Source organism: Solibacillus sp. FSL R7-0668, from assembly GCF_038006205.1.
GTDB lineage: Bacteria > Bacillota > Bacilli > Bacillales_A > Planococcaceae > Solibacillus.
Map to the genome: position 1 here is coordinate 2,725,797 of NZ_JBBOUU010000001.1, position 57,671 is coordinate 2,783,467.

Annotated in this window: 55 protein-coding genes, 1 tRNA gene and 1 riboswitch (2 of these 57 cut by a window edge); of the genes, 13 read left to right on the plus strand and 43 right to left on the minus strand. The window is 39.2% G+C overall.

Features of this window, described 5'->3' with window-relative positions; genetic code table 11:
• Together MKX47_RS13625 and MKX47_RS13630 are read right to left on the minus strand one after the other, a co-directional pair.
• Positions 1-845, minus strand: the 5' portion of a protein-coding gene (locus tag MKX47_RS13625; protein ID WP_340775129.1) for a ribonuclease J. It extends 820 nt beyond the left edge of the window; 845 of the gene's 1,665 nt are visible here — the first part of the coding sequence; the start codon lies at positions 843-845; its stop codon lies off the left edge, out of view.
• A 121-nt stretch (positions 846-966) separates the two neighbouring features.
• Entirely contained in the window at positions 967-2,256 is a 1,290-nt protein-coding gene (locus MKX47_RS13630; RefSeq protein ID WP_340777834.1) for a glycoside hydrolase family 18 protein, read from the minus strand.
• A gap of 176 nt (positions 2,257-2,432) precedes the next feature.
• Between MKX47_RS13630 and MKX47_RS13635 the strand changes: the two genes are divergently transcribed.
• On the plus strand, positions 2,433-2,873 hold the full coding sequence (locus MKX47_RS13635; RefSeq protein WP_340775131.1) for a cell wall hydrolase: 441 nt from the start codon (positions 2,433-2,435) through the stop codon (positions 2,871-2,873).
• A 144-nt stretch (positions 2,874-3,017) separates the two neighbouring features.
• A complete protein-coding gene (locus MKX47_RS13640; RefSeq protein ID WP_340775133.1) occupies positions 3,018-3,707 on the plus strand; it encodes a hypothetical protein in 690 nt (229 codons plus the stop codon).
• Positions 3,708-3,763: 56 nt separating this feature from the next.
• Here MKX47_RS13640 and MKX47_RS13645 read toward each other — a convergent pair whose 3' ends face one another.
• The 13 genes from MKX47_RS13645 to MKX47_RS13705 all read right to left on the minus strand — a co-directional run bounded on the left by MKX47_RS13645 (position 3,764) and on the right by MKX47_RS13705 (position 18,577).
• Positions 3,764-3,910 (minus strand): DUF2639 domain-containing protein, encoded by a 147-nt coding sequence (locus MKX47_RS13645; protein ID WP_340775135.1) that lies wholly within the window; start codon positions 3,908-3,910, stop codon positions 3,764-3,766.
• Between the two features lie 208 nt (positions 3,911-4,118).
• On the minus strand, positions 4,119-4,637 hold the full coding sequence (gene speG / locus MKX47_RS13650; RefSeq protein WP_340775137.1) for a spermidine N1-acetyltransferase: 519 nt from the start codon (positions 4,635-4,637) through the stop codon (positions 4,119-4,121).
• Positions 4,638-4,752: 115 nt separating this feature from the next.
• Positions 4,753-5,814 (minus strand): YkvI family membrane protein, encoded by a 1,062-nt coding sequence (locus tag MKX47_RS13655; RefSeq protein ID WP_340775139.1) that lies wholly within the window; start codon positions 5,812-5,814, stop codon positions 4,753-4,755.
• Positions 5,815-5,998: 184 nt separating this feature from the next.
• Positions 5,999-7,318: an aldehyde dehydrogenase family protein gene (locus tag MKX47_RS13660; protein WP_340775140.1), complete on the minus strand. Its 1,320-nt coding sequence runs from the start codon at positions 7,316-7,318 to the stop codon at positions 5,999-6,001.
• A 35-nt stretch (positions 7,319-7,353) separates the two neighbouring features.
• Complete coding sequence (locus MKX47_RS13665) at positions 7,354-8,796, minus strand: MFS transporter (RefSeq protein WP_340775143.1); 1,443 nt, start codon at positions 8,794-8,796, stop codon at positions 7,354-7,356.
• A gap of 221 nt (positions 8,797-9,017) precedes the next feature.
• Complete coding sequence (locus tag MKX47_RS13670; RefSeq protein WP_340775146.1) at positions 9,018-10,187, minus strand: acyl-CoA dehydrogenase family protein; 1,170 nt, start codon at positions 10,185-10,187, stop codon at positions 9,018-9,020.
• Between the two features lie 22 nt (positions 10,188-10,209).
• On the minus strand, positions 10,210-11,406 hold the full coding sequence (locus MKX47_RS13675; protein WP_340775149.1) for an acyl-CoA dehydrogenase family protein: 1,197 nt from the start codon (positions 11,404-11,406) through the stop codon (positions 10,210-10,212).
• A gap of 27 nt (positions 11,407-11,433) precedes the next feature.
• Entirely contained in the window at positions 11,434-11,868 is a 435-nt protein-coding gene (locus MKX47_RS13680; RefSeq protein ID WP_340775153.1) for a Zn-ribbon domain-containing OB-fold protein, read from the minus strand.
• Between the two features lie 11 nt (positions 11,869-11,879).
• Positions 11,880-13,043: a thiolase C-terminal domain-containing protein gene (locus MKX47_RS13685; protein WP_340775155.1), complete on the minus strand. Its 1,164-nt coding sequence runs from the start codon at positions 13,041-13,043 to the stop codon at positions 11,880-11,882.
• Between the two features lie 19 nt (positions 13,044-13,062).
• Positions 13,063-13,476 (minus strand): MaoC/PaaZ C-terminal domain-containing protein, encoded by a 414-nt coding sequence (locus MKX47_RS13690; protein WP_340775157.1) that lies wholly within the window; start codon positions 13,474-13,476, stop codon positions 13,063-13,065.
• 54 nt (positions 13,477-13,530) lie between these two features.
• Positions 13,531-13,977, minus strand: a complete 447-nt coding sequence (locus tag MKX47_RS13695; RefSeq protein WP_340775159.1) for a MaoC family dehydratase N-terminal domain-containing protein — start codon at positions 13,975-13,977, stop codon at positions 13,531-13,533.
• A 5-nt stretch (positions 13,978-13,982) separates the two neighbouring features.
• A complete protein-coding gene (locus MKX47_RS13700) occupies positions 13,983-16,151 on the minus strand; it encodes an acetate--CoA ligase family protein (RefSeq protein ID WP_340775161.1) in 2,169 nt (722 codons plus the stop codon).
• Between the two features lie 401 nt (positions 16,152-16,552).
• Positions 16,553-18,577: a helix-turn-helix domain-containing protein gene (locus tag MKX47_RS13705; RefSeq protein WP_340775163.1), complete on the minus strand. Its 2,025-nt coding sequence runs from the start codon at positions 18,575-18,577 to the stop codon at positions 16,553-16,555.
• 246 nt (positions 18,578-18,823) lie between these two features.
• On the opposite strand from MKX47_RS13705, the gene MKX47_RS13710 reads away from it, so the two are divergent.
• The 3 genes from MKX47_RS13710 (at position 18,824) to MKX47_RS13720 (ending at position 19,859) form a co-directional block, all read left to right on the plus strand.
• A complete protein-coding gene (locus tag MKX47_RS13710) occupies positions 18,824-18,991 on the plus strand; it encodes a hypothetical protein (protein WP_340775165.1) in 168 nt (55 codons plus the stop codon).
• Positions 18,992-19,248: 257 nt separating this feature from the next.
• Entirely contained in the window at positions 19,249-19,371 is a 123-nt protein-coding gene (locus tag MKX47_RS13715; protein ID WP_340775168.1) for a hypothetical protein, read from the plus strand.
• Between the two features lie 179 nt (positions 19,372-19,550).
• A complete protein-coding gene (locus MKX47_RS13720; RefSeq protein ID WP_340775171.1) occupies positions 19,551-19,859 on the plus strand; it encodes a copper amine oxidase N-terminal domain-containing protein in 309 nt (102 codons plus the stop codon).
• 298 nt (positions 19,860-20,157) lie between these two features.
• Here the strand turns inward: MKX47_RS13720 and MKX47_RS13725 are convergent.
• The 11 genes from MKX47_RS13725 to MKX47_RS13775 form a co-directional block, all read right to left on the minus strand.
• Positions 20,158-20,231: transfer RNA gene (locus tag MKX47_RS13725), tRNA-Arg, on the minus strand.
• 180 nt (positions 20,232-20,411) lie between these two features.
• Complete coding sequence (locus MKX47_RS13730; protein ID WP_340775174.1) at positions 20,412-20,912, minus strand: metallophosphoesterase; 501 nt, start codon at positions 20,910-20,912, stop codon at positions 20,412-20,414.
• Positions 20,913-20,985: 73 nt separating this feature from the next.
• Positions 20,986-21,579: an XTP/dITP diphosphatase gene (locus tag MKX47_RS13735; RefSeq protein ID WP_340775177.1), complete on the minus strand. Its 594-nt coding sequence runs from the start codon at positions 21,577-21,579 to the stop codon at positions 20,986-20,988.
• Positions 21,579-22,331, minus strand: a complete 753-nt coding sequence (rph, locus tag MKX47_RS13740; RefSeq protein ID WP_340775180.1) for a ribonuclease PH — start codon at positions 22,329-22,331, stop codon at positions 21,579-21,581. Before rph ends, MKX47_RS13735 begins: the two co-directional genes overlap by 1 nt.
• A gap of 124 nt (positions 22,332-22,455) precedes the next feature.
• Positions 22,456-23,256 carry a glutamate racemase gene (racE, locus tag MKX47_RS13745; RefSeq protein ID WP_340775181.1) on the minus strand — a complete coding sequence of 267 codons (801 nt, stop codon included), beginning with the start codon at positions 23,254-23,256 and terminating at the stop codon, positions 22,456-22,458.
• Between the two features lie 16 nt (positions 23,257-23,272).
• A complete protein-coding gene (locus MKX47_RS13750; RefSeq protein WP_340775183.1) occupies positions 23,273-23,716 on the minus strand; it encodes a MarR family winged helix-turn-helix transcriptional regulator in 444 nt (147 codons plus the stop codon).
• A 72-nt stretch (positions 23,717-23,788) separates the two neighbouring features.
• Entirely contained in the window at positions 23,789-24,010 is a 222-nt protein-coding gene (locus MKX47_RS13755; protein ID WP_340775185.1) for a helix-turn-helix domain-containing protein, read from the minus strand.
• Positions 24,011-24,080: 70 nt separating this feature from the next.
• A complete protein-coding gene (locus MKX47_RS13760) occupies positions 24,081-24,524 on the minus strand; it encodes an acyl-CoA thioesterase (protein ID WP_340775186.1) in 444 nt (147 codons plus the stop codon).
• Between the two features lie 202 nt (positions 24,525-24,726).
• A complete protein-coding gene (sdhB, locus tag MKX47_RS13765) occupies positions 24,727-25,503 on the minus strand; it encodes a succinate dehydrogenase iron-sulfur subunit (RefSeq protein WP_340775188.1) in 777 nt (258 codons plus the stop codon).
• A gap of 17 nt (positions 25,504-25,520) precedes the next feature.
• Positions 25,521-27,266, minus strand: coding sequence for a succinate dehydrogenase flavoprotein subunit (gene sdhA, locus MKX47_RS13770; RefSeq protein ID WP_340775190.1), 1,746 nt, complete (start codon positions 27,264-27,266; stop codon positions 25,521-25,523).
• Positions 27,267-27,363: 97 nt separating this feature from the next.
• On the minus strand, positions 27,364-27,978 hold the full coding sequence (locus MKX47_RS13775; RefSeq protein ID WP_340775193.1) for a succinate dehydrogenase cytochrome b558 subunit: 615 nt from the start codon (positions 27,976-27,978) through the stop codon (positions 27,364-27,366).
• Between the two features lie 272 nt (positions 27,979-28,250).
• Here MKX47_RS13775 and MKX47_RS13780 point away from each other — a divergent pair, with 272 nt between their 5' ends.
• A complete protein-coding gene (locus tag MKX47_RS13780) occupies positions 28,251-28,667 on the plus strand; it encodes a YslB family protein (RefSeq protein WP_340775196.1) in 417 nt (138 codons plus the stop codon).
• A 51-nt stretch (positions 28,668-28,718) separates the two neighbouring features.
• Here the strand turns inward: MKX47_RS13780 and MKX47_RS13785 are convergent, their stop codons facing one another.
• The 3 genes from MKX47_RS13785 to trxA all read right to left on the minus strand — a co-directional run bounded on the left by MKX47_RS13785 (position 28,719) and on the right by trxA (position 32,468).
• Positions 28,719-29,951, minus strand: coding sequence for an aspartate kinase (locus MKX47_RS13785; protein WP_340775198.1), 1,233 nt, complete (start codon positions 29,949-29,951; stop codon positions 28,719-28,721).
• 100 nt (positions 29,952-30,051) lie between these two features.
• A riboswitch (Lysine riboswitch) is annotated at positions 30,052-30,230 on the minus strand.
• A 32-nt stretch (positions 30,231-30,262) separates the two neighbouring features.
• Positions 30,263-32,053, minus strand: a complete 1,791-nt coding sequence (uvrC, locus tag MKX47_RS13790) for an excinuclease ABC subunit UvrC (protein ID WP_340775200.1) — start codon at positions 32,051-32,053, stop codon at positions 30,263-30,265.
• A gap of 100 nt (positions 32,054-32,153) precedes the next feature.
• The gene (gene trxA, locus MKX47_RS13795) at positions 32,154-32,468 is read right to left on the minus strand and encodes a thioredoxin (RefSeq protein ID WP_340775202.1); all 315 of its coding nucleotides are present in this window, start codon (positions 32,466-32,468) and stop codon (positions 32,154-32,156) included.
• A gap of 219 nt (positions 32,469-32,687) precedes the next feature.
• Between trxA and MKX47_RS13800 the strand changes: the two genes are divergently transcribed.
• Positions 32,688-33,731, plus strand: a complete 1,044-nt coding sequence (locus MKX47_RS13800) for a M42 family metallopeptidase (RefSeq protein ID WP_445683615.1) — start codon at positions 32,688-32,690, stop codon at positions 33,729-33,731.
• Between the two features lie 57 nt (positions 33,732-33,788).
• Here MKX47_RS13800 and MKX47_RS13805 read toward each other — a convergent pair whose 3' ends face one another.
• From MKX47_RS13805 to MKX47_RS13825, 5 genes are all read right to left on the minus strand, one after another.
• Positions 33,789-34,766 (minus strand): electron transfer flavoprotein subunit alpha/FixB family protein, encoded by a 978-nt coding sequence (locus MKX47_RS13805; RefSeq protein ID WP_340775206.1) that lies wholly within the window; start codon positions 34,764-34,766, stop codon positions 33,789-33,791.
• 88 nt (positions 34,767-34,854) lie between these two features.
• Positions 34,855-35,628 carry an electron transfer flavoprotein subunit beta/FixA family protein gene (locus MKX47_RS13810; protein WP_340775208.1) on the minus strand — a complete coding sequence of 258 codons (774 nt, stop codon included), beginning with the start codon at positions 35,626-35,628 and terminating at the stop codon, positions 34,855-34,857.
• A gap of 46 nt (positions 35,629-35,674) precedes the next feature.
• Entirely contained in the window at positions 35,675-36,448 is a 774-nt protein-coding gene (locus tag MKX47_RS13815) for an enoyl-CoA hydratase (protein ID WP_340775209.1), read from the minus strand.
• 16 nt (positions 36,449-36,464) lie between these two features.
• Entirely contained in the window at positions 36,465-37,046 is a 582-nt protein-coding gene (locus MKX47_RS13820; protein WP_340775211.1) for a TetR/AcrR family transcriptional regulator, read from the minus strand.
• A gap of 98 nt (positions 37,047-37,144) precedes the next feature.
• Positions 37,145-38,836: a long-chain-fatty-acid--CoA ligase gene (locus MKX47_RS13825; protein WP_340775213.1), complete on the minus strand. Its 1,692-nt coding sequence runs from the start codon at positions 38,834-38,836 to the stop codon at positions 37,145-37,147.
• A 759-nt stretch (positions 38,837-39,595) separates the two neighbouring features.
• On the opposite strand from MKX47_RS13825, the gene MKX47_RS13830 reads away from it, so the two are divergent.
• Both MKX47_RS13830 and MKX47_RS13835 read left to right on the plus strand, forming a co-directional pair.
• Positions 39,596-40,885 (plus strand): methyltransferase domain-containing protein, encoded by a 1,290-nt coding sequence (locus MKX47_RS13830; RefSeq protein ID WP_340775216.1) that lies wholly within the window; start codon positions 39,596-39,598, stop codon positions 40,883-40,885.
• Complete coding sequence (locus MKX47_RS13835; protein WP_340775218.1) at positions 40,875-43,454, plus strand: AAA family ATPase; 2,580 nt, start codon at positions 40,875-40,877, stop codon at positions 43,452-43,454. The genes MKX47_RS13830 and MKX47_RS13835 overlap by 11 nt, the downstream gene beginning before the upstream one ends.
• 207 nt (positions 43,455-43,661) lie before the next feature.
• Here the strand turns inward: MKX47_RS13835 and MKX47_RS13840 are convergent, their stop codons facing one another.
• The 5 genes from MKX47_RS13840 to zapA all read right to left on the minus strand — a co-directional run bounded on the left by MKX47_RS13840 (position 43,662) and on the right by zapA (position 49,135).
• Positions 43,662-44,075, minus strand: coding sequence for a DUF350 domain-containing protein (locus tag MKX47_RS13840; protein ID WP_340775219.1), 414 nt, complete (start codon positions 44,073-44,075; stop codon positions 43,662-43,664).
• A 70-nt stretch (positions 44,076-44,145) separates the two neighbouring features.
• The gene (locus tag MKX47_RS13845) at positions 44,146-46,509 is read right to left on the minus strand and encodes an endonuclease MutS2 (protein WP_340775221.1); all 2,364 of its coding nucleotides are present in this window, start codon (positions 46,507-46,509) and stop codon (positions 44,146-44,148) included.
• Between the two features lie 21 nt (positions 46,510-46,530).
• Positions 46,531-48,240 (minus strand): DNA polymerase/3'-5' exonuclease PolX, encoded by a 1,710-nt coding sequence (polX, locus tag MKX47_RS13850; protein ID WP_340775225.1) that lies wholly within the window; start codon positions 48,238-48,240, stop codon positions 46,531-46,533.
• 89 nt (positions 48,241-48,329) lie between these two features.
• Positions 48,330-48,869 (minus strand): CvpA family protein, encoded by a 540-nt coding sequence (locus tag MKX47_RS13855; protein WP_340775228.1) that lies wholly within the window; start codon positions 48,867-48,869, stop codon positions 48,330-48,332.
• A gap of 5 nt (positions 48,870-48,874) precedes the next feature.
• Positions 48,875-49,135, minus strand: a complete 261-nt coding sequence (zapA, locus tag MKX47_RS13860; protein ID WP_340775230.1) for a cell division protein ZapA — start codon at positions 49,133-49,135, stop codon at positions 48,875-48,877.
• Between the two features lie 249 nt (positions 49,136-49,384).
• Here zapA and rnhC point away from each other — a divergent pair, with 249 nt between their 5' ends.
• Positions 49,385-50,320 carry a ribonuclease HIII gene (rnhC, locus tag MKX47_RS13865; RefSeq protein ID WP_340775231.1) on the plus strand — a complete coding sequence of 312 codons (936 nt, stop codon included), beginning with the start codon at positions 49,385-49,387 and terminating at the stop codon, positions 50,318-50,320.
• A 33-nt stretch (positions 50,321-50,353) separates the two neighbouring features.
• Here rnhC and MKX47_RS13870 read toward each other — a convergent pair whose 3' ends face one another.
• Positions 50,354-50,725 carry a VOC family protein gene (locus MKX47_RS13870; RefSeq protein ID WP_340775232.1) on the minus strand — a complete coding sequence of 124 codons (372 nt, stop codon included), beginning with the start codon at positions 50,723-50,725 and terminating at the stop codon, positions 50,354-50,356.
• Positions 50,726-50,820: 95 nt separating this feature from the next.
• Positions 50,821-52,347: an MDR family MFS transporter gene (locus MKX47_RS13875; RefSeq protein ID WP_340775235.1), complete on the minus strand. Its 1,527-nt coding sequence runs from the start codon at positions 52,345-52,347 to the stop codon at positions 50,821-50,823.
• A gap of 167 nt (positions 52,348-52,514) precedes the next feature.
• Between MKX47_RS13875 and MKX47_RS13880 the strand changes: the two genes are divergently transcribed.
• Positions 52,515-53,423 (plus strand): TetR/AcrR family transcriptional regulator, encoded by a 909-nt coding sequence (locus MKX47_RS13880; RefSeq protein WP_340775238.1) that lies wholly within the window; start codon positions 52,515-52,517, stop codon positions 53,421-53,423.
• 85 nt (positions 53,424-53,508) lie between these two features.
• On the opposite strand, the gene MKX47_RS13885 is transcribed toward MKX47_RS13880, so the two are convergent.
• Both MKX47_RS13885 and MKX47_RS13890 read right to left on the minus strand, forming a co-directional pair.
• Positions 53,509-54,948, minus strand: a complete 1,440-nt coding sequence (locus tag MKX47_RS13885; protein WP_340775240.1) for a DEAD/DEAH box helicase — start codon at positions 54,946-54,948, stop codon at positions 53,509-53,511.
• A gap of 19 nt (positions 54,949-54,967) precedes the next feature.
• The gene (locus tag MKX47_RS13890; RefSeq protein WP_340775243.1) at positions 54,968-55,861 is read right to left on the minus strand and encodes a LysR family transcriptional regulator; all 894 of its coding nucleotides are present in this window, start codon (positions 55,859-55,861) and stop codon (positions 54,968-54,970) included.
• A 124-nt stretch (positions 55,862-55,985) separates the two neighbouring features.
• On the opposite strand from MKX47_RS13890, the gene MKX47_RS13895 reads away from it, so the two are divergent.
• On the plus strand, positions 55,986-57,176 hold the full coding sequence (locus MKX47_RS13895; protein WP_340775247.1) for a coenzyme F420-0:L-glutamate ligase: 1,191 nt from the start codon (positions 55,986-55,988) through the stop codon (positions 57,174-57,176).
• A gap of 137 nt (positions 57,177-57,313) precedes the next feature.
• Positions 57,314-57,671 carry the 5' portion of a collagen-like protein gene (locus tag MKX47_RS13900; protein WP_340775249.1) on the plus strand. Its footprint extends 50 nt past the window's final position, so the window shows 358 of its 408 coding nt (coding positions 1-358); the start codon lies at positions 57,314-57,316; its stop codon lies off the right edge, out of view.

Below are 57,671 nucleotides of genomic sequence, written 5' to 3' on the forward strand. Positions count from 1 at the left end.
ATCTCTATTAACATCCAGCTTGGTATTTTTAAATAGCCTAACTTTATAGCAACCGATGTAACACTTTTCATACTGCGCCCAAGAAATAAGAGCTTGCGATTTGTTAGACGAGCGGCCTCAATAATTTGCTGGATGCGATTTACATTCGAAGCAAACGTAGAAATAAAAATCTTTCCTGTCGCCTGCAAAAATTGTTGCGATAATTGATTGGCCACTAATTTTTCAGACGGTGTATGACCAGGCCGTTCTGCATTCGTACTTTCTGAAATCAATGCTAATACACCGTCTTGGCCAATCGCTGCCATTTTATGAATATCCGAGGATTGGTCATTCACAGGGGTTAAATCAAATTTAAAATCCCCCGTATGCACCACTTTACCCTCAGGTGTGTGGAACACGAGCCCTAAACAGTCCGGAATACTATGGCTCGTTTTGAAAAAAGTAACGGCCATTTTATCAAATTCCAACCGGGCGTCTGCTGTAACTTCGGTTAATTGAGCCTCACGTAACAGCTTGTGTTCTTTTAATTTTAATTCAATCAAACCCAATGTAAATCGCGATGCAAAAATAGGGATATTATATTTCTTCAATAAATAGGGAATCCCACCAATATGGTCTTCATGCCCATGTGTCACGATACAAGCTTTAATTTTACCACGATTTTCTTCAATATACGTAAATTCAGGAATGATCGCATCAATCCCTAACAAACTTTTATCTGCAAATTTCACCCCGCAATCAACGAGAATAATTTCATCTACATATTGAATTACATACATATTTTTTCCGATTTCATTAATGCCCCCTAAGGCAAAAATGGAAAGTGTCGATTGTGCACTTGTCAAACAATTCCCTCCCGATGAAAAGTTGGTCTAACCACTTCAATTGCTTTCTAGTATTGCTTATAAAAGTAGGTTATATACCGGAAAAATTCATCAGGAAACAACCTTATTAAATGCATTTAATTTATTTTTTTACTACATCAAAATTGGCGCCAATTAACTGCCAGTTTTGAGGGAAAGGAAGACCGAGCTTCCAATAGCCGACACCGCGTAAATTTAAGCGTTTCACTAAATTAAATTTTGCCTGAATGGAGCGAGCATCTTCAAACCAAACGATATGTGAACGCCCCTCATCATCGTAATAGTTAAAGTAAGGCGCTTGTGCTGTATAGTCATATTGAATCGCTGCGTTATAGCGCTTTGCTAATTCAATCGCTCGCTGTGGGCTTAACGCTTCCGCATATGGTCCCCCTTGTACGAAAGGAAGTGTCCAGTCATAGCCATATAGATTTTGACCAAGAATAATCTTATTTGCAGGCATTACCGATAAGGCATACTGCACGACCTTTTCTACTTCTGGCAAGGGGGAAACAGCCATTGGTGGTCCGGCTGAATACCCCCATTCATACGTCATTAACATAACAAAATCGACTATTTTACCTTGTGCCTCATAATCATGTGCGGCAACCCATTCACCAGTCTGCTCGCTATTCGTTTTCGGAGCAAGTGCAGTTGATACCGTATAGCCCTGTGCATGCATTCGTTTTACAGCATTACGCAAAAAATTATTGTAGGCCTCTTTTTGATTAGCTGGAACTCGCTCAAAATCAAAATGAATATCCGATACATTTCCAATGCGCTTTGCTTCCTCAATAATATTGTCAAAAAGCACATCCTGTACCGCTTCACTTTGAAAAATGTCGCGGGCAAGGTCACTACTAAACTGATAATTTTCCAAATTGGAGATCACCATCGCAATCGCGGCATTGTTTTCCTCTGCTACTGTCGGTAATGGCTGATTTGGCGGTACCTTCAACGAACCATCGCGCCTCGCTTCATAACTAAACAGCGCTAAATACGTTAAATACGGGCTTGTGGCACGTGCTTCATTTACTAATGCTTGACTTACCTCATCGCCCCTCGGCTCAATATACGCCAAGATTTCTGCCTTCGTTTTTGGCATTGGCGGAATAAATAAATGCGTTCCGATCATGAGCGGTGCATTTGGATTAATGCCATTCATTTGCGCAAGTGTTAAATAATTGATGCCAAAACGCTGTCCAATTGACCATAAACTATCCCCAGCCTGTACGACATAAAACTGTCCCCAAATCGGTATAACCAATGCTTGCCCGACAACTAATCGGTCTGGTTCTGGTATTTGATTAGCCGTCACAATACTTTGTACAGTCGTTCCATATGCCCGCGCAATTCCCCACAGTGTTTCCCCTGGCTGTACGACATGTATATGAATTGTCGTTCCTCCTCTTATTTCGATTTTATAATTTATGAATGGAAGCGTGCGAACATGTATTTCGACATAAAGAAAGATGTGAAGCGAGGGTATTATTCAAACATTTCTATTCAACTTCGGCATAGGAAATGACATCAATTTTGACTTTTTTCATATGATATTAATGAGGTGAATAAATGCCAAGAATCAAATATCGTGAAGCTGATGTGGATTTAATGGCTCGGATGATGCGAGCTGAGGCAGAAGGTGAAGGAAAACAGGGAATGCTTTATGTTGGTAACGTTATCGTCAATCGTGCCGTTTCGGATTGTTTAGATTTTCGTGATGTTCGAACGATTGAGGATGTTATTTTTCAAATACAGGGCAATAACTATGCCTTTGAAGCTGTACAAAAAGGCAATATGTTTTATCAACGTGCCCGCGATACCGAACGAAGATTAGCGCGTCAAACCCTAGATTACTGGCGCCAACATCCCGCGAAATTTGCCCTATGGTACTTCAATCCATCTGGTGATTGTCCACCAACTTGGTACAATCAGCCATTTACTGGGCAGTTTAAGCAACACTGTTTTTATGAACCGATTGCAGGAACTTGCGATAGTGTTTATATGAATTGACGGTATTAGCGAAATATGGGGTGATAGAGGGACGGCTTAATTATTAGGCGTTCCTTTTTTACGCACAAATCTTGAACGTTTTGAATAGTCTAGGGGATAACCTATCTTTTGGATTCGTATATTTACATTAAGGAGCGAACGATCATGTATTTATTTGAAAACCATAGTTCCCCCGTATCATTACGCTCAATCTATCAAGGTACCCTTTATAATTATACTGCGCCGATTCGCCATTTTTTAAGTGAACCGCCATCTTGGAATGATTATCGCTGCATTAGTAAAAAAGAAGCGGATTTTATGGCAATGAATCGCTTATTATGGATGGAGCATGTCAATTGGACAAGAATGACGATTATTAGTATTGTTTTCGGACTACCTGACTTACCCTTTGTACAAGAGCGGCTTTTACGCAATGCAACCGATTTAGGCAATTGTTTGCGTCCTTTTTACGGAGATCAAATTGCGAATCGCTATGCAGATTTAATAAAAGAGCATTTAACAATTGCCGCTGAGCTTGTGACAGCAGCCTCTAAAGGGGATGCGGTTACGGCAAAATTAAAAGAAGAGGAATGGTATCGAAACGCAGATGATATTGTTGCTTTTTTAACAAGTATTAATCCCTTTTTACACAAAAAACCCTTACAGCAAATGTTTTATGAGCATTTGAGACTTACAAAGGAAGAAGCGGTTACGATGATACAGGGAAATTATAAAGAGGATGTCGCTGTGTTTGATCAAATTGAAGCAGAGGCATTAGCGATGTCTGAAATGATTGCTTCAGCCATCGTTTGTCAATTTTGGGGCTTCTTTTCGCCCTATAACACATATTCGTAAATAAACAGGTTAGCAAGCACAACAAATGGTGTACTGCTAACCTGTTTGTGATGGTACTACCCTTCTTTTAATACAAGTTGATGATACAATCTACGCAGCTCAGATGCTTTGAAAAGCCCTAAATGCGTTCTCAGCTGCGGGTGTAGCTTTACACCATTCTTACGCAACTCCTTCACATACCAGCCCTTCGAATACGTATACATGCTTTAATCCCCTTTTTTCCTAGTACTAAACAAAAATCATTCTACCGTACCCATCATATGTAGGAAAATGAATTCAATTACTGAGAAATGGACAATTTTATGTAGGTTGCTTATAAGCTCGTAACACGTATTCTAAATATCCCTTTATATTAACTAAAAAAGCTGCTATCCCTCCTAGATAGAGACAGCAGCTTAAACAAAGCAGGCACTATTGATTTGCCTTAAAGAAATCACGTTGGAACATGCACATGCGGATGGCATCATGGTATTGCCCATTAATGAAAAATTCCTCTTTTAAATCCCCTTCAAATTTAAAGCCGATTTTTTCATAAATATGAATGGCTTTTTCATTTACAATGTCAACGACTAAATATACTTTGTGTAAATTTAAGATTTGGAATGCATATTTAACAGCTAAATAAGTGGCGATGCTGGCATAGCCATTTCCTTGCGATTTCGGGTCAACAATAATTTGAAATTCCGCATTGCGGTGTATTAAATCAATTTCGACTAATTCTACTAACCCAACAATTTGATCAGCGTCCATCAAAATAAAGCGGCGCTCGCTTTGATTATGAATATGTTTTTCAAATAAATCTTGCAACTCCGCAAAGGATTCATATGGCTCTTCAAACCAATAAGACATGATTTTGTTATCATTATTCAGCTGATGTACATATTGTAGGTCTTCTCGTTCTAATGCGCGTAATTTGATATTTGGATTCATTATTAATGCTCCTCTATTTATATAGATGTTAACTATATCGTCCAATTAAATGAATTATTGATTCATCCTTTTCAATTTAAACCAATCTACAGTTTTGACAAGGGATCTGTCAATATTATTGCCGCATTAAGCCTTTTTTAAAATAACGCAACCCCGATAATAAAATAGCGATAACCAACACAATCCCTAAATAGCCCATCATTGCATACATCTTAGCGATTAACGTGGTAAAACCAACAAGACTAATAGAAAACGCGACAAGACAGAGTAACATGACGGCAACTTTAAAAGATAAAGTATCTGGCTTCGTGAATCGCACTGCAAGAATATATAATGTTCCAACAGCTGTACTATACACCATCCCAAGTAAGAGAATAGACATTATGATGCCTACTAGTGGATGAATTTGCTGTGCTAGTTGAAGCGTTGGCATGTCTGCACCTGCCACAACATCCATTTTTGCAAAAAGAGCCGCGTTAATGAGGAAGATTAACAACCCTAGTAGGATACCGCCTAATGTACCACCATTTCTGGCAATCTTTCTATTCTTAGTGGTACCCCCCATTACAATAAGCATCGCCGCCCCAGCTGCAATATTATATGAGACATACAATATCGCACCCGGCAACCAATGAGATACGGCAGATGGCTGATTTTTCGCCATCGCATTTAACTCCCTCACCGAATCGTCCATAGTAAATAAAGAGTAAATTAAAAGAATAAAAATAATTCCCATTAAATAAGGCATTAACGCCGCAATCATTTTAATAATATTTTCCGCATTCAGTAAGAGCGTAAATAGGACAGCTAATGTCATGAGCATACTCCCAACAGATGGGGTGATACTGTATATTTGATTAAATGTGGAGCCCGCACCTGCTAACATCACAATGCCAATTCCGAATAAAACAAATGAGATTAACAGATCAAGGACTGGTCCGAAAAAACGGCCCCCAATATAGTGGATTCCTTCCTTATGAGAAGTCGTTTGCAAATCAGAGCCTATTTGAGCAAGGGTCATGCCTAAAATGGCGAAAAGGAATGTCGCGACGATGCAGCCAAATATGCTCATCACGCCAAAGCTTGTAAAATACTGTAGAATTTCCTGTCCTGAAGCAAAGCCTGCTCCTACTACTAAACTGACAAATGCACCTGCAATTTGGATACTCTTTTTCAATACGCACCTTCTTTAGCTTACATACTTATACCATTCCTACATTATGTAATGAACCATGAGCTCATGAATTCAAATGACGTAGATAAGCATACTCAAAAAAAAGATGACCCCTATCCATCTAGGAATCATCTCTTATTTACATGAATTCTCTATATTTAATACAAGCCTGCCGTTTGCGTACCGACTAATTCACTTTATAAATTGCTCGGTTATGCGAAAACATTTTAAAGCCGTGGATGCCATGGAAGCTACCAATTCCAGAATGATTCACACCGCCAAACGGTAATGGTAAGTGCGTATTATGCATGAAAATCCCGTTAATTGTCACACCACCAGAGGATGTCGATGCTAAAATTTGTTGTTGGAAATTTTCATTATCGCTAAACATGTATAATGCAAGTGGCTTTGGATTCGCTTGAATATACTGCAAAACCTCCTCTACATCCGTATAGGTGCGCACAAAGGTTAAAGGACCAAAAATTTCTTCCTCTGCAATCAGCATCCCTGCTGTCACACCACCAAGTAAAGTAGGCTCAATTAATCGTTTATCATCATCAAATGCACCGCCACTTAAAATAACGGCCCCTTTTGCAAGCGCATCCTCGAACAAATTTTTAATCCGCTTATAATGTTGTTCATTGACGATTTGCGTGCGCTCTACTGAACGAATTTTGCCATCATCATATAGCATCCCAACTGTCATTTGACGGTAAAGCTCTGCAAAAGCAGTGATATCCTCCTTATGCACAAAAATATAATCAGGCGAAATGCAAAATTGTCCGCCCATTAAAACTTTCCCAAACACTAAATTTTGCGCTGCCTTTACTAAATCATAGCCTTTATCAATAATAGCTGGTGATTTCCCACCTAATTCAAGTGTCACTGCGGCTAAGTGGTTGGCTGCTTCACGCATGACAATTTTTCCAACCCGTGGACTTCCTGTAAAGAAGAAGTGATCAAATGGTAGCTTTAATAGCTGTTCAGATACATCCGCCTCTCCCTGAACAAGCGCTACCTCCTGCTCATCAAACACCGCTTCAATCACTTCTAGTAAAACCTTATTATAGTTTGGATTCAATTCACTTGGCTTGAGTACGACACAGTTCCCAGCAGCAAGTGCCTCTGCTAGGGGATGAATGGTTACAGACATCGGTGAGTTCCAAGTCCCAAAAATACAAACACGACCACGCGCTTCATATAAAACATAGGCTTCACCATCTTGTGGGTTTTCAACCAGCTCAGGCTGCATCCATTTGGCTACGTTTTCTATTGCATAATCAATTGCCTGAATAACCGAATAAATTTGGTTTTGCGCCGTGGAAGCTGGCGTAACAAAATCAAGACTGGCTGCTTCCACAAAGCAATCCATCCGACTTAAAATCGCTTCTTTTAAGTCCATTAACTTTTGTGCACGCTGTTCGGCTGTCGTTTTGCGCGCCTCCCATTGATACATCGTTTGCTTATCAAAGATTTCCTGTAACTTCTTTTCTAATACCTGTACCATATCATCTACTCCTTCAAGTAATTCATATTTCTGATTCACACAAGTTCTTCATTTAAGTTCTGTTGTTTTACTAATTCTGTTTCTGATTCAGCGCGTAAATTACGACGCTGTAGTACAACGATAAATACAACCAATGCAAATAAAACGACGCCTAAACACGTGAATAATAAATAGCTGAATCCTAAACTTAAATTTGCATTTCGTAAAAATAACCCTAAAAGGGATGTAGCTAATAATGAACCAATGGCTACAAATAATTGGACTACCCCCATAGCAATACTAATATCCTTATTCGGCAAGTTCATTTGAATGCCTGTATGGAAAATCGAAATTAAAACACCACTTGACGTCCCCCAAACTAAACAAATAATTGTAATTGCTAATGCTGAAATGGACGTCGTAAAGAATGTTAATACAAATATTGTGCCGCCAAAAATCACCATTGCCCCAATTGCCACTAGGCGGAAGTCCTTTAATTTCGCTACAATAAAGCCACTTATTGCTGCAAAAATAAATGATGTCACACCACGATACGTCATAAATAACCCTGTTTCAGTCGGTGTAAAGCCATAAATATTTTGTAAGAACATCGGTAAGAAATAAATTAGCCCTGTTGCAGCAAACATCACAGCTAATACCGAAAATAAGCAAATGATAAATACACGATACTTAAATAAGTGCAAGGGCATAATTGGATCCGCACTTTTCTTTTGACTAGTAATGAATAATGTTACTGCCGCTACTAAAGCAAGCACTAGTATAAACATTGTTAGTGACATCCAAGGTACTCGCGTGCCACCGACTGTTGTAATCGCTACAAAAATTAAAATTGCGGTACTTAAAATAGTAATTCCTTTATAATCTAAACTTGCATTTCTAGCCTTTGGAATTTCAGGCATATACTTGATGACGAAGAATAATCCAAGTAATCCAACTGGCGCAATTGAGTAAAATACCCAATGCCATGACATATATTGGACGAAAATACCACCAACAGTAGGCGCTACGATCGCCGTTAATGCATTTAACGCACCATAAAACCCTAAAAATTTCGCGCGATTTTCAATATCAAAAATATCACTAATGACGATTAAACCAACGACTGCAGTTGCTGCGCCCCCTAAGCCTTGAACACCACGGAAAATCATTAAGTGATAGATATTTGAAACAAGTAACGGTGTCAGCAATTCCGAAACTAAAATGATTAAAATCCCAATAATTAAAAGTCGACGTCGTCCATACATATCACTCAACTTCCCTACAACGGGCGTGACAATTGCTGAAGCCGCTAAGTTAACCGTAAAGACGAGCGAATAAAATTCAATACCGCCAATATCTTCAATAATTTTTGGCAGTGCAACAGAAAACTCGGAAGAAACCATAAGTCCTAATTCGATACATAAGAAAATACCAATCATTAATAATACCTTTTGTTTGTACGATAAAGATTCAACTGTTCTAGAAGTTTTAAAAATCAATCAGATCACCCTCTAAATTAGATTTTGTCTTTACTAAAAATGCAAACAAGTACAAAAAAAAAGATTTCTCATGTAAGAAACACAATACGTATTTTACAAATGAGAAATCTCCCTCAAACTTAGTAACAACCAAATTTACTCTATTTATTTATTTATTTATTTATTTATTTATTTATTTATTTATTTATTTATTAATGACGGCTCTTATAAAGCTAAACTTATTAATTAGTGCTTAAGATTGTTTCTTTTTCCTGTGCTGTTTCTGTTTGTTCCCAGTTTAATGCAGTAATGGCTTGCTCGTAGTATTGCTCCATATTACCTAAATAATTTTCATAAAAACGAGCACGCTTTACGAATAAATGACAATCAATCTCCTCCGTAAAGCCAATTCCGCCATGAATTTGGATATTGTGGGCGGATGTACGGATGAAGGCTTGTATAGCAAAAATACGAGCACTGCAAATGGCTTCAATTCGATCTTCTGAACTAGTTTCAAGCGCCCAGTTCGCATAATAGGAAAGAGAGCGAGCTGTTTCTAAATCGAGCTTCATATCCACCAAACGATGCTTAATCGCTTGGAATCGTCCAATCGGGTTGCCAAATTGTTCACGAATCGTTGCGTATTCACTTGCCATTTCCACAATATGTTCCAGTGCTCCTACTGCAACAGAAGATAGGGCCGCATTGTAAGACAATAAACCTTCCTGGATAATCGACCAGCCTTCACCAATCGCCCCGATACGTTGATTCATCGGTACTTCCACATTTTCAAAGGTTACTTCTGTTAGCTTACGTGTCTCATCAAAGCCTTTTTGCTCACGTAACGTAATGCCCGAAGATTTTTTATCCATAATAACTAGCGTAATTTCATCATCAATTAGCACAGGTACGATGAAATATTCAGCAAGCTCGACATCTGGCACTTGTGTCTTCACACCATTGATGACCAAGACATCTCCATTCAAACGAGCGCTCATTTGAATACCTTGTTGCTTGTAGCTCCGACCTGGCTCTAGCCATGCAATCGTAAAGCTAGCCTCACCATTTGCAACTTGCGGTAAATAGGTTGCCTTTTGCTCGTCTGTACCGAATTGTTCGATGATTGGTACGGCAAATGCACTTGTTTCTAAATACAGACCTGGAACAATGGCACGACCCATTTCCTCCATAATCGGCACTAAATCAAGTTTTCCTAGCCCCATACCACCGTATTTCTCAGGAATATTTAGCTGTGTACAACCTAACTCGTGTAACTCTGATAGTACCGCTTTTACATGTTCGATTTTATTTTCAGTATAATCGCGTGCGACTTTCGTTTGCTCCATATCCGTTAAGTATTTTCTAACGTATTCACGAAACATTTCCTGTTCTTGGTTTAATGAAAAATCCATGCTGATTCACCCTCCCTCTAGATTAGCGTCCTACATCTTTTGGTAAGCCTAATATCCGTTCTGCAATGGTATTCTTTTGAATTTCACTCGTACCGCCGCCAATCGTTTGGCCGAATGAATATAAATAATTTTTTTGCCAATACGAATTGCCATAAACCGCATCATCTTTCCACAATAAGCCTTGATGTCCCTGTAGAGAAATGGCCTCTGCGAACAATTCCTTCGTCACTTCACTCACGAATAATTTATCCATCGACCCTTCAACACCAGGATGGCCTACTTTTAGCTGCTTCGTTAAATTACGGTAATAGTTTAATAGCGATCCTCGAGATTTAATATATAAATCAAGCATCCGTTTACGCACATCCGCTTTTTGAATAATCGGTACATCATCTTCTTTCACTGTCTGCGCTAAGCCTACTAAGCCGTCGAATTGCTGTTCAAGTGAAAATACTTGTGCACCAATACCTGTACGCTCATGCATAAGGAGTGCAATAGTTACACGCCAACCATCATCTACTTGCCCAATCACTTCACTGTCATAGGCAATAGCATCATTAAAGTACACTTCATTAAAATCATGCTCCCCGTCCATTTGAATAATGGGACGTACCTCTACTCCAGGTTGCTTCATGTCGAGCAGGAAGCATGTAATGCCATGATGCTTTTTCTCGCCTTTACTTGTCCGCGCTACTAAAAAGCAGCGATCGCCAAAATGTGCATAACTCGTCCAAATTTTCTGACCATTAATTATCCATTTATCTCCGTCCTTTACAGCAGTTGTTTGAACCGCTGCTAAGTCCGAGCCGGCATTTGGTTCAGAATAGCCTTGGCACCAAACCTCTTCGCCTGATAAAATTTTAGGGATATATTTTTCCTGTTGCTCCGGCGTTCCAATTTGCATTAATGTTGGCCCTACCATGTGTAAGCCTACATAATTTACTAATGGTGGTGCCTTCACTCGCACCATTTCTTGATGATAAATAATTTCTTCCATCAGTGTTGCATCACGACCACCATGTTTGGCTGGCCAAGCAATTGCTGCCCATCTTCCATCAGAAGGCTTCTTTTGCCAGTCTCGTAAAAATTGACCATATGCTGCTTGCTCCTCTGGCATTTTAAATGTGCCATCCAGCCAGCCTTCAGGTAAATTTTCTTCTAGCCAAGTACGTAGCTCCATTCGAAACTGCTCTTCTTGAGCTGTATATGAAAAATCCATGTCTACTACCCCCTTATTGATTATTCATTATGCAAGTACCCACTGTGGTACTGCACGATCTTCCGTCACATCTTCCCATACCATATTTACAGCAGACCCGATTGTGACATTTTCTGCATTGCCATTTAAGATATTGCCGATAATTTTTACTTCCGGAAGATGATCCAACTCAACGACAGCAATAACTAGCGGAATATCGTTTTGAAAGCCAGGTAAAAACGGGCGATAGGACACAACATAGGAATATACTTTCCCTTGAATAACACTTCCTTGATTTTCCCAAATTACGTCCACGCTTCCACAGCTTGCACAGCTTGGACCTGGAGGATGATTATAAGCATTACATGTATTGCATTTTTGCAATGCCAGCTCATGACGATCCGCAGCATCCCAATATGGCGTATTATCTAATGTCTTTAATGGAATTGGTTTTTCATACTTTACTTTTGTCTCTTCGCTCATCATAAAACCTCCTATTTACTTAAAACCATTGCACCTGCAATATCTGGTCCAGCCCAACCTGTACAGATGCCGATTTCACAGTTTTCCACTTGTCGATTTGTACCTGCATATTCATGGCGCACTTGACGAACAATTTCAAGCACGTTATTCATGCCGTGTGTGTAGCCTTCTGATAGCATTCCACCTGCTGTATTCGTAGGTAGCTTGCCATTTAATCTCAAGTTACCTGCCGCTACAAAGTCACCCACTTCTCCTTTTGGTGCTAAGCCATACGCCTCCAATTGACGTAGCACCACCCAGCTAAAGCAATCATAAATCGACGCTACATCAATATCTTCCGGTGTAATGCCAGCTGCCTTGTAAAGTTCCGGTGCAACATAATCTGACGCCACTTCATCAACATTTTTCCAGTAGTGTGCATGCGATACAGATTGACGGGCAGCCATCCCCATAATGTGAACAGGCGTTGATTTACAATCTTTCGCACGCTCTGCTGAAGTCACAATAATCGCATTTGCTTCATCTGACTCTAAGCAAAAATCATGCTTTGTAAACGGTGAGCTTAAATGTGCCGTTTTCATGTACTCTTCCATTGTTAAAGGCTTGCCATAGAAGAATGCGTTTGGATTGCGCTGTGCATGCTCATAAAAGCTCGTACAAACATGTCCTAAATGCTCTTGTGTTAAACCGTTTAAATGCATATGTCGTGTCGCAAATAACCCGAACCATTGACCAGGGCTTCCTGCGCCGTATGGAATAATAAAGCTACCCCCATCAAAAGCGGACTGAAGTAAATCTGTACTCCAACCACCGCCGCCCATCCGCATGCCAGAGCGTCCGTTCATCGCGCGGTATATTAAGACCGTTTTTGCCTGACCTGTTTCGATTAGGCCAACCGCATCTGCAATTAATAATTCTGTACTACTGCCACCACCAATAATTTCCTTCACCACACCGGGACGTACCCCTAAATAGGTTGCCACTTGATGAGGTGTGCAAGAATCATGCTCTGAGTAGCTCATAAATGCATCGATATCTTTTGCATCCATACCCGCATCTGCAATGGCTGCACGTGCTGCATCTAATGCTAAATGTAATGGCGTTACCCCTGAATTTTTAGAGCGTTTACTTTCACCTACGCCAACAATGGCATATTTATTTCGAATTGTACTCATCCTCTAACACTCCCTCGAATTAAAATTGTAAAACGGCTTCACCTGAGCCAACGATTTGTCCTGGTGCTTTTTCTGCGAATAAATCGAATACCGCAATTCGCTTGCCATCTTCTTCATAAAGCTTCTTAATCACACCTTGGCAAGTAATGATATCGTTTGGCACGGTCATTGCACCGAAACGCATTTTAAAATCCTTCACCTCAGCGACATCACCTGCCAATTGATTGATATACTCGCCAAGAAATCCCATCACCAGCATGCCATGTGCTATAACACCCGGTAAGCCGATTTTTTGAGCGAATGCATCATCCGTATGTAACGGGTTAAAATCACCTGATGCACCTGCATATTTTACAAGCTGAACTTTCGTTACTTTTTCCTTTGTATGTGCTGGCAGCTGTTGTCCCTCTACTAGCTGTTCAAATTGAACCATTCGGATTTCCCCTTTCTCTATTGGGCTGAGGTGAGCTACTCAGCCCGCAAAAAATCATTTCATGACAAGTGAACGATAAATAATATTCGTGCGGCTCGTGACGACGTGATTTCCTGCTTCGTCCGTAATTTCTGTGTCGAGCACTAAAAACTCCATTTTGCCGTTTTTGCCGTCACGCTCGTATACATCAGACACCTTTAATTGGCATTTTAGAACGTCACCTGGGCGAATCGGTCGTGTATAAATAAATTGTTGCTCCCCGTGCAGCATGCGTCGATAATCCAACCCTAAATCGAATTCCTCACCATTATCTGGACTAATTGCAATTGGGAACGAAGGGGGCGCAATAATGCCACCATGGATAGTTGTCTTTGCGTATTGCTCATCTGTATATAGTGGATTGGCATCACCTATTGCCTGTGCAAATTGACGAATATGGCGCTGATCCACATGAAATACAAAGGGATTACCTGATTTTCCAACTAAATGTGCTAATTCCATAAATCTTATCCTCCTATTGCTTGTATTTCGGATACTTTTTCGTGTACGACAATCATCGCATCAGCTGCCTTTATCCCTTTTTCATAAACGATTAGCGGGTTAATATCGAGCTCTTTTATCGTATCTTTGTTGTCGCGCATTAGATTTGATACTTTTAGCAGTACGTCGATGATGGCCTCTTTATCCACAGGTGCTTTTCCACGCGCACCATGTAAAATCGCTTTCCCTTGCAGCTCTTCTAATAATTCATAGGCATCTTTACGTGATAATGGCGCTACTTTAAACGCGATATCTTTAAACACTTCTACAAAGATTCCACCTAAGCCCGCCATAATAACCGGACCAAATGTTTCATCATTATGCGCGCCAATAATAATCTCAACACCATGTGGTAGCATCTCTTGTACCGATACACCATTTAACGTCGCAATCGGATTATACTGTTTCGCATTTGCCATCACTTCTGCGAACGCGATACGTACCTCTTCTTCAGAGCATATATTCAACCGAATTCCATCTGCTTCGGTTTTGTGTGGAATTTGTGGAGAGTCGATTTTCAACACAACAGGGAAACCAATTTCTTTCGCCATTTCAACTGCTTCTTCGGCTTCCTTTGCAACATAACGCTTTGTCGTAGGGATACCATAGCGATCTAGTACATCACTTGCTTCGGATTCACTTAAAGTAGCGCCAGGCTTTAATAAATCGGCTATATCGGCTGGTCCATAATCGGCTGCAACATCCGATACCTGGTCATTCATCTGTACATAGGCGCTATATTGCACAAGCTTTGCTAAAGCGCGAACAGGATTTAATGTACCGGAAATAACGGCTACATCATTTGCAATCAGCGTTTCTGTTGCTTTTGGATATGTCATTCCTTCAAGTGGGAATGGGAAAATACCAATAACCTTATTGCTAGCTTTAGCAATCGATACAAACTCCTGTAACATGGGCGTATTTTCATCCCAAACGTATGGGAAATCTGTGAAAATAATATTATCTACATTTGGATCATTGACGAGTGCCTTTAATGGCGCCAAATAAAATTCCGGGTTCGTCACGGAAGCTGCAGCGGTTAAGTCTATCGGATTACTGACACTTGCATATTCTGGTAAGGTTTTGCGAATTTCGGCTTGTGTTGCTTCGGAAAGCTCGACGATATTTAAGCCGTAGCTTTCACAGCGATCGGCTTCATTGATCCCACGACCTCCTGAGCTCGTAATAATGACGGTATTTTTACCAGTAGGCAGCTTTTCTGCATTAAATAATTTTGAAAAGGAAATAATATCCTCAAAATCATCCACTCGAATAATGCCATTTTGTTTGAAGAAGGCATCATATATTTTGTCCGAACCAGCTAAGGCACCCGTATGAGATGCTGCAGCGCGACTACCAGCATTACTGCGCCCTGTTTTCATCAATAAAATCGGCTTTTTCTTCGCTAATGCTTGCTTTGCTAAGCGCTTTAATTTCTCTGGCTTTTTTGTCCCTTCTAAATAGCCACTAATGATGCTCGTTTTATCGTCATGTACCATATACTCAACAAAATCTTCAAAACTAGCATCCATTTCATTACCTGTACTAATGAAATAGTTAAAGCTAATTCCATACTGAGCAGCGGCCATATACGTTAACACACCAAATGCGCCACTTTGCGAAACATAGCCTACACCCTTTTTTCCATTCATTGGTACGGTCAAAATGGCTGGTGAAAAGGTTCCAATTAAGCCGTTTGAAGTATTCACAAGCCCGACACAGTTCGGTCCAACGAGACGTATGCCATGCTGTTGCGCATATTGTGCTAATTCTTGCTGTAGCTTTTGACCTGCTAAACCAGCTTCCGAAAAGCCTGATGCAAAAATAATGGCCGACTTTACTTTCTTTTCAGCACAAGCTACCAACCCTGCCTTGATTTGATTGTAGCTAACACAAAAAATAACGAGATCAATTTCATGTGGTACTGCTGCTAAGGTTGGATAACTTTTTAGACCTGCAATTTCACTTGCTGATGGATGGATAGGAATAATATCTCCTTGGAATTTCCCATCAATTAATGCTTGGATTTGTAAATTTCCGATTTTATACTTGTTTTCTGATGCACCTAATACAGCAATCGACTTTGGGTTTAACAATGGTTTTAACGATTCATAACCTAGTACTTGTTGAGTCATCAACGATCACCCCTAGTATTGTTTTTATCAGATGTCACATCTGTAATATTACTTTACTTTCTATTTTTGTAATAATAAGAAAATTTAAAATTCTAAATTTATATACTTATAAAGACCTTAATATTTTAAAATAAAATACTTCAGCCCTTGATATCACTAAGCTGAAAAATTCTTTAAAAATTTTTATGTACACTTTAACCCCGACAACCATGCAATTTAACCTCGACACCAACACATTGTAAGCGCATTCAATAAAAACAGTTTTCACCAAAATAAAAAGGCCTTTCCGAAAGTAACTACAAATTACCTTCAAAAAAGCCATACAATTTAAGATATTGAAATGCTAACACTGGTCGTTTCAACATAAATACCCGCGCCAAAAATCCTATTGACCTATACATTTAATCAAACTTCTCCATCCACTTTATTAATCGCGTTCTCAATTTGGCAGATGGTTTTACTTGGTTCCGTTCGATATTACTAATATAGGAAGCTGACACTTGGAGTTCCTCTGCTACAGTTAAGAGTGTCAGTTTATGCTCCCTCCGAATTTCAAGTAACCGTTCGCCTATTTTTCGATGCAATGCATTCTTTTTTAAAGCGGTTTCATCCTGTTGCACCGAGTTATTTTTAGCCTTTTTAATTGAGTGGTAATGCTCCTTTACAACATCAGACGGTTCAATGACAACAGCGGTATTCAGCCAATATTTTGTCCAGCCTTTACTCAACGCTAGATTTTCGTCCCAATTCACATAATGCCATGCCGCTACAATATTATCTGCTGTAAGTTGATCGAGTGCCTTTTCAAATCGTTCACGTGTTCGCATCGGTGAGCGTTCATTTAAAATTTCACCACTGGCCTCCAGCAATGTGCTAATTTTATTTAATTGCAAAAAATCCCCTTTAAACGCCTGTGTCCGCCAGCGCCAGCTCAAATATCGGCATAATTGTTTTTCACAGTTATTTCGGTATGCATGGTATCGAAGCGCCTTAATGGGCAATAAAGCAACCTGCCTTTGTGAGGAGGTTAAATATTTTGCGAAAACTTTATCCACTGTGAATGAAATCGTTTTACTACAATTTTCTTTATTCACGACATATTCTTTACCGTCTTTGTGCTTAAACAAAAAAGTCCTTCCTTGTACACCAACTTGAACCGGTTGATTATTTTTATACATGACCGTTTTTTCAATTGTTAGCCATAAACTTTGAATATTGCTTAACGCCTGTATTACTTGCTCCTTTTGCTTTGCTTCAAAGCCACCACGCCTGCCCTCTCCGCCTAGCTTTGCCTTTAAGCCGCGCATCATTAAAATATCTGCTAGCTCAATTTCAATAACCTCTTCAGGATGCTTTGCTCTATGCAAAAACAGGCTGCATAAAATATCAAGGACATCGACATCAATCGTTGATAATTGCTGTACGATAGTATGTGCCTTCATTAAGGAAGCCTCATTTAAATTCATCCGATTTTTATCTTTTTCTAGCTTTGGAATAATGCGTATATGACCTCTTGTCTTTCCTTTAATGAAATGGTATTTTGGCCAAGAATCGGGTTCACCTTGCGTAAAATCTCGTCGGTATATCGCTTCTCTCACTGTATGATAAATGACACTATTTAAAACAAATATAAAATTTGGAACTGTTGTCATTTGTAAAAAATCACGTTCTGCTCGTTTGTTCTCGATCTTTTCAACGACATGCTCAATTCGTAAATAGGTTTGAATATTATTATTTAATTCGTCTATAATTTTCCGCTGCCATTCTTGAATATATAAATCAATCGCGCGTGCAAACTTATTGATAAATGCCTTATTGCTCGTCAAATTGGACGTTAAAAATTTGAAAAATAAGTCATTTAGCTGAGGGGCTGTTAATTTTTCTAAACCATTCACCCCGTGCATAATGACGATTTCTTCAAATACTAGGGTTGTCAGCTCGGCTCTACACCAACTATAAAAATAATCCCATGTAATTGGATCACTGATAAATGTAGACTTTTGAATAATTCGTTTCGTCTTCTGAAGGGCCTCATCCAATAATTGTTGATTATTTAAAATGGAATTATTCGCTTGTTCCTTTTGTGCAACAACATAAAATATGACGGATTTTGCCATCTTTTCGATTGTCCGATTTCTCGCCTGTATGCGAAATTTATAAAACAGTTCCTCATTTTGTAAATACGCTTCTTCTGTTAATACGAAGCTTTTGGAAGTAGAAAAAATATCATTTTGATCTAAAGAAATGATAGACCCTTCTGACATATGCTGCTCGTATAAAGAATAATAATCATACTGTGTGTCAAGCTCGTCAAAAATAAATAACACGTAAAAATTTTGAATAGTGGTCTTATATTGGTCTATAACTTGCTGCAAATAATCATGTGTACTTTTACTATTAAAGCGTCCAGAATCATTTATCCTCACAATTTACAACCCCCTAACATTCACAAAATCCATACCCCAACTAGAAAATTTTATCATTTTACAGAATATTTTAACATAAATAATCTATTCTTTTGGTGATTTATATGAAATTTAAATAGTTTACTGTTAGTATTGATTGGAATCTACTTATTTTTCTCGAATTGCCTATCAATGCATATTCTCATATAATTTACAGCAACTGAAGGAAATTTGGGTGTGGGATTAACTGCATTAGGAGGAATCGCTATGTTCAAAAAACTAATTAGCAAAAAGAAGCGCCAATTAAAAAAACAAGCAAAGAAAGCAGTATATGAAGCAACAGGTGTTAAACCAATTAAAATTAAAAAGCCGAAGCCGTTAATCAAAAAGAAACGCAAGCCATCCTTAAAACGGACAATAAAAAAATTGTTTTAGCAGACAACTAATAAAGTTGTCTGTTTTTCTTATTTCATCTCCCTATACAAAGCTGTAGTTGTTCGTTTTATATACTATACTTAATTTCTCTTTTCAAAAATATTATTCATTTCGAAATATCTCTACATTTATAAGGTTTCATTCATGGGCTACATATTACAAATAACCTCAATACAACACATAAAGAAATATTCGTTCTAGTAATATACTTATTTTCCTTTTATAATATAATAATACTATATATTAGGAGGATAAGAATGAAGAAATTACTATCTGTTTTAACGATTTTTGTATTAGTCATCCTTTCAAGCTCTTTCGCAGAAGCGCATTCTGGCAGAACGGATTCTAAAGGGGTCATAATTGTAGCGACAAATCTATAGCAAAAGGATTATGTACGGGATACCATTACCATAATGGTGGCAGTTCGACATCATCAGGCTCTAATAATAATTACAGCCCTGTCACTTCACCCAAACCAACATACACACCACAACCTACACTAACAATGGTTGATGTCTATATAAATAATAGTTTGAAAAATTATAATCCAAGTGCCTATATGAAAAAAGGCACAACGTTAGTTCCGATGCGCGCTATTTTTGAGGATTTAGGGGCAACTGTAGAATACGACAAGAACACTAAAAAAATTACAGCTTACAAAGATTCTAAAATCATTTCACTGACTGTTGGAAACAAAACAGCTTATGTTACAGAGAATGGGACTGGAAACTCCATAAGCTTATCCCATCCAGCTGAGAGCTATAAAAACACAACTATGGTTCCATTACGCTTTATTGCTGAATCATTAGGCGCTATTACGGAATGGGATAGCGTGCTTCAACAAGTGAAAATCACAACAACGAAGTAATTTCAAAATCGCTTCAGCTCAAAATTAAAATGGGCTGAAGTTTTTTGCTTATGTTTAGCTATACTTTAACTCCATAACCTTCCTAGCTCCGAGGTACCAGAAGGATCAATCGTAATTTCGATTTACTCTTCTTAAATTTTTATTGTTCACTTTTTGAGTACCTTGATTCTTTTATCTCTGCTTTACAGTGTATATTTCCCATTTCTGCATTCAAATAAAAAGCGCCCAAATCCTTTTTAAATCAAGGTTTTAGACGCTTTTCTAATTAGATTCATGTTGTGCAAAAATCTATATATGACGTCCCCAGTAGGATTCGAACCTACGACCGCACGCTTAGAAGGCGTGTGCTCTATCCAGCTGAGCTATGGAGACAACTGCTTTAATAACATAACTGGTATTAAAGACAATTTTTATTATATGTTAGAAACAAACGAAAGTCAACAATGTTTTTAGATAAATTACTATTTGAGTAAAATAATATTCCAAAAAACGAAATTATCGCATATGAAGCACAAAGTCTCGTATTCAAAACGGGACTCTTTCTATTGCCTCTTAACGTTCAATAAACAATTGCTCCATCAAATTATTATTGTCATCATAACAATCCAATGTAAAATGTGTCGTTGAAATCGTTAGTGTGACAAAAGATTTTTCTTGAATTTGACGAGGCTTCTTTAAGCTACCCGGATTAATAAAAAAAATACCATCAATATATTCCGCACCTAAAATATGTGAATGACCGAAGCATACAATCGTCGCCCCAAGCTCCTTTGCACGATAGACAAGCTTCATTGGCGAGGATTTCACATCATACAAATGACCGTGTGTGACGTATACACGTTCTCCATTGACTTGAAACAAAACTTCCTCTAAGTAATTGGGATCGCCATCACAGTTTCCCTTCACACGCTCCATGTTCTGCATCGCTGAATGGGAATACGGTAATTCACTATCACCGCAATGAATCATCTTGTCTGCATCTGGATGGTAGCTCTTCACACGCTCAATAATTTCCTCATCACCATGGGTATCACTCATAATTACTAGCTTCATTCCAGTCCACATCCTTTTTCAGTTTTCAACGTCTTCACCATTCAACTATTATTTCAAAATTATTTGCACGCGCCTATTTTAGTAATTCTGCTAGTTGTAACGCCAATTTGCGGATGGCATTACCACGGTGTGAAATGGCCCCTTTTTCATCAGCAGAAAGCTCAGCCATATGCTTTTCTAAAGCTGGTACATAGAAAATCGGGTCATAGCCGAAGCCGTTTGTTCCCTTTTTCTCATGTGCAATGACCCCTTCACATGTACCAAATACCGTTTTCGTTTCCATATTTGGACCCGCTATGGCTAATGCACAGCAAAAACGAGCTGTACGGGCTGCCTCTGGTACATCCTTCATATTTGCTAATACTTTTACCATATTCGCTTCATCATCATGATCGCCTGCGTAACGTGCAGAAAATACGCCAGGCTCGCCGTTTAATGCATCGATTGCCAAGCCACTATCGTCCGCAATGACAATTTTACCAAGCAAGTTTGATAACGTTTCCGCCTTTAAAATCGCATTTTCTTCAAAAGTTGTCCCTGTTTCTTCAATTTCTAAATCAGGTGCTACTTCAAACATGGTCACCACTTCATAACCAAATGGATGGAATAATGCTTCAAAGTCCTTTGCTTTGCCTTTGTTTTTCGTAGCGATTACGACTTGCTTCATTATGCTTCCACCTTTCCAATCTGTGCTGCTAAGTCTCCTAGTGCTTCTTTTTGAATGTCGATTAATTGGGCAATGCCTGCTTCTGCTAAATCGAGTAGTTCATTTAAGTCGGCTCTTGAGAATGTCGCTTCTTCACCTGTACCTTGTAATTCAACAAATTGACCAGCACCTGTCATTACGACATTCATATCAACCTCTGCTGCAGAGTCTTCCAAATAGTTCAAGTCTAATACCGCACCAATGTCAGCTAATTTACCAACACTTGTCGCCGCTAGATAGTCCGTTACTGGGAATTTGACAAAAGGTTTTTCCGCGCCTAGCTTTGCAATTGCCTGTGTCATCGCAACAAAAGCCCCTGTAATCGAAGCTGTACGTGTGCCTCCATCCGCTTGAATGACATCACAGTCAATCCATACCGTTTTTTCTCCAAGTGCCTCTAAATCCACAACAGCACGTAATGCACGTCCAATTAAACGTTGGATTTCCATTGTACGGCCGGTTACTTTACCTGCCGAGGCTTCACGGCGCGTACGTTGCTCTGTGGCACGTGGTAGCATCGAGTATTCTGCGGTAATCCAGCCTTTTCCTTGTCCACGTAAAAAGCCTGGTACTTTATCTTCAATCGTCGCTGTACAAATTACCTTTGTATTGCCAACCGTAATTAATACCGAACCTTCTGGGTGCATTAAATAATTATTTTCAATTTGAACTGGACGTAATTGTGTCACAGCTCGTAAGTCATGTCTTGTCATGTTAGTCCTCCTCAATTTGTTCGCGCACTTATCTTAACATACTTTTTTAGCTGCCTAAAGTGGAAATGCAGTGCTTATACAGAAAAAACCCAAATTAGAGAACACTCTAACTTGAGTTTAATCATTATTTTTCAAATGTAATTTTACGAATATCCAGTGTGCCCTGTTCTAGCCAGCGCTCTGCAATTGAACGGAAAATAGGTACCGAGCCTGACGCATGGAATATATGCTTTGGTGGCTCGCTTTCCATACGCAGTTGTCCCTTAAAGCTTAGTATGGCCTCAACATCCTTCGCCGTTTCTTCTGCACTCGATAATACGTGCACATTCTGCCCTACCGCTGCTTCGATTTGCTTTTGTAAGATAGGATAATGCGTACACCCTAAAATTACTGTATCAAAGCGTTCATTTTCAATTGGCTTCAATCCTTTAGAAACAAGATCATATGAGAATTGCCCCTCATACTCACCACTCTCTACAAGAGGTACAAATGTAGGACAGGCTAACGGAATGACCGTAGCCTTAGTCGAAAGCGATTTAACGGCTTCCTCATACGCACCACTTTTGATCGTACCTTCTGTAGCTAGCACAACGATTTCATTGCGCTTTGTTTGCTTAATTGCTGCTCGTGCCCCAGCATTAATAACACCTAGAACAGGGAAAGGCATATGCTTTTGTAAGCTCTCCAATGCCACTGCTGTCGCTGTATTGCATGCAATAACGAGCATTTTAATATTCATTTTTTCAAGTGCCTTTGCCATTTGCCATGTAAAGTTTCGCACTTCTTGCTTTGAGCGTGGCCCATATGGACAACGCGCTGTATCACCGATATAATAAATTGTTTCATTCGGTAATAGTTCCATTATTGCTTTTGCGACAGTTAACCCGCCGACTCCTGAATCAATTACACCAATTGGGGCATTCACTAGTACCGCCTCTATCCTATTTCATTAATAAATGGAGCTTCTGTAAGTGCTTTAATAATTGCTCAAACTCTTCTGCGTCAAATTCATCGGTAATGTCACGTAAATAATCTTGTCGCTTTACAATTACCTCTTGAATAATGCGTTCACCCTCTGGTAATAGATGGATGCGCACTACACGACGATCATTTTCGTCACGAATCCGCTGAACAAGCTCATTTTTTTCCATTCGGTCGACTAAATCCGTTGTTGTCGAAAATGCTAAATACATTTTTGTTGATAAATCACCAATTGTCATATCACCTGATTCTTGCAACCATTGCAACGCAACAAATTGCGGAGGTGTAATAATATAATTGCTTAATATTTCGCGGCCCTTTTGCTTAATTAAGTGAGAAATATATCGTAATTCTTTTTCTAAGATTGCTACAGATTCAGAGCTATGTGTGCTTTGATCTTTCATCGATTCCATTCACTCCCCGAACGTTTCATATCTCTATTTTGATGTTTTTTTCATAAAATAGCAAGTATCCATTCAGTTTATTGACAATTCTTGCAACCGCAATAATTCAATAAGTGCCTGCGTTCGACTAGAAACACCTAATTTTTGAATCGTATTAGAAATATGGTTACGTACGGTTTTTTCGCTAATGCCTAGTTTATTCGCAATTTCTCGTGTCGAATAGTCTTCAATTAATAACTCAAAAATTTCTCGTTCTCTTTTTGTTAACAGCGAACGATGCTGCGGACGAGTCATTTTTGCAACACCCTCCTATCCTCTTCTTTGTACATTATGTCATGTGCGAATTAGAGGTGAGGGCATTTAACTATTTCCCGAGCAATAATTTTTTCTGTTCTTCTAAAAATGGGACACCTTTACCTGTGGAATAGTTCAATTGTACCAATGTTCCACGCGCTGTGTAGCATATATCACCTTTTTCATTTTTCACCAAATAATGTAGGTCCATTGAGGAATTACCGATAGATGCTGTTTTTACATAAATCGTCAACGTTTCGTCAAAAAATACTTGATTCAAATAATCACATTGAATATCTGCAACAACTAGCATATTTTGGTTGCCAGAATCATTGGAAAAGTCGAATCCCAACGCTTTAAAATATTCTATACGTGCATATTCCAAGTAGGCAAACACCTTCGTATTGTTAACATGCCCATACATGTCTGTTTCTGAAAAACGTACCTTTACAGTTGTCGAAAATGAAAATCCTGCTACCCATTCCTGTGGCTCTTGAATATAAGCTGCTCGCATATTATTTCCCCCTTTATAGTTTATCAATCATCATCCCCTGATAATGAATACTCATTCATTATAACATATTTTATCTTTTTTCAATAAATACGATTTTTAAAAATAGCTTAAATTAGAAATACTCGACTTCTTCCATTCAGGTATTATCAAATTTCGTCAAAAAAGACCCCCACAAATGTGGAGGCCTTTTAAGTTGAGCTGATTAGTCAACCATATGATCAGAACCAAAGAAGTTCTTGAACATTTGAACAGTTGTTGCACGGTTAAGCGCAGCAATTGAAGTTGTTAACGGAATACCTTTTGGACATGCCGCAACACAGTTTTGTGAGTTACCGCAGTTCGCAAGACCACCGTCTCCCATAATTGCTTCTAAACGCTCGTCTTTATTCATTGCACCAGTTGGGTGAGTGTTGAATAAACGAACTTGTGATAATGGCGCTGGACCGATGAATGAAGCTTTTTCAGACACGTTTGGACATGCTTCCATACATACACCACAAGTCATACATTTAGATAATTCGTAAGCCCATTGACGTTTACGCTCTGGCATACGTGGACCTTCACCTAAGTCATAAGTACCATCGATTGGAACCCATGCTTTAACTTTCTTAAGTGCGTTAAACATACGTTGACGGTCAACTTGTAAGTCACGAATGACAGGGAAAGTTTTCATTGGCTCTAAACGAATTGGTTGTGTTAATTTGTCTACTAAAGCTGAACAAGATTGTTGTGGACGTCCGTTGATTACCATTGAACATGCACCACAAACTTCTTCTAGACAGTTCATATCCCATGCTACTGGAGTCGTTTTTTGACCGTCAGCAGTTACAGGATATTTTTGAATATGCATTAAAGCAGAAATTACGTTCATACCTGGGCGGTAAGGAACTTCAAACTTCTCAACGCGTGTAGCACCATTCTCAGAATCTTGACGAACGATTTCTAACTTAACTGTTCTTCCAGTGTTTACTGTTTCCATTTTTAAGCTCCCCCTTCTTACGCAGAGTAGTCGCGTTTACGTGGTGGAATTAACGAAACGTCTACTTCTTGATAAGTAATAATTGGCTCGCCCGTAGCTGGATCGAACTTCGCCATAGTTGTTTTTAAGAAGTTCTCATCGTCACGCTCTGGGAACTCTGGTTTGTAGTGTGCACCACGAGACTCGTTACGTAATAATGCACCCTTCGTCATAACTTTAGCAAGGTATAACATGTTTTTTAACTGACGAGTGAAGTGAGCACCTTGGTTCGACCATTTTTGTGTGTCGTTGATGTTGATGTTTTCCCAACGCTCTTGTAACTCAGTTAACTTCGCATATGTTTCCTCTAGTTTAGAGTTCACACGCACTACTGTCATGTTATCAGTCATCCACTCACCAAGTTCTTTGTGAAGTAGGTAAGCGTTTTCTGTACCATCCATTTTAAGGATAGCTTCCCATTTTTCTTGCTCTTCTTTAACACGACGTGTGTAGATTTCTTCTGGTAAATCTTCTGCATGCTTCTTAAGACCTTGAATGTACTTAACAGCATTTGGACCAGCAACCATACCACCGTAAATCGCAGATAATAATGAGTTCGCACCTAAACGGTTCGCACCGTGTTGTGAGAAGTCACATTCACCAGCAGCGAATAAACCTGGGATTTCAGTCATTTGGTCATAATCTACCCATAAACCACCCATAGAGTAGTGAACTGCTGGGAAGATTTTCATAGGTAATTTACGTGGGTCATCCCCTACGAATTTTTCGTAGATTTCGATGATACCACCTAATTTGATGTCTAATTCATGTGGATCTTTGTGAGATAAGTCTAGGTATACCATGTTCTCACCGTTGATACCTAATTTTTGGTTTACACATACGTCGAAGATTTCACGAGTTGCGATATCACGAGGTACTAAGTTACCATAAGCTGGGTACTTTTCTTCTAAGAAATACCAAGGCTTACCGTCTTTGTAAGTCCAAATACGACCGCCTTCACCACGAGCAGATTCTGACATTAGACGGTTTTTGTCGTCACCAGGAATCGCTGTTGGGTGAATTTGAATCATTTCACCGTTTGAATAAGAAGCACCTTGTTGGTAAACAATTGATGCTGCTGAACCAGTGTTGATTACAGAGTTTGTCGTTTTACCGAAGATAATACCAGGACCACCTGTTGCCATGATTACAGCATCAGAACGGAATGATTTAATTTCTTCAGAACGTAAATCTTGAGCTACGATACCGCGGCAAACGCCATCATCATCCATAACTACACCAAGGAATTCCCAGTGCTCATATTTCGTTACTAAACCAGCTACTTCGTGAGAACGAACTTGCTCGTCTAGTGCGTATAGTAATTGTTGACCAGTTGTTGCACCAGAGAATGCTGTACGGTGCATTAATGTACCGCCGAAACGACGGAAGTCAAGTAAACCTTCTGGCGTACGGTTGAACATTACACCCATACGGTCCATTAAGTGGATAATGCCAGGAGCAGCATCACACATACCTTTTACTGGTGGTTGGTTTGCTAAGAAGTCGCCACCATATACTGTATCGTCAAAGTGAATCCATGGAGAATCCCCTTCACCTTTTGTATTAACTGCTCCGTTAATTCCGCCTTGTGCACAAACAGAGTGTGAACGTTTAACTGGAACTAACGAGAATAACTCAACTGCAGTACCTTCTTCAGCTGCCTTAATCGTAGCCATTAAGCCTGCAAGACCGCCACCAACGACGATAACTTTACTCTTTGCCATGATTATTTCTCACTCCTCAATAAATTGCTTATTACATTTACTCACATTTTAGTTCGATCCAATCATTATCTTAACTATGTAGAAATCTAATTAAGAATTAAATGAAAGATACGATTGCTGCAACACCCATGATACTTAAAATTACAAATACTAATAAAGATACATAAGTGAAGATTTGTTGAGATTTTTTAGACTGTGTAATCCCCCAGCTTACGCAGAATGACCATAAGCCGTTCGCTAAGTGGAATGTTGCTGATACGATACCAACGATGTAGAATGCTAACATTAATGGATTGTCAACGATTTCAGCCATCATGTTGAAGTCAACTTCAGCACCTAATGCTTTTTGTACACGAGTTTGGAAAATATGCCAAGCAATGAAAATCACTAGGAAAATCCCTGTGAAACGTTGTAAAGCGAACATCCAGTTACGGAATGTGCTAAAACGCTTCGTGTTGTGTGTAGCAGTGAATGCAATATACACTCCGTAGAATGCGTGGAACATAAGTGGGATATAAATAATAACCCATTCCATTACTAACAATAACCAGTGTGGCACTAATTCCATCATGCCAGTAGCGTTATTGTAAGCTTCTTCACCGCCAATTGCAGTGAAGTTCAAACTTAAGTGGAACACCAAGAATAACCCGACAGGAATTACACCTAGTAACGAGTGTAAGCGGCGCCATAAAAATTCACGATCTTTCGACAAAACTGTTACCCCCCTTAGTACTTGAAATATACATAAACAACGTCACGAAATTGTTGACACTGTTTGTTGACTGCATATTTCATCATGGTACAATATTATGACATGTCCATTGTACTCTCAACAGATACTAGCGTCAAGGCAACTAGTGATATTTAGTAATCATTTTAAAGGCGTCTTTAAGCTGTTTTGAGTTGGATATTTTCTACTTATAACCACATTTCTTACTAAAGAATTAAAATTATAAGAAAATTTATGAAAGAGGGATTATTACTATGGAAGAATTAAAAATGAAAACGATTCCATCTTTTGGCTATGAAATCATTCGGGATCACTTACTTCATTCCATTTTAGGAAAGCACGAAGACGATGTTCTATATTGGGCAGGAAAAGAACTAGCACGGAAATTTCCATTATTTTCATTAGATGAACTACCATCATTCTTTACCGAGGCAGGCTGGGGAAGTATTATGTTAGAAAAAGAAACGAAGGATGAAGCCCATTACATATTGATGACACCTGAGCACCATTCGTTAAATATCGAGCATCGCTGTTTCCGCTTAGAAGCTGGTTTTTTAGCCGAGCAAAAGCAAAAGCAATTAGGCTATTTAACAGAATGCTATGACGAAAGAAACGAAAAGAAAAACTATGTGAAATTTACTTTAAAGTGGGATTTAAAGGAATTGGTTTGACATAAAAAATGCCGCTCATGGACTTAGTCAATCCACGAACGGCATTTTTAGTTAGGAAGCAGTAATCTCTGATACCGCTAAATTAAATTCATCATGCAGTGCATTCGCCGCGCGTACCATTTCATCCTGTGGCACAACAACTGACACCTTAATTTCAGAAGTACTTACCATCTTCACAGGAATATGCTCCTTGCCTAATCGTGCAAACATACGCGCTGCAACACCAGGATTCGATACCATCCCCGAACCTACAATAGATACTTTCGCTAAGCCTACTTCAAAATCAGCAAAGCTAAAGCCTAAGGATAATTTACTTGCCTCTAACACGCGTAAGCTTTCTGCAAACTCTTCCTTTGCAATGGTGAAGGAGATCGTTGGCTTTATACCATCTATCACTGCTTGCACAATAATATCCACATTGATTTCATTTTCTGCTAACGTATTGAATACCTCTGCTAATGATGCGGTTTCATAAGAATTATAGCCGATTGTCAAACGAATAATATCCGATTCATACGCAACACCGCGCACAATTAAGTTTTTTTCCATGTCTACATCTCCTTTAATTAACGTCCCATCCACGTCCTGCTCATTTGAACGAATGACAAGCGGTATTTCAAATTGCTTTGCTAACTCTACCGCACGAGGATGTAGGATATGTGCACCTAAATTTGCAAATTCAAGCATTTCATCAAATGAAATTTCCGGTAATTTTCGGGCATGCGCCACGACTTGAGGATCAGCGGTATAAATACCATCCACATTGGAATAAATCTCTACGCGCTCTGCTTCTAGCGCTACTGCAAGTGCAACTGCTGAAGTTTCCGAGCCACCCTTTCCAAATGTTGTAATATCCTTCGCCTCCGTTATCCCTTGAAAGCCAGACACAACGACAATTTCACCTCGAGCTAAATGTGCTTGAATACGACACACATCAACGTCTTCTACTCGTGCATTTCGATGCGTATCATTCGTTTTAATCCCCGCTTGCCACCCAGAAAGTGATACTGCTTTTCCGCCTAGTTCTTGTATGGCCATCGTTAATAACGCACTGGTCATTTGCGCTCCAGTAGCAATTAATACGTCCATTTCACGCTTTGAAGGCTCATCCGTAATATCATGCGCAAACTGCCGTAGCTCTCGTCGAATCGAAGCCATCGAAGAAACCACAACAACTAAGTGTATGCCTCTTGCCTGCTCCTTTATTACTTTTTTTGCGACATCCCTAATTTTTTCGGCTGTCGTGATTGCCGGACCACCAAATTTTGCAATAATTGTTTGCATGCATTTGCACTCCTTTTGTTGTACTATTTTCTATCCATCAAAAAAGCGACCTTCCATGTTCATGGAAAGTCGCCGTCAAGACAAATATAATGAAAATATCTTTTAGGATAGCTCTCCAGAACATCATGCTCTGACAGCCTTACATCTCTTAAATGCAAAACCAGCAAAATACGTGACCAATACGCACTTCACTTCGGCAGTCTCCCCTTTCGATTGCTTTCTTTGGAAATGGCCTTCCTCCAGCAATGTACTATTGAATACTGCACCTCTATCGTTCGAATATATAGAATTATCAATAGTTTAGCATAGCTCTAGTTCGATTTCAATGACGGGTTATGAAAGTGTTGATAAATCGCCTCTGCTAGCTTTGGTGGCATACCCGCTTCATGTAATTGTAACTCACTTGCCTCACGTATTTTTTTCACCGAGCCAAAATGTTTCATCAATTGTTGCTTACGCTTTGGCCCGACACCATCAATTTCATCTAGTACAGATTGAATTGCATTTGTTTGGCGTTGCTGACGTAAAAACGTAATCGCAAATCGGTGTACCTCATCTTGAATGCGCTGCAATAAATAAAATCCGTCACTAGTACGCTTTAATGGTACGACTTCAGGTGGGTTACCAAATAATAGCTGTGACGTATTATGCTTGTCGTCCTTTGCAAGACCAGCAATTGGAATTATGAGACCCAGCTCGTCTTCAATCACTTCACGTGCCACTTCCATTTGCCCTTTCCCACCATCGATTACGATTAAATCTGGTAACGGCAAATTTTCACGAAGTACGCGCGTATAGCGACGGCGTACGACCTCTGCCATCGCCCCATAATCATCATGCTTTGCGGCTTCACGCGTTTTGTATTTACGGTATTCTTTTTTAGCCGGCTTCCCATCTATAAAAACAACCAGCGCTGACACGGGATCCGCTCCGTGCATATGGCTATTATCAAACGCTTCAATTCGTAAAGGAATCGAAATATTCATCGCTTCTGCCAATGCTTCACAGGCACCAATTGTTCGCTCTTCTTGACGTTCAATTAGCTGGAATTTTTCTTGAATGGCTATGCCTGCATTTTTCATTGCTAAATCAACGAGCTCTTTTTTCGAACCTCGTTTCGGAATGATTACCTTTGTATTTAAAAGCTTTTGCAAAATCGATTCGTCAATTGTATGAGGGACAAAAATTTCTTTCGGCAAAAGATGATTCGAAGGCTCATAAAAACGTCCAACAAAGGTTAGGAACTCCTCTTCTGGCTCATTGTAAATCGGAAAAACCGATACATCTCGCTCAATTAGCTTCCCTTGGCGCACAAAAAACACTTGCACACACATCCAGCCTTTTTCAACGGCATAGCCAAATACATCGCGATTGGTTAAATCGTCCGACACCATTTTTTGCTTTTGCATAATACTCTCAATATGGGTGATCAAGTCACGAAATTCCTTCGCTCGCTCAAACTCTAAATTTTCCGCCGCCTCAAGCATTTTTTGCTGGAGTTCCTCTTTAATTTCATCGACCCCGCCATTTAAAAACTTGGTAATCGCTTCAATCATTTCATCATATATTTGTTTCTCGATATCCTTTACACACGGTGCTAAGCATTGTCCTAAATGATAATACAGACAAACTTGATTGGGCATATGTGTACACTTTCGAAGAGGATACAAGCGGTCTAATAGCTTTTTTGTTTCATTCGCTGCATAAGCATTTGGGTAAGGGCCAAAATATTTTGCCTTATCCTTTTTGATTTTACGCGTTGTAATGAGTCGTGGATGACGTTCGTTTGTAATTTTGATATATGGGTATGTCTTATCATCAGTTAGTTTAATATTATATTTTGGATCATGAAGCTTAATAAGATTAAGCTCTAAAATGAGTGCCTCTAAATTACTGGACGTAACAATATATTCAAAGTCCTCAATTTCACTTACTAGGCGCGCTGTTTTTCCATCATGACTGCCTGTAAAGTACGAGCGCACACGGTTTTTTAGTATCTTTGCCTTGCCCACGTAAATGATTGTGCCTTGGCGGTCCTTCATTAGATAGCAGCCGGGTTCAGCCGGTAAAATTTCTAATTTTGCTTTAATGATTGCATTCATATTCTCACCTATACACTGTGTCGTTACTATCTAGTGTACCCGATTCAAAGGCAAGAAAAAAGCCGTACACCCTTAAAGGCATACGACTTCGTTACGGAACTTATTTATTGTCGTTAATGAAATCGATTAACGCTTCTTTTGGCATGAAGCCAGCTGTTTTTGCTTTTAATTGGCCATCTACAAATAATAATAATGATGGGATTGACATGATTTGATACTCAGCAGCAGTACCTTGGTTGTTATCTACATCTACTTTTACGATTTTTACGTCGTTACCGATTTCTGCATCTAATTCTTCAAGAACTGGAGCGATCATTTTACATGGACCACACCATGCTGCCCAAAAGTCTACTAAAACTACACCATTTGAAATTTCTTGTGCGAAAGTTTGATCTGTACCGTGTACAATTGCCATTTTAAAATAGCCTCCTTAATTCCAATATGCTTGTAGTATAGCATGATTTGGTAATGAGAAAATAATAAAATGCTCGCGGAAATTGGATTTCATGGCAAATCACCGGAAGCTGTGACAAGCTTTAGCACTCCTTCATACAAATAAACTAAGAACAAACCCACTACTTTTCTTCTATCAAAAAGTAGAGTAAGCTATAGACTAAATACATAACTGGAGGGAATTACAGTGATTACAATTAATAAAGAACGGGTACTTCAAATCGCGACGGACTTATTACAGCAACATAGTCCTACTGGCTATTGCCATGAAATTATGAATACGATTGAAGCATTTGTTCATCAAACAGGCTATTCATTTGAACGCACATTAAAGGGCGGAGGAATTATTACGATTCCAGGGGCCAATGAAGGGAAGGTAATCGGACTATCTGCGCACGTGGATACACTCGGTGCTATGGTACGTTCGATTACTGGTCATGGCACACTAAAATTCACACTTCTTGGTGGTCCGCTCGTTCCAACTTGGGATGGCGAATATGTATTTGTTCGTACTAGAGACGGCAGAACATATAGCGGTACAATCCTAAGCACAAGTCCATCAGTACATGTCTTTGAAGATAGTAAATCCAAAAAACGTGAACCTCAGTTTATGGAAGTGCGTCTCGATGAACGCGTAAAAACAAAGGACGATGTGTTAAAGCTTGGCATCGGCGTTGGAGACTTTATTTTTATTGACCCGAAAACGACTGTAACAGAAAGTGGCTTTTTGAAATCTCGTTTCATTGATGACAAAGGCAGTGTGGCATGCTTATTAGCGCTACTTGAAATTATGAAGCAAGAAGCCATCGTGCCAGCGTATCCCGTGAAAATTGTCATTTCTAACTATGAAGAGGTTGGTCATGGTTCATCGTATATTCCTGCTGATATTACGGAATATATTTCTGTTGATATGGGCTGTATCGGTGATGATTTAAGCTGTACAGAATACGATGTTTCGATTTGTGCTAAGGATTCAAGTGGTCCGTATGATTACGAAATGACTTCAACATTTATTGAATTGGCACAAGAAAATAACTTGCAATACGCGGTTGATATTTATCCAATGTATGGTTCCGATACAAGCGCTGCATTGCGTGGTGGTAATAATATTAAAGGTGCCTTAATTGGACCGGGTGTTCATGCTTCACACGGCATGGAACGCACGCATTACGAGGCATTGGAAAACACGATGAAATTAATCTATCTTTACATTACAAAAAAATAATAACACTTCTGGATCAAAAAACAGCTTCCACAATTCATTTGAGGAAGCTGTTACTTTTTATGCGTTTACTTTTAAAGCTTTGAATTCTTCGATTAACATTGGCACAACTTCGAATAAGTCGCCTACGATACCATAGTCCGCTACTTTGAAGATATTCGCCTCTGGGTCTTTGTTAATCGCTACGATTACTTTAGAATTCGACATACCTGCTAAGTGCTGGATTGCTCCAGAAATACCAGCAGCGATGTAAAGATCAGGTGTTACAACTTTACCCGTTTGACCGATTTGTAATGAGTAATCACAGTATTCCGCGTCACATGCACCACGAGAAGCACCAACTGCACCACCTAGTAAGTTTGCAAGCTCTTTTAATGGCTCAAAGCCTTCCTCTGATTTTACACCACGACCTCCTGCAACCACTACTTTTGCTTCAGATAAGTCTACACCTTCAGTTGATTTACGAACAACTTCTTTAATGATTGTACGTAAGTTTGTAATATCTACATTCACTGCAGATACATCACCTGAGCGACCTGCATTTTTTTCTAACGGTGCGATATTGTTTGGACGAATTGTGGCAAAAATTACACCGTCCTTGATTTTTACTTTTTCAAACGCTTTACCAGAATAAATCGGACGGATGAATACTGTGTCATCACCAGCGCCTTCAATTTCTGTTACGTCTGAAACTAAACCAGATTGTAAGCGAGACGCGATTTTTGGTGATAAGTCTTTTCCTAATGACGTATGACCAAACACGATTGCTTCTGGTTTTTCTTGCTCAATAACAGCTAAAATGGCTTGGCTGTAGCCATCAGATGTGTAATTTTTTAAGTGTGGATGCTCCACTGTAACGACACGGCTTGCCCCATATGCGATTAGCTCGTTTGCTAGACCTGCTACGGCATCCCCCACTAATAATCCTACTACTTCACCGCCATCAGCGATTTTTGAACCTGCTGCAATTGCTTCGAATGAAACGTTACGTAAGTTCCCTTCACGAACCTCACCTAACACTAAAACTTTCTTTGACATGAATATCCCTCCATTACCATCTTCGTAAAACTTCGATTAATTTCGTTTTCAATGATTCAATTATGAATTGACATAATTGGTTAAGAAGTTAGACAACTTTTGCTTCGTTGTGTAATAGGCTTACTAATTCTTTTACCTGATCAGAAAGGTCTCCTGATAATACGCGACCCGCTGCTTTTTGTGGTGGTAAATAAATTTCTACTGTTTCTACTTTTACTTCAACATCATCTTCATCGATATCTAAATCATCTAGCTCAAGTTCTGCAAGCGGCTTTTTCTTTGCCTTCATAATCCCTGGTAAAGATGGGTAGCGAGGCTCATTCAACCCTTGTTGAGCTGTTACTAATAATGGTAAAGAAGTTTCTAATACTTCAGAGTCCCCTTCGATATCACGAACAATTTTCACGTTCGTGCCATCGATTTCTAATGAAGTAATTGTTGTTACATAGTTAATGCCTAGTAGGTCTGCTAAACGAGGTCCCACTTGACCTGAACCACCATCGATTGCCACGTTACCCGCTAAAATTAAATCTGCTTCTTTGTCTTTTAAATATTCCGCTAAAATATAAGCTGCTGAATATTGATCTAATTCATCTAAATCGTCTTCTGTATTAATTAACACGGCTTCATCTGCGCCCATCGCTAAAGCTGTACGTAATTGCTTTTCAGCATCTTCGCCACCAATTGTGACAACCGTTACTTTACCGCCTAATGCATCACGCTTTTGAATAGCTTCTTCAATTGCATACTCATCGTATGGGTTAATGATGAACTCAGCACCATCTTCTTGAATTTTACCGCCTGTAACGACGATTTTTTCTTCCGTGTCAAAAGTACGTTTTACTAATACATAAATATTCATAATCTAGACCTCCTAAAAGCTTTTTAATTTAATCCGTATGAACGGTTTATTTACCTGTAAATACTGGCTCACGTTTATCGATAAATGCTTGAATGCCTTCTTTTGCATCAGCTGATACAAATACTTCACCAAAGCTATTTGCCTCTGCTGCCACCCCATCGTAAAATGAAGCTGTTTTTGAATATTGCAGCATTTGAATGGCTGTTTTTAATGCGATTGGTGACTTTTTGGCAATTTTTTTTGCAATCACAAGTGTTTCTGGTAATAAGTCTTCATCGGAGAATGCACGGTTTGCTAATCCCCAATTGACTGCTTCTGTACCTGAAATTGGTTCACTTGTAAACATCATTTCCGCCGCTTTAGCTACCCCAACATAACGTGGTAAACGCTGTGTACCTGCAAAGCCAGGAATAATGCCTAATGAAAGCTCTGGTAAGCCAAGCTTCGCATTTTCAGTGACGAATCGCATATGACAGCCCATCGCAAGCTCCAATCCTCCACCTAATGCCGCACCATGAATCGCCGCGATCACCGGTTTTGAAAAGTTTTCGAGTCGTTCGAATACGTCCTGACCATTTTTCGCTAATCCAGCGAATTCCTCACCTGACTGTACGCTTGTAAATTCTTTAATGTCAGCACCTGCAGAGAAAAATCGCCCTTCTCCATGAATAACTACTACGCGTACTGCTTCATCCTGTTCTACAGCGTCCAGTAATGCATTAACATCTTGGATTAAGCCTTGTGAAAGCGCATTCGCTGGCGGTCTAGAAATTGTCGCAATGGCTACGTGATCTTCTACTTTCCAACTTAGAAACTCCATTTCCCCACATCCCCTTCTATGCTTTCAATGCGTTAAATAATAATTGCTGAATTTTTGGAGCTTGTTCCATTAAGTCATAGCGATAATCATTCATTACCCATGTTGTCGTAATTTCGTCAATGGTACCGAATACCATTTGACGCGCAATACGAACATCCATCGTTTGATTAAACTCTCCATTTAGCATGCCTTCGATTAGAATTTGATCTAGTAAAATTAAATACTCTTTAAGTATCGCATTAATTTTCAAGCGTAGTTCTTTATTCGACTGCCTTAACTCTAATTGCGTTACTGTTGCTAAATGGCGATCACTCGATAATACATGGAAATGGTTTTCAATCATTTTGCTTAACTTTTCTGAAGACGTTTCTCCACTTTTTATTATAACCTGTAAATTCTCTACGAAAATACCCATTTTTTCCTGAAACACAGAAATTAATATATCTTCTTTGTTTTTAAAATATAAATAGATCGTTCCATCAGCTACACCAGCCTGTTTTGCAATTTTAGATACCTGTGCTTGATGATAGCCATTCTCCGCGATTGCAATGACTGCAGCATCTACTATTTGCATATACTTGGGTTTATTTCGTTTCAAGTTGCTCACCACCAAAAAAATATGAAAACATGAATGACTATTCATTCATGTTTTCATATTAGTATTTGTTCAACTTTCTGTCAATAGTTTGCACTCGATTAATTTGCTTCTTGTTCTAGCATTTTTTGTTTTTCTTCTTCTACTAATGTACGGCGTAAAATTTTCCCTACAGCTGTTTTTGGTAATTCTGTACGGAATTCATAATAGCGCGGGACTTTGTATGCTGCTAAATTTTTACGGCAAAATTCATTTAATTCTTTATCCGTCACAGTTTTGCCCTCTTTAAGAACGATATAAGCTTTGACCGTTTCCCCACGGTAAGGGTCAGGAATTCCTGCCACAACACATTCCTGAATGGCCTCATGCTCATATAGGACTTCCTCTACTTCACGTGGATAAATATTGAAGCCACCAGCGATAATCATATCTTTTTTACGGTCTACTACATAGAAATAGCCTTTTTCATCCATATAGCCTAAGTCACCCGTTAAGAACCAGCCATCATTAAACGTCATCGCCGTATCTTCTGGGCGATTCCAGTAGCCTTTCATTACTTGTGGCCCTTTAACTGCAATCTCGCCTACTTCACCTGGAGGTAATACCTCTGTTTCACCAGAACGAAGCACGGCAGCCTCTGTATTTGGCCAAGGTAAGCCGATCGAACCGTTAATGCGATTTTCCCAAATTGGATTTGCATGTGTTACTGGCGATGTTTCAGTTAATCCATAGCCTTCCACTAAACGACCACCTGTTAATGCTTCAAACTTTTCTTGCACTTCCAGCGGTAATGGCGCAGAACCGCTCAAACATGCCTTGATGGAAGAAAGATCATATTTCGATAAATCCGGGTGATTTAATAGTCCGATATACATGGTCGGTGCCCCGGGGAATAAAGTTGGCTTTTGTTTATCAATTGTTTTTAATGCCTGCTCTACATCAAACTTTGGTAGCAACACCATTTTCCCTTGTTGCATGATTGAAAGCACAAGAACGGTCGTCATACCATATACGTGGAAGAATGGTAAAATTCCTAAAATGATTTCTTGACCTTTTTCGCATTTATACATCCATGCATCACACATCATCGTATTCGCGATTAAGTTTTTATGCGTTAGCATGACACCTTTTGGAAAGCCTGTTGTTCCTCCTGTATATTGTAGCAATGCTAAATCATTTTCAAAATCAAAATCTACAGTAAATTCCGTTGCCGTTGCTGACTTCATAATTTCTGTGAACAAATGATTCATACCACTATGCTCTACTTTTACACTGAAGCCGTATTGTTTTTTCTGAATAAATGGATAGACCAAATTTTTCGGGAACGGTAAATAATCTTTAATGCCTGTCACAATCACGTTTTCAATATTCGTTTCATTAATAATTTTCATTGTACGTGGATATAAAATATCCATCACTAAAATCACTTTTGCGCCAGAATCAGCCATCTGATATTGCAACTCACGCTCGGTGTACAATGGATTTGTTTGAACAACAATCCCTCCAGCGTATAAAACACCATAATAAGCAATTACGGATTGCGGACAGTTCGGTAGCATAATTGCGACACGGTCACCCTTCTCCACCCCTAGAGAACGTAAATAATTCGCAAATTTTAATGCCGATTGATACAACTCTTTGTACGTCAGCTCCCTCCCCATGAAGTGAATCGCTACTTTTTCTGGTACCTCATTAAAGGCGTCTGTCAAAAATTGGTGTACCGGTATTTGAGGTAAATCAATCATGTGCGGGACTTCCTTAGGATAACTCGAGAGCCATACTTTTTCTGTCATAAAACTTCTCCCCTTTTCTAAAAGCTTTATTTGTTTCCAATAGTATAATTAAAAAAGGAAATTCTTTCAAACTATTCAATTTATTTTTTACATTATTTTCTCGTTATTTCAATAATATGCTCGTTTAATATTATGATTTTCATAATAATCTCATACATTAAAAACGAATAATTACGTGCAAATTTTTGAAATATACTTTTGTAGAAAAGTAAAAATTTTTATTAATTCAAAATGAGTATTTTCTAATACAAAAATTGGTGATTAGATGTATTTTTCTACTAAAATTCGTTCTGCTACGCTACGGGGGACGCTTTTCTGGGGGCGTGGCTCCAACTAAATCCTATGTGCCTCATACGGCGGCACATAGGATTGGATTTTCCGCACACGCTTAATCCCCTAGAAGTCGCCCCCTCCACTCCGCGTCACTATGTTTTAAAGCATCGATTTAATTTTGTTGCCAAGGTTTTAAAAAATATTGGCGAATCAAAAGTCATAATTTTAATAAGGTCACCTTTAGCCTAAAAGAAGTTTTCCATTAACACATTCATAGTAGGTAATTTTATTCAAAGAGCTAAATTTTGAACAAAGTTACCCTATTGAAGCAGTGCCATATTTTATTCAGCAAATATGCGGTCATGCCGTAGCCCGCCAATATGAATGCACACTGTACTTAATCCATTTATTGTTGGTAAATTTGCTCAATGTGAGATAATAAAAACAATTAATGATAATTACTTACATTTAGAAAGGGGTATCGTTATGCAATTATCTATTTATACAAAAAATCCGCATGCAAAAGCAATTTCTCATTTACTAGCAAAAAATCCAGCAACTGTTTATGAGCGCCATGTAAAAGGTCATGCGGTTCGATTTGTTTATCATCAAATGACAGATGACGAATTATACGCGTCCATATTTGTTACGCCGGATTCACTAGCACTTGTGAAAGACAATGAAGCGTTTGATATCACCCACTATATTAATGACCGCGAATTTGCTGTAAGTACTATTTTCTTATCACTTATTCGCTCAGCTTTAGGCACAGCGCTTAACGGCAAGCCTAAGGACGATTATTTAACCTATGCAAACATGGCGTTTCCATTTACGTTTGAGTTCGGTCCAATTTCTTCGAGCTTAACAGATGAGGAAATTCGTAACTTATGGGAACCATTGGGCTATGAAGTAACGATTGATGCCATGACATCTGCTAAACGCGCTCGCTTTTTGACGCTCACAAACAGCATTACATTACAAAAAGCATTACAGCAACTATTCATTTTAATTCCTGTCATGGATGACTATAAGCATTATTTTATTGACGAAGCCGAGCGTGAACGACTACAAAAGTATGGTGAGGGCTGGCTAGAAGCTCATCCAATGCGTGATTTCATTTTTAAAAAAGCATTGCGCTTTAAGCAATTGTTCATGACAAAAAACAATGAGCAAAAAGCTGTAAAGCCATCGTTAAATACGCAGCGCTATGAAGCAATTGCACATACGGTTGCCGCTTTAAATCCTAAAACGGTCATCGATATGGGGGCTGGAGAAGGAAAATTATCGATGCTACTTGCGCAAATGAACACTCTAACCAAGCTGTATAGTGTAGATCCTAGCAATCAGGCACTTGCTAAAATGCAGAAGCGCTTTGCAGATACGCATTTTGCTTCAGCCCCTATTATTAAGTGGGGCTCCCTCTACTATGAGGATAAAGAGTTTACAGGGGTAGACGTCTTTATTTTATGCGAGGTGATTGAGCATCTTGAGGAGGAAAGATTACCTCAAATTATGCAGCTAATTACACAAACATATGCACCAAAGCATGTCATTATTACGACGCCAAACGCGGAATACAACGCTGTATATGAGCTGGAGGAAATGCGCCATGATGACCATCGCTTTGAATGGACACGTCAGCAGTTTGAAACGTGGTGCAAAGAGATAGCACCCCACTATGACTGCCAATTCAAAGGAATCGGTGATCTGCATGCGCAATACGGTACGCCTACTCAAATGTGTATCATGACAAGGAGAGATTCCCATGCAATTTAAACTTCTAGACGGAGCCATCGTACTTTTAATCGGGCCTTCTAATAGCGGAAAAACAACATTACTGCAATCATTGGTGGCTTCTGGTCAGCTGCTTGAAAGTGAAATTATAAGCTCAGATTACTTTCGTCAGCTTGTTGCGGATGTAGATTATATCGATTTTTCAGCTGTAGCAAAGGAAAACGAGGACATTGTTTATGAGGCGTATCAACGCATTTCAGAGCAAGCATTTAATGCGCTCCATACAATAGTAGAGGCGCGTGCTACATTAAATAAAGTATCGTTTATTGATGCAACCAACTTACGCAGCTTTGAACGCGCTAAATATTTTGAAATCGCTAAGCGTCATCATGTGCCAGTTCAAGCACTTATTTTAACTACACCAAAAGATCAGCTACTCGCTCGTGACAGTCTGCGTGAAAATTCACGAGGACATAAACGCGTGCTGCAGCAATTAAATACGTTGAAATATGAGCTAAAAACAATTAAAAAGGAGCCGTTCGCTAACATTATTACGGTGCAAGATGAAGAAGTTGAAATAATTCGAAAGCCAAATGAGCTTACTTTAGAAATCGAAAATGGCTTTGATATTATTGGGGATATTCATGGCTGCTACGATGAAATGCTTATGCTAGTGAAGGAGCTTGGCTATGAGCAGCAGAACGATGTATACGTTCATCCAGCTGGCCGTCGTTTAATTTCTGTCGGGGACATTATGAGTCGTGGTCCGAAATCGATTGAAACAATGCAATTTTGGTTAAAGCAAATCGATGCGGGACTAAGCTATATGACCGACAGCAACCACGGATGGAAAATTGCACGCTGGTTAGGTGGACAAACTCTTGCCCTTAATCACGGGGATGAGCTTATAGAGCAAGAGTTTGCGGAGTATACAAAGGTCCATGGCATAGAGGCTGCGGAAGAGCTAAAGGGACGTTTGGCGAGCATGCTTTTAAAGGCACCCTCACATTATATTTTAACGAAAGATACGATTACAAAAGCTGTTGTTACACATGCGGGAATCAAGGACCATTACATCGGCAAGCAATCGAAAGGTATTTCTGATTTTTGTCGTTATGGAGATATTCAACAAACGGATCGCTCAAGTAAGCCAGTACGTGGGGATTGGTTCACTCAGCATAAAACGAGCGAACTCATTATTTGGGGACATGATGTTAAAGTGCAACCGTTTAAAGCAAACCGTACCATTAATATTGACCAAGGTGCTGTATTTGGTGGCAAGCTTACTGCATTCCAATATCCTGAGCAAACATTTGTCTCTGTAAAAGCATCCGAAAACTATGCAGGCACAATAGACAACCCTATTATAGAGACTAAAAATAAACGCTTTCGTCCACCAAATGTGACGCAATTTAGTAATGGCTTTACGGTTCATACAAGCAAGGATGAGCAAATAACCATCCCTAAAGAAAATGCATTAGCAGCGATGGATACTTTTTCACACTATACATTACCTTTAGAGCAGGTGATTTATATCCCACCGACGATGAGTCCAACGCCGCAGACATCGGCATTAGCAGATTACTTAGAGCATCCTATAGAGGCATTTCATTACTATAAGAAAAATGGGATTACAAAAATGATTGCCGAGAAAAAGCATATGGGTAGCCGCGCTGTTATTTTTATTGCAAAAAATAAAGAGGTCGCAAGGGAGCTCATTAATAGTGACAGCCTAGGCTATATTACCACACGTACAGGCCGGGCCTTCTTTGAGCAAGAGCAGCAGCAACGAATGGTGGCAAAAATCCACGCCGAGCTTCTAGCTAAAAATTATTTCGAGCAATTTAACACAACCTTCGTCTTAATGGACGCCGAAATATTACCTTGGAATTTAAAGGCGCATCGCTTAATCGATCAACAATATGAAACCGTCGCCGAAAATGCAGTAATGGATCGCCAAAAGTTAATCGAAAAGCTTAAAATTACCGAGCATGTAGACGTCACAAGCTGGCTAGAGGAATATACACATAAATATAAAAATGCAGTACGCTTTGATGCAGTCTTTAAAAACTATTGCTGGCCAACGAATGAGCTAGTTGGTATTCAAATTGCACCATTCCATATTCTTGCACATAGCTCTTCAACAAACTTCCATCAGCCTCATAGCTGGCATATGCAAATGAATGCGCTTTTAGCTGAAAATAGCTCGCTATTTATAGCTACAGAATATCGTTTAATCGAAAGTGAGCAAGATGAACAGGAGATCATTAATTGGTGGCAGAACATGACGGAGAATGGACATGAGGGTATTGTGATTAAGCCATTCGATTTCCTAGCTCACCATAAAGGGAAATTATTACAACCCGCTATTAAAGTACGTGGTCGCGAATATTTACGTATCATCTATGGTATGGATTATACGGATGAAACCATTATGAAAAGGCTTAAACAGCGTAATCCTTCTCGCAAAATGAAGAACGCTTTACTCGAGTTTAAATTAGGCTTAGAAGGTATTTCACGCTTTGTAGGTTTAGAAAGTAGTACACGTGTTCACGAATGCGCACTTGCTACATTAGCATTAGAAAGTGATCCAATCGATCCACGTTTATAAATCGATTGGAATCAACCAAAAACCCCCTGCGAAATTCACAGGGGGTTCATAAAATATTCTGTCATTCAACACCGAGAAGCAAACAAACGAATACCCCGTTTGTTTGCTTCTTCTTTTAGATTGTTGCCATATAATAAATGCCAACTGCTAAAAACAGCACACATACGACAATTAAAATTTTAGATAACGTTTCCATCGAATGTCTCCTTACGATATGCTTGCACCAATGACAAATGATAATCCTAATGAAATTGTAAATGAAATAAACCCGACCGAACGATTGTCTGCAGCAAGTTCTTCATCGACATTGAATTTTGGTGTTAAAAATTCAAACAATAAATAAGCAAAGATCAATAAAATAAATCCGTACAGTCCCCAACCAATCATCTCTACAAACGATGTATGTTGCTGGATGGAATATCTAAAAATATTGCAGATGCCGACAATCTTACCACCTGTAGCCAATGCCACCGCAACATTTCCATTTTTGATTTCTTCCCAGTTTTTATATTTCGTCACGATTTCAAAGATAATCATTGCCACGAATAAACATAAAACGACGACGCTAAAATAGCCGGCCGTTTCAACGAGAGGATGACGCCAAAAGCTTGAAGCTAGCAATCCATTGCACCCCCTTAACAAATTTTGTACTTACTCTTAATATGAGCTAATTTTACAAAAGGAGCAACTATTATTTTAGTTCAACGACCGTCACACCAAAGCCACCTTCACCAGCTTCACCATAACGATAGGTTTTGACGCGCTTATGATTTTTCAAGAAACTTTGTATCCCTTGACGCAATGCCCCTGTTCCTTTGCCGTGAATAATGGATACGCGTGGATAGTTCGCTAATAACGCATCATCTAAATATTTTTCTGTGCGAATGAGTGCATCTTCATAGCGTTCTCCGCGTAAATCTAACTCTAGCTTCACATGTGCATTACGATTTTTTACATTCATGCTCGGACGTTTCACTTGTTCTTTTTCTGGCTTGATGTATTCTAAATCGCTATCAGGTAGCTTCATTTTTAAAATGCCAATTTGAACAACCCACTCATCACCCGATTGATCAAGTATCGTTCCTTTTTGACCATAGCTTACTACTTTGACTTCATCACCGATTTGTAGATTTTGTTTACGTTCTCGTGCTGCGACTGCCTTTTGAAGCACTTTATTTTCTTTCGGTGCTGCTTCGTCTAAACGCTTTTTCGCATCGATTAATTCATGCTCCTTCACATTTGCAGCAGCGAGTTTTTTCATTTCGCGTAATTCCGTGATGACATGCTCCGCTTCACGCTTTGCTTCCTCTACAATCTTACGCGCTTTTTCTTTGGCCTTTTTCTCTAGATTATCTTTCTTTTCATCATAAATGCGTAATCGTTCCTCAAGCTCCGCGCGAATTTGTGCGGCTTCCTCAAGTAATGCATGCGCCTCATCTGCCTCACGTTCTGAACGTAAGCGACTTTCCTCAAGCGACGCAATCATCGACTCTACTTCATGACGGTCTGTGCCTGTAAATGATTTCGCACGGTCAATAATCGTATTCGTTAACCCTAAGCGCTTAGAAATTTCAAAGGCATTCGAACGACCCGGTACACCGATTAATAAACGATAGGTTGGACTAAGTGTCTCAATATCAAATTCCACGCTGGCATTCACTACGAGCGGACGATTATAGCCATATGCCTTTAATTCAGGATAGTGTGTCGTTGCCATCACGCGTGCCCCGCGGTCGACTGCTTCATCTAAAATCGAAATCGCTAATGCTGCACCTTCTTGTGGGTCTGTGCCCGCACCTAATTCATCAAAGAGCACAAGTGATTTGTCATCAAATTTACTCAAAATATCCACGATGTTCACCATATGAGAGGAGAACGTAGATAGCGATTGCTCGATGGACTGTTCATCGCCAATATCCGCAAAAATTTGGTCAAACACTGCTAGCTCTGAACCATCTAACGCAGGTACAGGCAAACCAGATTGTGCCATTAGTGTACAAAGTCCGACTGTTTTTAAAGTGACCGTTTTACCACCTGTATTTGGACCTGTAATAACGATTGCCGTGACATCTCGACCAAATTCGATTGTGTTAGCCACTGCTTCCTCAATCGGTAATAATGGATGGCGCGCACGTACTAAGCGTGTGTAACCTTCCTTGTTCATTTTTGGCATCGTGCATTTATTTGCTTGGCCATACTTCCCTTTGGCTAAAATCACATCAATTTCACCAAGCAATTGCACTAAGACGAATAAATCATGTCCTACTTCCGCAACCTTGGATGTTAAATCTAATAAAATACGCTCAATTTCTGCTTTTTCTTTTACCTTTAGGCGCTGCACTTCATTGTTCGCTTGAATAACCGATTCAGGCTCGATGAACAATGTTTGCCCAGAAGCGGATTGGTCGTGCACAATCCCACCATAATGAGAGCGGTACTCTTGTTTTACTGGAATTACAAAACGATCATTTCGAATCGTAATAATGGCATCAGAAAGCATTTTGGTCGCATTTGAACCGCGCGTTAAGCCCTCTAACTTTTGACGTACTTTTGATTCCTCAGAACGTAATGACTGACGAATTGAACGAAGTGTAGTACTGGCAGAGTCAAGCACTGCTCCGTTATCATCAATACAATCATTAATTTCGTGCTGTACAGCTGTAAGTACCGGCATTTGCTCTTTTCGCTCGATAAAATGAGGGATTTCGATATCCTTTTCAGCTTCAATATCCTCAATGAAATTACGTAAAATGCGGCTCGCACGAATCGTACTGGCAATTTCCATTAATTCCATTGGACTTAGCATGCCACCAATTTGCGAGCGACGTGCATGTGGACGCACATCAAAAATACCGCCTAACGGGACATTGCCTTTCACGCGTAAAATGGCTAAGCCTTCATCCATTTCGGCTAATAATTCTATAACTGTTTCAAAATCAGTTTCAGGTACCAACTCATCAATGGCCTGCTTCCCGATGGAGTTCGTACAAAATGCCGCGACTTGTTCACGGACCTTATCAAATTCTAGTGTTTTCAACGCTCGCTGTTCGATCATGAAAAACACCTCCTGCTAAAATTATTTATGTTTCGTAATAAAGGCCTCAAATTGTGCTTTTGACCATGTATTCACGATTAAGTCTTTCTTTAACCAAGCTTTTTGTGCATATTTGACACCAATGTCCATGAAGCGCAGTTGATCGATTGCATGGGCATCGGTATTGATTGCGATTGGTACATTTTTCTCCATCGCCAACTGCAAATGCTCAATACATAAATCTAAACGGTACGGATTGGCATTTAGCTCTAATATTTTGCCATGCTGTGCCGCCCACTCAATTAATAACGCAACATCTGGGTCATAGCCACCGCGCTCGCCAACTATTCGACCTGTTGGATGAGCAATCATATGCACGTAAGGATTTTCGATTGCTGTTTTTAAACGCGCCATAATTTTGTCCTGTGATTGGGTGAAGCTCGAATGGATCGACGCAATGACAAAGTCTAAATCTTTCATTACCTCATCATCAAAATCGAGTGTGCCATCCGGTAAAATATCCATTTCAGTGCCACGATATAAGCGGAAATTTGGGTTTGCCATATTAAAGGCATCAATATCTAGCTTTTGTTGCTGTAGCCGCTCTGGAGTTAAACCATTTGCGACCTTTAAATATTGCGAGTGATCGGTAATGACCGCATGCGTATAGCCTTTAGCAATCAATGCTTCACCCATCTCCCCTACCGAATGGGCGCCATCTGACCACGTTGTATGCATGTGTAAGTCTGATACGATGTCTTCTAGCTGCACAAGATCATCTAGCTCAGCCAAACGGTCTAGCTCCTTACCGCTTTCACGGACAGTCGGTGGAATGAACGGTAAATCAAAATGGGCGAAAAACTGCTCCTCGGTTTCAAATGTCCTAATCGAGCCATCCTCTTGCTCGACACCGTATTCACTAATTTTTTTGCCCATTGACTTCGCGAGCTGGCGCATACGTACATTATGATCTTTTGAACCAGTGAAGTGATGGAGCGCAGTCGCATACTCCTCACGTTTTACTAAACGAAAATCAACGCTTACCGGCTCATCACGATCCAAAATAACCGACACCTTCGTATCTCCCGCTGCAATCGTTTCTAAAATCACCAATTGCGTTAAAATTGATTCACGTACAACTTCATAGGCTTCTGTTGCGACGATGAAATCAATATCCTTACTCGTTTCTGCCACACGTCGAAAGCTCCCTGCTACCGAAAATTTTTCAACTTCGGGTAAGCTAGCAAGCAGTTCATTGATTTCTAATACGGCTGGCTCCAATTGCCATATCGGTAAACGTTCCTTACGCGAGCCAAAGTTTTCAAGCTCTTTTAATATTTTCTCTTCTGTTTTTATCGCAAAGCCTGCTAATTCGCGAACTTTCCCTGCTTCACAAGCCGCTTTTAATGAATCTGCATCCACGATATTTAATTCTTGATATAATTTTGCAAGCTTTTTTCCACCTAAGCCAGGTAATTTCATTAATGGAATCAGCCCTTTTGGTACAATGGCTTCTAACTCCTTTAATGTGGATGATTCGCCTGTCTCCAATAGCTCTAAAATAACGGCGGCTGTTCCTTTCCCAATGCCTTTAATTGCGGTAATATCATCAATTTCACTTAAGCTCCGTTCATCGGCTTCTAATGCGGCAGCAGCCTTACGATACGCCGATACTTTAAACGGATTTTCTGCCTGTAATTCCATATATAACGCAATTTTTTCTAATGTGCGGATAATAATTTTTTTATTCATCAAAAGTCCCCTCTCTAAAGAAAGCTCCTCCCGAAAATCGAGAGAAGCTTTCACATGATGTTCAATCTCATGACATTTGCTAGTGAAACCTAGTTCTTGTAAATATACCACCAATTTTGGAACATGCTCGTAATAATTGGTGTATGCTCTAACATGAGGCCTGTCAGGAACGAGCTATCAATAATCGACTGAATGGACTCTACAGGTAATAAGGCCAGTACATAGAGCCCAATAAATAAAATAATATACGCTTCGACCAAGCATAATACAGCACCTAATAAATAGTTTAACGAATTTACTACAGGTAAATACGTTAAAAAGTCAAACATCGAGCCTAAAATTTGAAGTGCGATTTTCACAATAAAGAAGATAAGTGCAAATGCAAATACGCGGTAAAATGTTCGATCGACATCTAATGAATCTAGCACGAGCGTCATAGTCGAGCCTTCGGTAAAACCTGGATATGGAATCCATAGGACAAACTTATCGGCGAGCGGTTTATAGTAAATAATCGCCACGACTAGCGCAATTATAAAGCTGCCGATATGGATTAATTGGACGATAAGACCACGCTTGGCTCCTATAATTAAACTAATAAAAAAGACTGCAAGAATAAATAAATCTAACATGTATGTCAACCCTTCAACTGTTTCAATTGTTCTTCTAATTTTTCATATTGCTCTTTTAATGTTAAATAATCATTAACAGAATTTACAGCCGTTAATACTGCTAGCTTCGCGCTATCTAATGACGGGTTCAACCCATTGATTTCACGCATTTTGTCATCAACGATTGAAGCGACTAATCTCATATGGCCTGTTGACTCTGTTCCTACCATTTTATATGTATGCCCATAGATTTCTACAGATATACGATTCTTTTCTTGCTCAGCCAAAATAACCCCTCCAAAAAGAATAAACAGTTATCAATACCACTACTGGATTGCTCGCATATGTTACACGTCCGATTCCTGTTCTATATTAATCATGCCATTTTCATATTGTACATCATATCATTTCCAATTTGATTATCGCAACCGAATGCCTATATTGTATAGGGGAATATACAAAACAATTTGTTATTTTCACATTTTTTTCAATTCGAGCTATACTTATTTTAACTGATGAATTTGAAAGGACTTACTATGACAAATATTGTATTGCAATTATCGGCTGACATTCAGCAAAAAATTAAGGAATATTACCACGCTTCATTAATCGAACGCCATGCCCCAGGGGTTATTTTTGCTGCGAAATTAGCAGATACCGCTATTACCGCCTATAAATCGGGAAAAGTAATGTTTCAAGGGGCAGGCGCTGAACGTGAAGCAACACGTTGGTCTAATACTGCTACACTTATCAAGCCAAAAAACACTTCTTCAAAGGGTGACAAACTCCCAGCTAATTTTGATAGGTTGTCTGTTATCGGCTCTGACGAAACAGGGACAGGCGATTATTTTGGTCCTGTAACGGTAGCAGCTGTTTATGTACCGGCTGAAAAAATTGCCCTTGTCCAAGAGCTCGGCGTCAAAGATTCCAAGCAATTAACGGATGACTATATGCGTAAAATAGCACCTGACTTAATGCAGGTTTGCACGCATAGTATTTTAACGATGCGCAATGATAAATATAATGAAATTCAAGCGCGCGGCTACTCACAGGGTAAAATTAAGGCCCTTTTACACAATCAGGCATTAAAGCATGTGTTAAAGAAAATGGAGCCTGAAAAACCAAACTATATACTCATCGACCAATTTGCCGAGCGCAGTATTTATTACAACCATATTAAAAATGAAAATGAAATCATTCGTGACCATGTCTTATTTTCGACAAAGGCCGAAAACCTACATGTCGCTGTCGCTACCGCATCAATATTAGCCCGCTATGCTTTTTTAAAGGAAATGGATCGTCTCGCTGAAATGGTTGGCTACCCATTGCAAAAAGGAGCAAGCAGCAAAGTGGATGCAATGGCTGCAAAAATTTGGCTGAAGCACGGAGAAGAAACATTAAAATCCATGACAAAATGGCATTTCGCAAATACGGAAAAAGCACGAAAAATCCTGCAAAAAAAGAAGGGATGAAGCATCGCCTAACCGCGCTTCATCTCTTCTTTGTTATTTTTCTGTAATGGCGAAGTAATTTCCCTCATCATCCGAGAAATTAAATACTTTACCAAAGGGCATATTGACCAACTCACCAACTGTAATGCCCTTTGCTTTAAAATCTTCATACAATGCCTCTAAATTATTGGCATAAAACATTAAAGAAGGCGTACCTAAATTTAATTCTGGTGACATTTTTTGTATTTTCTTTTTGTCGTGTAATACAATGCTCGTCTGCACTTCTTCTGTTGGCGCAATTGTCAGGATACGCATCCCATTGTCTACATCTGAAATTACTTGAAAGCCTAACTTTTCTGTCCAAAATACTTTCGCTTGCTCTTGGTCATTGACATAAAGCATGACTTGTCCTAATTGCTGAATCATGTCCATCACTCCTTCACATTTCACCTTTATACTATACCCAATTTTACCGCAAGAAAAAACGATAGAGTTGCATATACTCTACCGTTTTTCATTACTTATTTATCCTGTGGTTTTGCACCCATAAAATCATCACGTTGTGTAATGTCCACACGCTTAATGAACAATGCTAAAATTAAGGCGACAACTGTAATACCTGCTGCTACGAAGAATGAGTACGTAATCCCATCAAGCAATGCCTGTTGCATTACTTGCCCTTGAATTAGCTCTAATTGCTCTGCTGTTGGCTGTGCCGCATTTGGATCTGCATTTGCCTTCATATCAGCAACAATTTCCGCTGCTCGTGTATTCGTATGGGAGTTAAAAATCGTCACTAATACTGCTGTACCAATTGCCCCAGCCACTTGTTGAGCTGTGTTATTCATTGCCGTACCATGGGGATTTAAACGGTTCGGTAATGCGTTTAATCCATTCGTCATAATTGGCATCATGACCATTGAAATTCCTAACATACGAATCGTGTACATCGTAATAATAAAGGTATATGTCGAATCTGTTTCTAAGTATCCTAAACCAACTGTTGAAATCGTAGCGATGATTAAACCAGTAACCGCTAGAATACGCGGTCCAAATTTATCGAACAACTTTCCTGTAATTGGTGACATAATCCCCATCACAATTGCACCTGGTAGCATCATTAATCCCGCTTCAAATGGCTCAATGCCACGTACGTTTTGAACGTAGGCTGGTGTTAAAATCATCCCAGAGAACATCGCAATCGATAATACCATCGACACGACAGATGCAAGTGCATAAGCAGGATAGGTGAAAATACGTAAATCAAGTAAAGGTTCCTCTAATCGGAATTGGCGCGTAACAAACCAAGCGATACTAATAGCTCCTACCAGTATCGTACCCCAAACTTCAACAGCACCCCAACCTGCTGAACTTGCTGTACTAAAGCCATATAATAGCCCGCCAAATCCAATTGTCGATAAGACTACGGAAAATAAATCAATTTTTGCAGGACGATTTGGCAGTACATCCTCTGCCTTCCAAATTGCTAATAATAAAGCAATAATCGCGATTGGTAAAATCATTTTGAACAATACGCTCCAGTCGTAGTGTTCAACAATCCAACCTGATAAAGTCGGTCCTATTGCTGGCGCTAATACCATAACAAGACCGAAAATCCCCATTGCTGTTCCTCGTTTTTCAACTGGGAAACTAATTAACATCACATTCATTAAAATGGGAGACATTGTTGCTGCCCCTGCTGCTTGAATCATACGACCCGCTAATAACAATTCAAATGATGGTGCAAATGCGGCTAACGCTGTACCAATAACGAAAATTGTCATTGAAATAATAAATAATGGACGCGTTTTAAATTTAGTAATTAAATAAGCCGATGCTGGTACAAGTATCCCACTTACTAACATATAGCCCGTTGCTAGCCATTGTACGGTGGAGTAATCCTCAATATCAAATGCCACCATTATCGATGGAAGTGCGACGTTTAATAATGTGTTATTTAAAAACGCTACGAATGCCCCCACAAATAATACCGCGATCATTAAATAAGGAGGTTTTTTAAAGATTTTGACGTCTTGCGTGTTATTCATACTCATAAACCCCTCTTTTTCTTCTAAAATTAATTTATATTTTTATACTCGAATTATTTTATACTCACAGTCCAAAAATATCAACAATTTTATACCGCAAGTCCATTTTATTGCTATCCTATAATTTAGCACGTAAAATAACGGTAGAAAAAATTCGGAGGCTTACGATGAATCAACGAAAAAGACAAGTACTCGATTCCGCTTTACAATTATTTATTGAAAAAGGATTTCACAATACGTCCATTCAAGATATTTTAAATCACGCACTCATTTCTAAAGGAACATTTTATAATTATTTTTCTTCCAAAAATGAATGCTTCATCGCCATTTTAGAGCAGGTACGCTATGAAGCCAGTTTACGACGACACGAACTATTACATGGAAATGATCCGTCTGATGAAAATGTATTAATTGAACAAATTTTTATTCTCATGCAATTGAACAAAAAGCAAAATTTAGTATCCATTTTTGAAGGCATTTTTCAATCCAATGATACCGAACTTCGTGATACGCTAATGCGTTATCGTTTTTTAGAAATCGAATGGCTATCGAATCGACTTATTGATATTTTTGGTGAGCACACGAGACCCTATACACTCGAATTATCGATTATCTTTTTTGGGATTGTGCAACATTTATCTATGACTTATCACACACTGTATGGCGTTGCCGTTGACTTAAAGAAAACCGTCATCGTCGCCTTTCGTGATATTAAAGCGATTTTACCGGAAATGATACAGACAAACGATATTTTCATCGCATCCAACTCACTACAATTGATTGAGGAAAATACGTATTATCAGTCAGTTACAAAGGAAATGGTGATTGAAAAACTCACGGGCTTCCAAGCAGAGTTAGCTTATGACGATGACCATGAAAAGGGAAGTCAATTCACGCAAAGTCTAACGGAAGAAATACAAAGAAAAACTTTGCGCAATGCAGTGATTGAAGCTTTATTAAAACCATTCCGCGAAGCCTTTTCGAATACGTTACACGAAGCAGAGGCAATTGAGCTTGCTAACATGATCTGGTTTTTTGTTAAAAATACACAAGATGCCGAACAACAATCCAAATAATCAACAATTAAACTTATATGAAAATAAGCATGAAAAAACATCCACCGCCCAAATAACCCATTTAAGCAGTGAATGTTTTTTGTTATTAGCTTTTGGCAATATGCACCTTTAAGCGCTTGCCTTTTATCGGTGTATCTTTCATTGCTTTTAACACGAGATTCCCCTTTCCGTTTAAAATTTCAATAAACGTCGAGGCATCTAAAATGGTAATAATGCCAATATCCGCTGCGTTGATGCCAGGGATTTTACATAATGTACCGACAAAATCAACCGCACGCAGCTTTTTCTTTTTCCCACCGTTAAAATAAAGCTTCGTAATATTGGCATCGACTTTCTCATTTTTTTGTTTTTTCTTTTGAGGGCGAGCCTGCATTTTTTTATCGAACGCATCTGTCTTAGCCTCGACTTCCTCATGCGTTGGCAACGCTGCTGTCGGAATTTTATAGCCGATATACTCCTCAATACCTGCTAAAAAGTCGTATTCAAAAGGTGTTACAAACGAAACAGCCTTACCTTCTTTACCGGCACGACCTGTACGCCCTGTACGGTGAACATAGACCTCTTTTTCCATTGGTAAATCAAAGTTAACGACTAATGAAATATTATCAATATCAATGCCGCGTGCTGCCACATCAGTCGCCACTAAATAGCGGAAATCACCACGTTTATAATCATTCATGACCATTAAACGTGTTGCTTGCTCCATGCCGCCATGCAACTGATCGACACTGTACTCACGGTCATATAAATAATCATAGACTTCGTCGACACGTGCTTTCGTACGACAGAAAATAATGCATGTATCTGGATTTTCAATAACTGCGACTTTTTCAAGTGCGGCTAGTTTTTCTTCTTCTGGCACCTCAATTACCGCATGCTCGATTTTTGGTGCTTGCTGCTCTGAGTGCACTTCAATATCAAGTGCATTGTTTAAATGACGACCCGCTAGTGACTTAATTTCATCAGGGACTGTGGCAGAAAAGAGCATCGTGACATGGGGCTCTGTAATATATGAAAGAATCGCCTCTACCTGCTCAATAAAGCCCATATTTAACATTTCATCTGCTTCATCTAAAATTACATAGCGAATTTTTTCTAATTTCAATGTGCCCTTTTCAATATGATCAAGTACACGTCCAGGCGTCCCAACCGCAATATGTGTTTTTTGCTTCAGCTCTTCCTGCTGATAACGAAACGGCTGCTTACCATAAAGCGCGGCTGCTTTTATACGTTTGTAGCGCCCGATATTGGTAAATTCCTCTTTCACCTGTACGGCTAGTTCGCGCGTTGGTGTTAATACTAATGCTTGCGGTTTGTTCTCTAGCCAGTCAATATTTTCGCAGATTGGAATCGCAAAAGCCGCTGTTTTCCCACTGCCGGTTTGTGCCTTCACGATTAAGTCCTCATTATTTAGTGCATGTGGTAATACTTTTTGCTGCACTTCTGAAGGCGTATAATAGTCTAAATCACGTAACGCCTTTGTGATTTCTTGTGATAAATTGTATTGATTAAAGTCATTTGACATTTGCTTTCCTCATTTTCTGTTAATGGATTATTGCTGGATCTACGATTGCGATGAATTTCCGCGTAGCTTGTGATAATGGTACTGTTTTTAAATGTACAACACCAATACTACGCTTAGGAATTGCTTGTTGTAGTTCAATTTCATGCAAAATCCCGCGTTCTAAGTACTCAATCGAAAATTCCTTCGTCACACAGGCAATGCCTAAATTGATTTTTGCGAACTCTAATACTAAATCATGGGAACCGAGCTCGAACTCAGGTGAGATGGCATAGCCTTGCTCCTTTAAGTACCTTTCTACATAGTTGCGAGAATTGGCCTTTTTCTCTAAAAAGATCAGCGGCAATTTCATGAGCATATCGAAGCTAATTGGCTTTTTCGTTAAGTTTTTATATTTTTGCCCGCATACAAATATATCATGAACTTCCTTGCAGGGGATTACTTGTAGATGGACATCTTCCACTGGTAAATTACAAATTCCTAAATCGGCCTCTCCCGCTTTGATAAAGGCCAAAATTTCACTCGTTGTTCCATTTAGTACTTTTAATTTAATTCCCGGATAACGAATGTGAAATGCCTCTAAATAAGGCAGTAAAAAATGGCGTGAAATGGTATCGCCGACTCCAATTCGCAATTGCCCTGTTTGCAAATTTTTAAATTCAGCAATTTTTTGTTCTCCTGCATCAAGTATCCCTAAGGCAGAATTTACATATTCATGTAATAATTCGCCCTCATTTGTTAGCGTAACTCCTTTAGGTGTACGATTAAACAGCAATGTTTCGAGCTCTTTTTCTAGCTTTGATATCGTTTGGCTAACTGCTGGCTGCGTCATGTATAGCTCTTTTGCCGCTTTGGAGAAGCTTTTATTGCGACTCACTGCATTAAATATTCGATATGCCTCTAACTTCACTATCATATAACCACCACTTATATCTGTTATTAGAAATATTAATTTTACTTATATCACATCATTGCGTTATAGTAAACATCGTGAGTAAAAATGAATCAATATATTGTTTACATATAAGGGAGAGATTATTTTGGAACGATTAGTAGGAACAGTTGTACGAGGTCTTCGTGGCCCAATCATTAATGAAGGGGACGATATCGTACAAATCGTCGTAGATACAGCTTTAAACGCTGCAAAAGTAGAAGGTTATTCTATTGAAGACCGCGACATCGTTACTGTAACAGAATCAGTTGTAGCGCGTGCACAAGGGAATTATGCCAAAATTACCGATATTGCGACGGACGTACAAGCAAAATTCGGTGATGATACTGTTGGGGTAATTTTCCCAATCCTTTCACGTAACCGTTTCTCAAACATTTTAAAAGGGATTGCCAAAGGATCAAAAAAAATCGTTCTTATGTTAAGCTACCCTTCTGATGAAGTAGGTAATCACTTAGTAACATTAGACGAATTAGATGAAAAAGGCATCAACCCTTGGACAGATGTATTAACGGAAGCTGAATTCCGTGGTCACTTCGGTTACAACAAGCATACTTTCACAGGTGTGGACTATCTCGAATACTACAAAGAAATCATCGAAGAGCAAGGCGCTGAAGTCGAAGTGATCTTCTCAAACAATGCAAAAACGATTTTAAACTATACGAAGAGCGTACTTACATGCGATATCCACTCTCGCTTCCGTACAAAACGCTTACTAAAAGCTGCTGGTGCTGAAAAAGTTTATGGTTTAGATAATATTCTAGCTGAATCTGTAAATGGCTCAGGCTTCAACTCAAACTACGGCTTATTAGGCTCAAACAAATCGACAGAAGATGCAGTTAAATTATTCCCAGATAACTGTCAACCAATCGTAGACGACATTCAAGCAAAAATTTTAGCAGCTTCTGGTAAATTAGTAGAAGTTATGATTTACGGTGACGGTGCATTTAAGGATCCAGTTGGTCAAATTTGGGAGCTTGCAGACCCAGTTGTATCACCTGCTTACACACCAGGTCTTGCCGGTACACCAAACGAAATTAAATTAAAGTATTTAGCAGATAATGATTTTGCTGAATTAAAAGGCGAAGAGTTAAAAGCAGCAATTAAAGATTATATTAATAACAAAGAAGAAGATTTAACTGGTCAAATGGCGGCTCAAGGAACTACACCTCGTAAGCTTACAGACTTAATTGGTTCATTATCTGACTTAACTTCTGGTTCTGGTGACAAAGGTACTCCAATGATTTACATCCAAGGTTACTTCGATAACTATACAAAATAATTTCCTCAACTAGGTGTTTATGCAAGCACCTAGTTTTTTGTTGTCTCCCCTTATTTTCCCCTTGCATGCTGTGCCTAGCCTACATTTTTATTTTGTCGATGAATACTTATAGTGATATGGACAAAAGAAGGGAGAAAGTGAATTTGAATCCATTTAATGATCGCTATAATGAGTCTACGCCTATTGATTGGGACCAGCAGCAAAGATTTTTCCCACCTGGACCACCAAGTACACCAAGTATGCCTGGATATCCTGGGATGCCTGGAATGCCTGGAATGCCTGGCGGTGGACAAAACGCTCAACCAATGGGGCCTCCGCCTCAATTCGTTCCAACATCAACGAATTGGCAACAAGGTCCACCAAGAAGTATGCGTAGCTGTTTATATCGCAATACTTATGTTTGGTTAAATAATCGAGATGATTTTTGGTATTTCCCAACATTCGTCTCTCGAAATATGATTCTCGGTTTCAGATGGCGACACCGATTTGGCTGGG

Coding starts and splice junctions, on each gene's coding strand:
- MKX47_RS13870 (WP_340775232.1), bottom strand. CDS start 50,725: ATGATTCAGCAATTAGGACAAGTCATGCTTTATGTCAATGACCAAGAG.
- rph (WP_340775180.1), bottom strand. CDS start 22,331: ATGACAAGACATGACTTACGAGCTGTGACACAATTACGTCCAGTTCAA.
- MKX47_RS13830 (WP_340775216.1), top strand. CDS start 39,596: ATGCAATTATCTATTTATACAAAAAATCCGCATGCAAAAGCAATTTCT.
- MKX47_RS13730 (WP_340775174.1), bottom strand. CDS start 20,912: ATGAAGCTAGTAATTATGAGTGATACCCATGGTGATGAGGAAATTATT.
- MKX47_RS13660 (WP_340775140.1), bottom strand. CDS start 7,318: ATGGTACAGGTATTAGAAAAGAAGTTACAGGAAATCTTTGATAAGCAA.
- trxA (WP_340775202.1), bottom strand. CDS start 32,468: ATGGCAATTGTACACGGTACAGATCAAACTTTCGCACAAGAAATTTCA.
- sdhB (WP_340775188.1), bottom strand. CDS start 25,503: ATGGAAACAGTAAACACTGGAAGAACAGTTAAGTTAGAAATCGTTCGT.
- MKX47_RS13635 (WP_340775131.1), top strand. CDS start 2,433: ATGCCAAGAATCAAATATCGTGAAGCTGATGTGGATTTAATGGCTCGG.
- MKX47_RS13680 (WP_340775153.1), bottom strand. CDS start 11,868: ATGAGCGAAGAGACAAAAGTAAAGTATGAAAAACCAATTCCATTAAAG.
- MKX47_RS13885 (WP_340775240.1), bottom strand. CDS start 54,948: ATGTCAAATGACTTTAATCAATACAATTTATCACAAGAAATCACAAAG.
- MKX47_RS13785 (WP_340775198.1), bottom strand. CDS start 29,951: ATGCAAACAATTATTGCAAAATTTGGTGGTCCGGCAATCACGACAGCC.
- MKX47_RS13670 (WP_340775146.1), bottom strand. CDS start 10,187: ATGGATTTTTCATTAAACCAAGAACAGGAAATGTTTCGTGAATACGTT.
- MKX47_RS13675 (WP_340775149.1), bottom strand. CDS start 11,406: ATGGATTTTTCATATACAGCTCAAGAAGAGCAGTTTCGAATGGAGCTA.
- MKX47_RS13845 (WP_340775221.1), bottom strand. CDS start 46,509: ATGATCGAACAGCGAGCGTTGAAAACACTAGAATTTGATAAGGTCCGT.
- MKX47_RS13805 (WP_340775206.1), bottom strand. CDS start 34,766: ATGTCAAAGAAAGTTTTAGTGTTAGGTGAGGTTCGTGAAGGGAACTTA.
- MKX47_RS13890 (WP_340775243.1), bottom strand. CDS start 55,861: ATGATAGTGAAGTTAGAGGCATATCGAATATTTAATGCAGTGAGTCGC.
- MKX47_RS13760 (WP_340775186.1), bottom strand. CDS start 24,524: ATGCGAGCAGCTTATATTCAAGAGCCACAGGAATGGGTAGCAGGATTT.
- MKX47_RS13690 (WP_340775157.1), bottom strand. CDS start 13,476: ATGGTTCAATTTGAACAGCTAGTAGAGGGACAACAGCTGCCAGCACAT.
- speG (WP_340775137.1), bottom strand. CDS start 4,637: ATGAATCCAAATATCAAATTACGCGCATTAGAACGAGAAGACCTACAA.
- MKX47_RS13645 (WP_340775135.1), bottom strand. CDS start 3,910: ATGTATACGTATTCGAAGGGCTGGTATGTGAAGGAGTTGCGTAAGAAT.
- MKX47_RS13815 (WP_340775209.1), bottom strand. CDS start 36,448: ATGGAGTTTCTAAGTTGGAAAGTAGAAGATCACGTAGCCATTGCGACA.
- sdhA (WP_340775190.1), bottom strand. CDS start 27,266: ATGGCAAAGAGTAAAGTTATCGTCGTTGGTGGCGGTCTTGCAGGCTTA.
- MKX47_RS13710 (WP_340775165.1), top strand. CDS start 18,824: ATGTTCAAAAAACTAATTAGCAAAAAGAAGCGCCAATTAAAAAAACAA.
- MKX47_RS13685 (WP_340775155.1), bottom strand. CDS start 13,043: ATGAGTACAATTCGAAATAAATATGCCATTGTTGGCGTAGGTGAAAGT.
- rnhC (WP_340775231.1), top strand. CDS start 49,385: ATGACAAATATTGTATTGCAATTATCGGCTGACATTCAGCAAAAAATT.
- MKX47_RS13695 (WP_340775159.1), bottom strand. CDS start 13,977: ATGGAATTAGCACATTTAGTTGGAAAATCAGGTAATCCCTTTGTATTT.
- MKX47_RS13700 (WP_340775161.1), bottom strand. CDS start 16,151: ATGACTCAACAAGTACTAGGTTATGAATCGTTAAAACCATTGTTAAAC.
- MKX47_RS13810 (WP_340775208.1), bottom strand. CDS start 35,628: ATGAATATTTATGTATTAGTAAAACGTACTTTTGACACGGAAGAAAAA.
- MKX47_RS13720 (WP_340775171.1), top strand. CDS start 19,551: ATGAAAAAAGGCACAACGTTAGTTCCGATGCGCGCTATTTTTGAGGAT.
- MKX47_RS13735 (WP_340775177.1), bottom strand. CDS start 21,579: ATGAAGCAAGTCGTAATCGCTACGAAAAACAAAGGCAAAGCAAAGGAC.
- MKX47_RS13780 (WP_340775196.1), top strand. CDS start 28,251: ATGGAAGAATTAAAAATGAAAACGATTCCATCTTTTGGCTATGAAATC.
- MKX47_RS13835 (WP_340775218.1), top strand. CDS start 40,875: ATGCAATTTAAACTTCTAGACGGAGCCATCGTACTTTTAATCGGGCCT.
- MKX47_RS13750 (WP_340775183.1), bottom strand. CDS start 23,716: ATGAAAGATCAAAGCACACATAGCTCTGAATCTGTAGCAATCTTAGAA.
- MKX47_RS13715 (WP_340775168.1), top strand. CDS start 19,249: ATGAAGAAATTACTATCTGTTTTAACGATTTTTGTATTAGTCATCCTT.
- polX (WP_340775225.1), bottom strand. CDS start 48,240: ATGAATAAAAAAATTATTATCCGCACATTAGAAAAAATTGCGTTATAT.
- MKX47_RS13755 (WP_340775185.1), bottom strand. CDS start 24,010: ATGACTCGTCCGCAGCATCGTTCGCTGTTAACAAAAAGAGAACGAGAA.
- MKX47_RS13855 (WP_340775228.1), bottom strand. CDS start 48,869: ATGTTAGATTTATTTATTCTTGCAGTCTTTTTTATTAGTTTAATTATA.
- MKX47_RS13875 (WP_340775235.1), bottom strand. CDS start 52,347: ATGAATAACACGCAAGACGTCAAAATCTTTAAAAAACCTCCTTATTTA.
- MKX47_RS13640 (WP_340775133.1), top strand. CDS start 3,018: ATGTATTTATTTGAAAACCATAGTTCCCCCGTATCATTACGCTCAATC.
- MKX47_RS13880 (WP_340775238.1), top strand. CDS start 52,515: ATGAATCAACGAAAAAGACAAGTACTCGATTCCGCTTTACAATTATTT.
- uvrC (WP_340775200.1), bottom strand. CDS start 32,053: ATGAATGCAATCATTAAAGCAAAATTAGAAATTTTACCGGCTGAACCC.
- MKX47_RS13825 (WP_340775213.1), bottom strand. CDS start 38,836: ATGACAGAAAAAGTATGGCTCTCGAGTTATCCTAAGGAAGTCCCGCAC.